Genomic DNA, 40,888 nt, shown 5'->3' with positions numbered 1-40,888 from the left:
AAGAGAACCTCCCCCTTTGAATCCCCCAAGAGAAAGGCAGGGGGCGTTTCGATTTCGCCCCCTGCACCCCCTAACGACCAAAAGGGAGGGGCCTCGCCCCTCCTTTTTGGATTATCCTCCCCATGGCACTTCCGGTAAGAACTACGTCTACTTTGGATAATTCCGTTTCAGCAGTGCGTACCGAGGCGGCATTGCTTCGCTCGCCGCGCTTCTAATAGAAAAAACGACCGCGTCAGCGGTCGTTTTACTTTGTTCTGGGATAGGGGGTGTCCTGGTCGGTCAAGCCGGCGAGATAGTCCATGCTGGTTTCCAAGGCAAGGGCGATGCGGCGGCACTGTTCAAAGCTCATATTTCGTTTGCCGGTCTCGATTTTTGAATAATCGCTCTGGTCAATTCCCGTCAGCATCTGCATTCTAACCTGTGAGAAGCCTTTCTTTTTGCGCAGTTCTTTCATACGAGTCATCTAATCACCCCAACAAAATTATGGCAAATTGGCCTATTGATAATAGGGTGATATTGACCTATAATTGTGTAGAGCTGATAAGATGACGACTTATAAAACGCTATACCACTTGATGGTACGCAGTATGAGCGAAGCCATCGACCTTTACGACGAAGGTAAAGGCATTCTTGCCCGTGAAGTCCTGAAAAAAGCCCTGTTGGACGCAGAAGACCAAGTCCTTTCACACGACATCATTTCCGATGAGCCCATCAGCAATGACTACAGCAGTGCCGACCCAGCAAAAGGCTAAAAAAGCAGTACCCCTAAGCGGCGAGCGCAGCAATGCCGCGCCGTCAGAAGCAACAGCGGGGTGGATAATCCAAAAAGGAGGGGCAAGGCCCCTCTCTTTTGGTCGTTAGGGGTGCAGGGGCGAGATCGAAACGCCCCTGCCGTTCTCTTGGGGGATTCAAAGGGGGCCTTCTCTCACGTGAGAGAAGGCCCCCTTTGCCCCGCGCAGTCCCATGCCAATGGGACATCTCCCGCGCAGTGCAGGGCATATCAACGTCTGCCCTGTTGTTTCGCGCTCAAATACAGCACCGCTTCGACCACTCCCCCGCCGACGGCGAGGGCCTTGTCCGAGATCGTCGTGCAGTATTCCGGCTTGCAGCGCGGGTCGACATCGCCGGACTTCATCCCCTTCTTAACGGACACGCCATCGTCCAGCACGCCGCGCAGCACACCGCTGATGGTGCACTTCATCGGCTGACCCTCGACAAAACCGATGGTCTCGCCCTCCTCGACCGTGTCGCCGATGCGGTGAACGGCAGTGAAAATGCCGTCGCACGGCGCGCGCAGCACGCGCTCGCCCGCAAAGCCGCCGATGAAGCCCGGAATGTTCGTATTCGGCAGCGCGCTGCCGGAGTAGATGACGCGCCCGAGCGTGTGGCCGCGCATCGTCTCGACGACCGCGTGGCAGTTCTCCCCCGCCGTGAAGCCGGGGCCGACGCCCACGACGATCGGCGCGTCGTCGATCTTCGTGCCGAGATTGCGCTTGGCAAGAATCGCGTCCACGAGCGCGTCGGGCGCGAGCTCCTCGCGGCAGGCGCACTCAGGGTCAGCTAAAACAGGCAGCACACCCTCGCGCAGCAGCTTCTTCGCCTCCGCGGCGTTCTCCGCGCGCACGGCGCGCAGACCCTCGACCGTCGTTTCCCCGTGGACGATGGCATCGGAAAACGCCACCGTGCGGCGGATGGCCGTCGGGCGGGCGAGGTCGGTCATCACCACGTCGATCCCGCAGCGCCACAATCTCATGGCCGCGCCGCTCGCGATGTCTCCCGCGCCGCGAATCAATGCAAGCATACATATACCCCCTGATGCAGACTGCCCGCGATGACCGGGCAGGAAAATTCATTTGCCATGGCCTGCGCCGCTTCATAATCGGCGGCAGACTCCACCTTGTTGATATAAACGCGGTCGCCGTAACCCTCGGCGTTGACGACGCGCGCGGCAAGCTGCGGCGTGACGACCGTCTCCTCATCCACGCCCGCGAGCTGCGCGTAGAGCGCGCTGCGGTGGCAGGTCTCGCGGATGGTTTTGCCGACGCCGTCGATGCCGATGACCATGATGACACGCTGCGCCTCCTCCGGGATCACCGGCTCATGGGAAGCGTGCGCCTTGAGCGGCAGGTGCTTGGCACCGTCCGCCTCGACAAGCACAAAATCCGCAAGCTGCACCAGCGTGCCCATTGAGAGCCGCGGCGCGCAGAGCTTGCCGCTCTCCGCCTGCGAGGCAACACAGACGATGCCCGACCGCTCCAATGCCGCCGAAACGGCGGCCTCGTCCGCATCCAGCAGCGTTTCATACTGCTTCGGACGGCAGATGTGCGTTGTGGTCGTGATAATGACCTTACCCTTTTTCGAAAGCTCCCCGGCGAGCGTTTCCATCAGCGTCGTCTTTCCGCCGCCGCCGATGATGGCCGTCACGCCGCGGCCGACGTGCAAAAGCGGTGCGATCTGCATGTGAGCGCCCTCAGTGCCGCTGTCCGGCGAGGCGCGCGCGGTGCTCGATCATCTCCGCCGCGATGCTGATGGCGATCTCCTCCGGCGTCTCGGCCAGGATCGGAAGGCCGATGGGCGCGTGGACGCGCGCGATGTCCTCTTCGGTATAGCCGTCACCCTTGAGGCGCTCGCGCGTCTTGGCGACCTTCGTGCGGCTGCCGATGCAGCCGATATAGGTCGCGCTGCTCTTAAGCACCTGGGAGAGGATCTCATAGTCTGCCTGATGGCCCGGCGTCATCACGACGGCATAGTCGTTCGCCGTGAGCGCCACCTTGCCGGAAATGTCGGAAAAGCTGCCGCAGATGACCTCGCTCGCCATGGGATAGTGCTCTTTCTTCGCAAGCTCCTCGCGGTTGTCGTACATCACCACGCGGAAGCCCACCGTCGCCAGCACCGGCACAAGCGCGCGGCCCACATGGCCGCCGCCGAAGATATACACGCTGCCCGCGTGGCACAGCGGCTCGACATAAATGCCGTTCTTCCACACGGCCTTGGCAGAAAAATAGTCCGCCTTGTCCTGCGGAATCTCCTCGCGCGTGACGACGTGGAATTCGTTCACGCCGTCGCCGTCAAGAGACAGCAGCAGCCATAGGTCGACATCTTTGTCGAGCATTTCGCGCCAGCGCTTGAGCACCGCGATATCCGCCGCCTGCTCGGGCGCGAAAAACTGGAAGTAGACCGTCACCGCGCCGCCGCAGATCATGCCCGTGCTGGCCACTTCACTCGGGTGCAGGTTGTAGGACTTGAGCTCGTTGCTGCCGCCGTTTTTGAGCGCGTCCTGCGCGCGCTGGATGCTCAGCCGCTCCACCGCGCCGCCACCGATCGTGCCGAGCACGCGGCCATCTTCAAAGACGGCCATCTTCGCCCCCGCGCCGCGCGGCACAGAGCCCGAGGATGCCAGAATGCTGCTCAGCACCACACGCTCGCCGCGCGAAAGGGCCGCGAGCATTTCATCAAGAATCGCTTTCATATTTTCATGCTCCTTTGCAGAGAATCACGCTGCTATTATGCACTGCATTATAGCAAAGCGCCGCGGCAAACGCAAGCCGCGGCGCACAAAAGTCGCATTGATCGTTATTTCCCATTAAATCAGGGGCGCGCATATCCGGCGCGGCTCACTTGCTGCGCTCGATGCGCTTGAGCTCGCCGAAATACTTGTCGTGCGCCTCCTGATAGGCGCGGTTGAAGACCGGGTCTTTGCCCTGGTGCAGCGCCTGAATATAGTCGTGGTGGTTGTTCATGATGTGCTCATCGAACATCGAGAGCGTAAAGACGCCGACATTTGAGCACTGGTCGGCGATGCGCTCCACATTGACGAGAATATCAAGGAACGTGAGGCCCGCGTACACCGTGCACTGCCCGTCGCGCACGCGGCGGATGTGATTGGCGCGCAGCGTGGCGACGAGGTCGTCCACGACCTCCTCGACCGGCTCGATGTGGCGCGCGGCCTCGTAGTCCGTGGCGGCAAAGGCCTTGTAGGTGTAATCTAAAATCTCGCCGAGCACCTCGCGTAGCACCATGAGCTCCTGATGTGCCGTGGGCGACAGGCTCGCGCTGCGGTCAAGGAACTCCTGCGCATTTTCCGTCAGGTTCACGGCGTGGTCGCCGATACGCTCAAACTCGCCGAAGCACTGGATATAGTAGTTGAGCATGTCGCTTCCGTGTCCGCTCGGCATGTGCGGCGACAGGCGGATGAGGTAGTTGTCCACATGGTCAGCGAGCTTGTCGATGTGCTCCTCGTTCTCGTTGATGACCTCGATCGTGTGGGCGTCGTACTGCTCGAGCACGCCCATCGCGCTCATCACGCCTGTGCGCGCAAGGCGCGCCATGGTGGTGATGGCCTCACCCGCGCCCAAGAGCGCGATGGCGGGAGAGGTGAAGAACTTTTCATCGAGCAGCGAAAGCTCGTGGTCGACATTTTCGCCAAGGCGCACATCGTCCTTGACGAGCTTGCGCGAGAGCTTTTCAAACTGGCCGCACACCGGCAGCAGCACGATGGCCGAAACAAGACGGAACACCGTGTGCACATTCGCGATGCCGCCGGAGGAAAGCGCCTCGTCCCACAGGGCATCGAGCACACCGAACGAGTGTAGCAGCATCAGCCCCACGATCACGAGGATCGAACCGGCGATGTTGAAGAGGATATGGATCACGCCCGTGCGCTTGGCATCGGCCTTCGAGCCGATGGAGCAGACGATGGCCGTCGTCACACAGTCGCCGATGTTGACGCCGATGATGATGGCGTAAACCGACGAGAACGTCAGCGCGCCGGTCGTAGCAATGGCCTGTAATATACCGATGGTCGCCGACGAACTCTGCAGCAGGAACGCAACGCCCGCGCCGAGCAGGAATCCGAACACCGGCTTTCCCGAGAGCTGGTAGAACATGTTGGCAAACGTCTCAGATTCCGACAGCGGGCTCACCGCCGCGGTCATGCTGAGAAGGCCGGTGAAGAGGATGCCGAAGCCCATCGCGGTCGAGCCGATGGTATCGGACTGGCGGGTCTTGACCGCCATTAGAAACAGAATGCCGATAATCGCCGCAAGGGGCGCGAGCGTCGAGGGCTTGAAGAAATTGAGCAGCGATGTCTCCGATGCGTTCACGTCGAGAAGGCGGATAATCTGGCCCGTGATCGTCGTACCGACATTCGCGCCCAGAATAACGCCGATCGACTGGTGCAGCGACATCACGCCCGCGCCGACAAGGCCCGACGTCAGCACGATCGTCGCCGTAGAGCTCTGGATGACCGCCGTGACCACAAGGCCCAGCAGAAAGCCGACGAGCGGATTGTTCGTCACCTTTTCCATCGCGCGCTTGAAGGCATCGGACGAACCTTTTTTCAGTCCGTCGCCCATCAGGCGCATGCCGTACAGGAACAGCGCCAGACCGCCAAAGAGGGTGATCAAGTTGAAAATCGTCATAAGCGTTTCAAGCCTCTTCTTCTGTATTATGCCGCCGCGCGGCGCAGGTTTCGGGCTGTAAAATACCTAACTCTCACCAGATACTATTTTATCAGGTGAGGGCAAAATTGCAATCCTTTTCCCAAGATTTGTTACAAACAGCAAAAATGATTTATCCCTTGCATTTTTGTGTGCGCGTGGTACAATATTTATAGACAAAAAAAGGAGGCTTTCAACCATGTTAAACGCAGGCAACCCCATCGGCGTGATGGACAGCGGCATCGGCGGTCTCACCGTCGTGCGCGAATTACAGCGCATTCTCCCCGGCGAAGATATCATCTATTTTGGCGACAGTGCCAACTGCCCCTACGGCAACAAGACCTCTGACCAGATTTTCGAGTTGAGCAGCCACATGCTCCAGTTCCTCGGCGACAACGGTGTCAAGTGCACTGCCATCGCCTGCAACACCATCTCCACCATGGCCGACCGCCTGCGCCCCTGCTTCGACTACAAGATCGTCAGCATCGTGGAAGAAGCTGCCAAATACGTCCTGCGCGAGCATCTCAAGAGCGTCGGCCTCATCGCGACGGAGTTCACTGTTGCCTCCGGCAAGTACGCCGAGCTCATCCATGAGGGTGATCCCGAGTGCAAGGTCGTCGGCAAGGGCTCTCCCCTGCTCGCGGCACTCGTTGACCGCGGCGACTTCAACCAGCACGACATTAACACCGAGATCCGTACGCAGGTCGACAACATTCTCGCGCGCGAAAAGGTCGAAAACCTGATCCTCGGCTGCACGCACTATCCCATCGTGGAAGAGAACTTCCACGAGTGCTATCCCGAAATGCACCTCATCAACCCCGCGCTCGAGCAGGCAAACGCCGTCAAGGCATACCTCACCGAGCAGAACGCGCTCAACCCGCAGAAAAAGGGCAAATTCGTCATCTGCACGAGCGGCGACCCGCAGGTATATGTCAACGTCGGCAAGCGCCTCGGTCTCTTCGAGGCGAGCGAGCTGAAGGTCGTCCACATCTAAGTTAGTCCAAATTGAAATGAAAAGCGGAAAGTCACAGGACTTTCCGCTTTTTTGTGCTGTCTGATGGACTTTTTGCATACCTTGTGGCGAGGTGGTCTGTTTTGAATACATTTGAGGCCGCGATTTTGCGCGATTTCGGCGAGCGGGAGGACTTTGAGCGCGTGCTCACACATGCGCTGCGCCGCGGCTGCGGCGGTCGCGTCCTGCTCTCGCTGATGGCGGACGGCTCACTCCGGCTCACCGGCACGAAGGACCCCGACATCTCGTTCGGCGCAGTGCTGCTCGACCTGACCGCGCCGGTGGTGCCGTGCAGCGAGGAGTCCCTCGCCCTGCGTGTGCAGGTGATCGACTGGCGGAGCTGCGCGAGATGCTATGATGAAGCGCTCGCACAGCGATCTCGCCATCCCCTGCCGTAGCTGCCGCCATCGCGCAAAAACTGCCCGCCGCAAAATTGCGGCGGGCAGTTTTGTCCTTTATTTCAGGCAATCCAAAATTGCCTGCACGGTATCTTCCACTGTGCCGTTGTTGTCGACGATGTGGTCGGCAAATCTTTCGTAGCAGGCCTTGCGCCTGTCGTACATCGCCGCAAGGTCGCCCGCGGAAAGAGGTCTCCCCTCGCGCGGCAGCTTACTGACATCGCGCTCCAGCCAGAAGATAATGCCGTTCTGGTGCAGAAGGTCATAGTTCTCCTCCCGCGTCACACAGCCGCCGCCTGTGGCGATGACTGCGCCCGAGCGCTTGCCGAGTTCGGCAATGGCCTCGCTCTCGAGCTTTCGGAATTCCGCCTCGCCGTGCTTTTCGATGAGCTGGGCACAGCTCATACCGTTTTTCTCTTCGATCTCGGCGTCGCTGTCAAGCGCGATGCGGTCAAGCTTCTCAGCAAGGCGCGCGGCAACGGTGCTCTTGCCGCTGCCGGGCATGCCGACGAGCACGATGTTCTGCATCTCAAGGCTCAGCTTTTTCCAGATGCGCTCGGTCTCGCTGTCGGGGATGTCGCGGTTTTCAAAGACCTCCGCCGTGCGCTTAGCCTGCGCGACGAGCATGTAGAGCCCGCTCATATAAGGAATGCCGAGCCTTTCCGCCTGCAAGACAAACGCTGTACGCGCGGGGTTGTAGACGATATCGAGCACACCCTCGAGCTTCGGGAAGAGCGACAGGTCGACGGGCGACACGCCGCAGTTCGGGTACATGCCGACGGGCGTGGTGTTCACGATGACCTCCGCGTCCGCGTGACGATCCAGATTGTTGTAGTTGTCCTCCCCCTTGCGGGAGATGATGGTCACGCTGCGCGCGCCCATCTCCTCGAGCACGGCACAGACCGTCGAGGAGGCGCCGCCGGAGCCGAGCACGAGCGTCTTTTTGCCATCGATCTGAATGCCGCTCGCCCTGACCATACCGGCAAAGCCGTAGGCATCGGCGTTGTCGCCGTACAGCGTGCCGTCCTCGCGCCTGACCAGCACGTTCACACTCTGGAGTTTTTGCGCAATGGGTGAAAGCTCTGCGCAGTACGGGATGACGGCCTTTTTATAGGGAATGGTGACGTTCATGCCGTCAAAGCCGCCGCCCGTCAGAAATTCGCCGAGCTTTTCGGGCGCGACCTCATAGAGCCGGTATTCATAGTCCGCCAGCTCCGCGTGGATAGCGGGCGAATAGCTGTGGCCGAGCTTTTCACCGAGTAATCCGCAGCGCTTCATTCAAACCACCTCACTGTAAGAGCCAAGATACGTGAACTCCTCGCACAGCTCGGGCAGCTCGCCCATGAGCTGGGTGAACTGCGGGGCATAGACCGAGGTTTCAAGGTCGAAGTAAAACATGAACTCGAAGTTGCGGTCCGGCATCGGGCGGCTCTCGAGCTTGTTCATGTTGACGCCGAGCGCGTTGAAACGCGAGAGCACCTTGTAGAGCGAACCGGGGTGGTGCGGCAGCACCATCATCAGGCTCGTGCGGTCTGCACCGGGGTAAATTTCGAGGTTTTTCGCAATGCAGATGAAGCGCGTGAAGTTATTGCCCTGATCCTGCACAGAGGCGGCGAGGCAGTCAAGGCCGTAGAGCTCTCTGCATGCGCGGGACGACAGCGCCGCCACATCGTCGCGGCCGGACTCAGCCACCATGCGCGCCGCCACCGCGGTATTTTCGCAGCGGATGACCTTCACATTGGGAAGCCCCTGTAAAAAGTGTGCGCACTGGCTGATGGCCTGTTCATGTGAGTAGATCTCACGGATGTTTTCGAGCTTCGCACCGGGATTGGCGAGAAGATTATGGTCAACCTTGATGCGCACCGAGCGCACGATGCGGAAGTTGTGCTGCGTCATCAAGTCGTAGACCGCGTTCACGCTGCCCGCCGTGCTGTTTTCCAGCGGCAGCACGCCGTAGCGGCAGAGGCCCTTTTCAATGGCGGAGAACACCGCCTCGAAGGAACTGAAAAAGAACGTGCTCGGGCGCTTGAACAGCCGCTCGCACGCCTGCTCGGAATACGCGCCCTCCACGCCCTGACAGGCGACGGCGGCGTCCTCGGGAAAGAGCTGCGGCGTCTTTTCGATGGCCTCGGCAATTTTCGCGGGCAGATCACCCTTCGTGCCGAGAAGACAGCTCTGGCGGCTGCGGCTCAGCTCGAAAATGAGGGAGTAGAGCGAGGAGACGTATTCGCGCAGGTCGTCCGGCGTTTTGTCCAGAATCTCGCGCATTTTCTCCTTCTCGCGGCGCGCATCGAGCACGCGCAGGCCGTTGGCCTTTTTATATTCCGCGATCTTTTCAGCGGTCTCCATGCGCTGGGCAAAGAGCGCGATGAGCTGATCGTCGATGCTGTCGATCTCTTTTCGATAGTCGTTTAAGTCCATGTTCCCTTACCTCATTTCCTTTTTGCGCGATAGATACGCATCATAGACCGCGATGGCGGCCGCCGCCTCCACACAGGGCACGGCGCGCGGCACGATGCACGGGTCGTGGCGGCCCGTGACGGCCATCTTCTCCGGCACCATCGTCTGCAAATTGACGCTCTGCTGCTCGCGCGCAATGGATGGCGTCGGCTTGAACGCCGCGCGGAACACGATGGGCATGCCGTTCGAGATACCGCCAAGAATGCCGCCGCAATGGTTCGTCTCAGTGATGATCTTGCCGTTTTCGACCGTAAAGGCGTCGTTATCCTCGCTGCCGCGAAGGCTCGCCACGCCAAAGCCCGCGCCGAACTCAACGCCCTTGACCGCCGGAATGCCGAAAACCGCCGAGGCGATGCGATTTTCCATACCGCCGAACATCGGATCGCCAAGGCCCGCGGGCGCGCCGAAAATTGCGCATTCGATGACGCCGCCGACGCTGTCACCAGCCTCGCGCGCCGCCGCGATGGCTTCGCGCATCTCCTCGCCGCGCGCATCGCTGACGACGGGGAACTCCTTGCCTGCAAGCGAGCCTGTCAGCTCTCCTTCGTCAGTAATGCCCGCAATGGAGGCGATGCGGCTCACAAGCGTGATTCCTTCGCGCGCGAGAATTTGCAGGCAGATACCGCCCGCGATGCACAACGGCGCGGTCAAGCGGCCTGAAAAGTGTCCGCCGCCCGCGCGGTCCTGATAGCCGCCGTATTTGACCTCGGCGGTGTAGTCCGCGTGACCGGGGCGCGGCGTGACAGCAAGATTCGCGTAATCCTGCGAGCGGGTGTTCGTATTGCGGATGATGGCCGTGAGCGGCGCGCCGCAGGTATAGCCGTTCACAAGGCCGGAGAGGATCTCCGGCGCGTCGGCCTCCTTGCGCGGCGTCGACCAGACGTTTTTGCCCGGCGCACGGCGATTCAGAAAGCGCTGGAGCTCGTCCAGATCAACTTTCTCGCCCGCGGGGATGCCCTCGACCGTCACGCCGATGGCAGGGGAATGCGACTGGCCGAAGATGGTCAAATGCAGATTTTCGCCGTAGGTGCTGCTCATAAACCTTCTCCTTTCAAGCTGCTAAAATCCTCCCAAAAGCGGGGATAGGACTTTGCCACGCAGCCGTCGTTGTCGACTGTGATCTCGCCCGTCGCGGCGCAGGCCGCCGTGGCGGCAGACATCGCGAGGCGATGGTCGTTCTGCGTTTCGACCGCGCCGCCGTGCAGCGCGGGAACACCCGTGATGACAAGGCCGTCTTCTTTCTCTTCGACTTGTCCGCCGAGCGCGCGCAGGAGATTCGCCGTGCTCTTGAGGCGGTCGGACTCCTTGAGCCGCAGCCGGTAGGCGTTTTCGACTCGCGTCTCCCCCTCTGCGACCGACGCAACGACACTCAGCACGGGGATGAGGTCGGGGATGGGCGCGGCGTCGATCATCACGCCATGCAGCGCGCCGCGCCTGACCGTCACGGCGTCGCCGTGCTCCGTGACTTCCGCGCCGAACCGGCGCAAAACGTCCAGCACGCCGCGGTCGCCCTGCGAGGACTGCAAATTCAGCCCCTCGACGGTCACGCCCTCTTTCGACAGCGCACCCATGCAGAGGAAGAACGCCGTGTTCGACCAGTCGCCCTCGACGACCGTGCGCTTCGGCAGATGACATCTCTGCTGACCGGGAATCGCCCACATCGCCCCCATTTTGGGGATGGTCAGCTTGGAAAGCTGAAGTGCATCCTCCGTCATGGCGACGTAAGCCGCGGATTCCAGCGGGCCGGACACCATAAGAAGACTGTCTCTGATCAGCAGCGGCAGCGCCATGAGAAGGCCCGAAATATATTGAGAGGACACATTGCCTGCGATCGTATAGTTTCCCCCGATCAGCTGTCCACTGCAATACAGCAGGTCGCCGTCCTCGCGGAGCGTCATGCCATGCTCTTTTAAAACGCTATCCAGCGGGGCGAGCGGGCGCTGGGGCAGCCGCCCCTCGCGGTGGAATACCGCCTGCGCGCCGAGCGCGCCGACGATGGGCAGCAGGAAGCGCAGCGTCGACCCGCTCTCGCCGCAGTAGAGGTCGCAGCGCCCCTCGGGCACTTTTTTGATTGGAGAGACGAGAAAGCCCGTCTCCATTTCTTCAATTTTCGCGCCGAGCGCGCTCAGGCACTTCGCCGTGGCCGCGATATCGGCGGAAATGCCGTCGCAGACGACCTCGGTCTTCTCCTCGCCGAGCGCCGCGCAGATCAGCAGCCGGTGCGCCTGCGATTTGGATGCCGGGATGCGCACACGTCCCGTGCGCGCGCCGGGTATGATGGTTCTTTTCATCGGATGCCACCGTCCTGCATCCAGTCGCGCAGGGCTTCGACGGGGATCGTCTCCATGCGCACCTGACCGATCTTTTCCGGCACGATGAGGTGCATCTTGCCGCCGGAAATCTTCTTGTCGACGAGCTCGGCCTCATAGAGCTTGTCGAGTTCGTAGCCCGTCTCAGTCGGCAGACCATAGCGGTGCAGAATGTCGAACAGGCGCGCCAGCGTCTCTTCGCCGCAAATGCCGCGCTTGACTGCCGCGCGCGTGACCGTCGCCATGCCGATGGCGACCGCCTCGCCGTGCAGAAGAGAAAAATCGCTGCACTGCTCCACCGCGTGACCAAACGTGTGGCCCAAGTTCAGCGTGCGGCGGCGGCCGAGGTCGTACTCGTCCGCGCCGACGATGTCGCGCTTCATCTGCACGCAGACCTCGATGACGTGCTCGTACTGCTCACGCACGGGCGTTTTGCAGAGTTCTTCAAAGAACGCTGCATTGCCGAGCATCGAATACTTGATGATCTCGGCGCAGCCGCAGCGGTACTGCTCCTCGGGCAGCGTTTCGAGCGTGTTGGGATCGCAGATCACGATGCAGGGCTGATAGAAGCTGCCCGCCTGATTCTTGCCCGTGGGCAGGTCGACGGCGGTCTTGCCGCCGACGGACGAATCGACCGCGGCCAGCAGCGTCGTCGGGATCTGGGCAAAGCCCATGCCGCGCTGATACGTCGCCGCGGCAAAGCCCGCGAGGTCGCCCACCACGCCGCCGCCGAGCGCAACGACCACGTCGCTGCGGCTGAAGCGGTGCTCACCGAGGAAGTGCAGCACATCGGCGTAGGTCGAGAGGTTCTTGCTCCCCTCGCCCGCGGGGAAGACAAAGGAGTGCACGCGGTAGCCCGCCTTTTCAAGCGCCTTGACCGTGCGCTCGCCGTAGAGCGCGTAGACCGTGTCGTCCGACACGATGGCGGCCATGCCGGGGGCGCTGACCTCCCGGAGAAGCTCGCCCGCGCGGTCGAGTAAGCCGCGCTCGACCAGCACGTCGTATTCGCGCGAGGCCTTGATATGGATGCTTCGCATCAGCCGTCCACCTCTTCCTTTCTCTTCTTGCCCTCGTCCAGAAGTCGGATAAGGGTCTCTTCGTCGTCATTTTCCATGGCGGTCTTGTATTCGCTCAGGTGCTCGATGTAGCAGTCGATCTCCTTGAGCAGGAATTCCTTGTTTTCCATGAAGAGCTCCGCCCACATGTGCGGCGCGAGCCATGCAACGCGCGTCATATCCTTGTAGCTGCCGGCGGAAAAGCCCTTGTGCTTTTTCGCCGTGGGGCTCTTGATGTAGGCGTTGGACGCCACATGCGCCAGCTGCGAGGTGAAGGCGATCATCTCGTCGTGCTGCTCGGCGGTTGTGACGGAGTAGCTCCCAAAGCCCGCGGGCGAGAGCAGGTCTTTCACATGGCTGAGTAATTCAATGTCGTCAAAGCGCGGCGGCACGAGCACCATCGGCGCGCCCACGAAGAGGTTCGCCTTGGCGTACTTGAAGCCCGAGAACTGCGTGCCCGCCATCGGGTGACCGCCAAGGTACGTAATGCCGTACTGCTCGGCGATTGGGAAGCACGCCGCGCATACCTTGCGCTTGGTGCCGCAGCAGTCGATGACGACCGTGTGCTTGTCGATCTTTGCCGCGTGATTTTTGAGCCATTCGACCGCCGCCGCGGGTCGGACGGCCAGCAGGATGACATCGCACTCTGCCATCGTCTCGTCCGTCAGCGCCTCGTCCACCGCGCCGCTGATGACGGCGAACGACAAGACATCGCGGTCGATGTCGTGGGCGAGCACACGCTCGCCCGCCTCGTGGTATGCCTTGGCGAGCGAGCCGCCAATCAGGCCGAGACCGACGATGCCGGCGGTCATTCTGCCACCGCCTTTCTCACGCGGCGCACAGCCTTGGCGAGGTCATCGTACTGCTCGGGGCGCAGGGATTGCGCGCCGTCGCACAGCGCATGAATGGGGTCGTTGTGCACCTCGATGATGAGGCCGTCAGAGCCGCAGGCGGCAGCAGCCAGTGCCATCGGGCGCACGAGGCGCGCAATGCCGGTCGCGTGGCTGGGGTCGACGATGACCGGCAGGTGCGTGAGCTCCTTGAGCATCGGCACAGCCGCAAGGTCGAGTGTGTTTCTCGTGTAGTCGTCGTAGGTGCGAATGCCGCGCTCGCAGAGGATGACCTGCTCGTTGCCGCCGGCCATGATGTACTCCGCGCTCATTAAAAGCTCCTTGAGCGTGCTGGCGAGGCCGCGCTTTAAGAGGATGGGCTTTCTCAGCTTGCCGAGCTCGCGCAGCAGGTCGAAGTTCTGCATATTGCGCGCGCCGACCTGAATGACGTCCACATCCTCAAAGAGCGGCAGGTAATTCGTGCCCATGATCTCGGTGACGATGGGAAGGCCGGTCTCCTGACGGGCGATCTTCAGCAGCTCGATGCCCTCGGCCTTGAGGCCCTGGAAATCATAAGGAGAAGTGCGGGGCTTGAATGCGCCGCCGCGCAGCATGTTCGCGCCCGAGGCCTTCACGGCCTTGGCGACCGCGACGATCTGCTCTTCGGATTCGACCGAGCACGGGCCCGCGATCATGCAGAAGTTTCCGCCGCCGACCTTGACGTCGCCCACCTGCACGATCATGTCGTCGGGATGGAACTTGCGGTTGCAGCACTTGAAGGGCTCTGTCACGCGCTTGACGGAGTCGACGATGCTCAAACTCTCGATCAGGTCCATGTCGACGCGCGCCGTGTCGCCGATCAGGCCCAGCACGGTCTGGTACTCGCCCTCGGAGATGTGCACGCCAAGGCCCTGATTTTTGAGCCAGTTGATAAGCTGCTCGCGCTTGTCCTGTTCTGCGCCACGCTTGAGTACGACGATCATAATAATTTCCTCCTTATTGACCGTGAAATATCGCCACAACGAAAAAATGCGGCACAGGTCTAACCTGTGCCGCATCAAGCAATCTCTTTTCAGAGCCTTTTTGCATCTTTGCATCACAAATTAGCCTTACTACGAATCCATAGTAAAGTAATAATAGTATGCAAAAACGAAAATGCTCTTCATCTTGTGTTGTTTCTCCGTTCGTGGAACTTTGTTGGTCTCAGTATAGGATCCTTAACCGAAAATGTCAACCGACAAATTATACAAAACGGATGGGTTTCGCTTTACTCCGCTCAAGTGTTTTGACAGCTTTCGCCATTCACACGTCTGCGCCCTCGGCCTTGTCGGTCTCGCGGCGCTCTTCGATGGCCTCTTTCAGGATGATGTCCTTGACCTTCATCAGTCGGATCGTGTTGGCACGCTCGTTTTCATCGAGCTTCATCGTGATATACTTGATGTTTTGCTGCATCTGCGGAATTTTGACGTATTCGAGCGCGTTGACGCGCCGTCTCGTGCGCTCGATCTCGGCGGCGAGCAGCTGCGTGGCCTTCTCGACCTCGGCAAGGCGGAGCAGGTCGGGCAGAATGTCGCCGAGCTCGCGCACCGCGTCGTCGAGCTCGCCGCTCGTCTGGGCGAAGCCGTACGGATAAATATTCCCGCCGTCCTCGCTCGCGAGCTTGAACTCATAGCGCGGCACCTCGACGCTCATCACGTTCTCCGTGCCCGTTTCGAGCGAAACGCTCTGCTTGGGGCACAATAGCGCCTGCTCAAGCATTTCCGGCGACATCAGCGCGCTCGCCACGGTGAACGAGCCGTAGGCGCGCGCAAGCGACTGCTCCACCTTCTGCCGCAGCGCTAAGTCCTCGCGCACGACCTCCATGAACTGCTTCATCAACTCGTCGCGCTTGTCCTTGAGAAGTTTGTGCCCACGCTGGGCAGTGCGCAGCCGCCCCTTGAGGCGCGTGAGCTCCATGCGGGTGGGATTAACAGTGGTCGTAGGCACTTTTCTCCCCCCTTACTCTTCCTTTTTGAGGTACTTGTCGATATACTCCGGTTTGATGCGCTTGAGCTCGCTGCGCGGCAGAAGGGATAAAAGCTCCCATCCGAGGTCGAGCGTCTGCTCAATGGAGCGGTTCTCGTCCGTGCCCTGCGCGACATAGCGTTTTTCAAACTCGTCGGCAAACTTGGCGTAGAGTAAATCAGTCGGGCTCAGCGCCGCCTCGCCGAGGATCGACATGAGCTCCTTGTTCTCTTTACCGGTGGCATAGGCCGCGAAGAGTTGGTTCATCGTGCCGGAATGGTCCTCGCGCGTCTTGCCCGCGCCGATGCCCTTGTCCTTGAGTCGGGAAAGGCTCGGCAGCACGTCGACCGGCGGATTGATACCGCGGCGGTACAGCTCGCGCGAAAGGATGATCTGCCCCTCGGTGATATAGCCCGTCAGGTCGGGGATGGGGTGGGTCTTGTCGTCTTCGGGCATCGTCAGGATGGGGATCATCGTGATCGAGCCGTCCTTGCCCACCTGACGGCCCGCGCGCTCGTACATCGTCGCAAGGTCGGTGTAGAGGTAGCCGGGATAGCCGCGGCGGCCGGGGACCTCCTTTTTCGCCGCGCTGATCTCGCGCAGGGCTTCTGCGTAGTTCGTGATATCCGTCAGAATGACGAGCACGTGCATACCGCAGTCGAAGGCGAGATATTCCGCGGCGGTCAGCGCCATGCGCGGCGTCGCGATACGCTCGACCGCGGGGTCGTTGGCAAGGTTCGTGAACAGCACCGTGCGGTCGATGGCGCCGGTGCGCTTGAATTCGTTGACGAAGAACTCAGATTCTTCAAATGTGATGCCGATGGCGGCAAAGACAACGGCAAAGTTGCTCTCGCCGTCCAGCACCTTCGCCTGTCGCGCGATCTGCGCGGCCAGCTGCGCGTGCGGCAGGCCCGAGCCGGAGAAGATCGGCAGCTTTTGTCCGCGGACAAGGGTATTGAGGCCGTCGATGCTTGAAATGCCGGTCTGGATGAACTCGTTGGGGTAGTTGCGCGCCGCGGGGTTCATCGCAAGGCCGTTGATGTCGCGGTGCTCGTCGGCGATGATCTCGGGGCCGCCGTCGATGGGCTGACCCATGCCGTTGAAGACGCGGCCCAGCATGTCGCGCGACACGGCGAGCTGGAGCGGATGGCCCAAAAAGCGGATGCGCGAATCGGCGAGGTTGATGCCCGCCGACGCTTCAAACAGCTGCACGACCGCGCGGTCGCCGTTGACCTCGAGCACCTTGCAGCGGCGCGTGCTGCCGTCGGAGAGGACGATCTCTGCCAGCTCGTCATACGTGACGCCCTGCACATGGTCCACGACCATCAGAGGACCGGAAATTTCGCGGATCGTCTTATATTCACGGATCATTCTTCTTTCTCTCCTTTCTCAGCGATCGCGGCGATCTGCTCTTCCATCTCGACGAGCAGGTTCGCATAGGCGTCCTTATACTGGTCGGCGGGCACGCCCTTGGCGCGTCCGATCTTCTCGCGCGCGGGGATGGCGAAGAGCTCGCTTAAATTCCCGCCGCGCTCGGCGGCGCTCAGGCATTGCGTGTCGTACTGGCGGATCATCGCCAGCATGCGCGCCTGACGGTCGTACTCGGAATAGGCGTCGTTGTCGGCAAACGAGTTCTGCTGCAAAAAGTCCTCGCGGATCATACGCGCGACCTCAAGCGTGATCTGGTCCTTCGCGCTGAGCGAATCCTTGCCGACGAGCTGCACGATCTCGTTGAGGTTCGATTCCTCCTGCAGCATCGCCATGGCCCACTCGCGGTTTTCGAGGAATTCGTGTCCCAGGTGCTCGCTGTACCACGGGCGCAGGGAATCGAGATAGAGCGAATAGGAATTCAGCCAGTTGATGGCCGGGAAGTGGCGTCGGTAGGCAAGTGACGAATCCAGTGCCCAGAAGACCTTGACGATGCGCATCGTCGCCTGCGAGACAGGCTCGGAGAGGTCGCCGCCCGGAGGCGAGACCGCGCCGACGGCGGTCAGGCTGCCCTGCCGCTCGTCGCTGCCGAGGCATTCGACCACGCCCGCGCGCTCATAGAACTGCGCGAGGCGCGAGGACAGGTACGCAGGATAGCCCTCTTCACCGGGCATCTCCTCGAGACGGCCCGACATTTCGCGCAGGGCCTCCGCCCAGCGGGAGGTCGAATCCGCGATGACTGCGACGGCGTAGCCCATGTCGCGGAAGTATTCGGCGATGGTGATACCGGTGTAGATGCTCGCTTCGCGCGCCGCGACCGGCATATCCGAGGTGTTGGCGATCAGCACCGTGCGCTTCATCAGACTCTCGCCCGTGCGCGGGTCGATGAGCTCGGGGAATTCGCGCAGAACGTCGGTCATCTCGTTGCCGCGCTCGCCGCAGCCGATGTAAACGACGAGATCCACGTCCGCCCACTTGGCAAGCGCATGCTGCATGACGGTCTTGCCGCTGCCGAACGGCCCCGGGATCGCCGCCGTGCCGCCCTTGGCTACGGGAAAGAACGTATCCACAATGCGCTGGCCGGACTGGAGCGGCGTGACGGGCGGGTACTTCTTCGTGTAGGGACGGCCCACACGAACAGGCCACTTCTGGATCATCGTGAGCTCCTTCGTCTCGCCCTTGTCGGTCTCAATAACAGCGACGACGTCCTCCACAGTGAAGCTGCCGGACTTGATCTCCTTCACAGTGCCGCTCATCTTGGGCGGCATCATGATCTTGTGCAGGATCGACGGCGTCTCCTGCACCGTGCCGAGCACGTCGCCGCCGATCAGGTGGTCTCCCGCCTTGGCGACAGCGGTGAAGTCCCACTTCTTCTCGCGGTCGAGCGCGGGGACCTCCTCGCCGCGCGGCAGGAAGTTGCCGCCCGTCTTCTGGCGGATGACCTCCAGCGGGCGCTGGATGCCGTCGTAAATATTCTCGATCAAACCGGGGCCGAGCTCAACAGACAGCGGCGCGCCGGTCGTCACGACCTCTGCCCCCGGGCCGAGGCCCGAGGTCTCTTCATACACCTGAATGGCGGCGGAATCGCCGCTCATCGTCAGAATTTCGCCGATGAGGTGCTGCTCGCCCACGCGGACGACATCCGCCATATTCGCTTCCGAAAGTCCCGACGCCACGACCAGCGGGCCGGAGACCTTAACGATCTTTCCCATAAGGCTTTTGCTCCTTTTTTACAAAATGTCCGCGCCGACGGCCTTTTCCGCAGCCGCGTGCACGCCCGCTGTGCCGATGCCGAGGCTCCCCTCCCTGCCCGGGATGAGGATGACGGCGGGCGAAACATCCTCGCGCCGGCGCTCGATCTCCGCGGGGATCTGCGCGGCGAGGTGTTCGGTGATATAGATGATGGCGTAGTTCTCCTTCGCCATGCGGTGGAGGGCGGCTTTCGCCTGCTCGCCGTTTTCCGCGATGCAGGTGTCGAGCCCGAGGGCGCGGAAGCCCAGAACGCTGTCGCGCCCGCCGATAACTCCGATCTTATTCATGCTGCCGCCTCCCTTAGAGATAACTCATGCGCAGCCGCGCGCGGATGTCCTCCGCCGCGATGCCCGCGATCTTGCCGGATAAAATGGTGCGCACGGCGGTGAACTCCGCCTCTTTCGCGCCAAGATAGCCCGCCACGACCTCTGGGCCGAACGGCGTGCGCCGCGCCCGCTGCAAATAGGACATGAGCGCATCGTCGCACGCGCGCTCAAATTCCGTCAGGCCCCCGCCGCTGCCAAGCAGTTTGGCCGCGAGCTCGCCCGCGCTGTCAAGCGGCGTGCCGTGTGTGAGCGACGATAAATGATCGCCGCGCGCGCCTTTGAGTTGCCCTGTCGGAATGTGCCCGCCCGGCAGCATCGCCGCAGCAAGCACATCGTCCTCGCAGCCCATGCGCCGTGCGCGCACGAGCGTACGCAGGTTGACCGCGTCGATCTGCAAGGCGACATAGTCCTTCAAAAATGCGCAGCCCGTCTCGCTTGCGAGCGCGCTCATCTCTTCATAGCAGGCGCGATCGAGCAGCAGCTCCGCCATGCGGAGATCGCCGCTGTGGCCCACTTCGCTCTCCGCCTGCGCCATCGCGCGGCTCATCGCCGCGGAAACGGCGCTCGTTTCGCCGCGGAGCACCTTCTGCGCGTCGAAGCGGCCGCAGTCCATCGCAAGGTGCGAGACGTCCTCGCCGCCGCGCTTGCTCTTGAGCGCGAGCTTTGCGTTGTGATAGTCGTACTTGACCTGAAACAGCTCGATGATGCGCTTGTCCGGCGCCAGTACGCTCACCTCGCGGTAGAGCTCCCTGCGCGCCTGCGAGAGCGCGTGTTCCACATTTTCGAGCGTGCATCGCTCAAGCGGCGCGTAGCCGCATTCCAAAAGCGTCTTGTAGCTCTCTTCCGGCGTGGCGGCGTCGATCATCCGCTCGGCCATCGCCTGCGTCAGGAGCTTCGCCTCGCGCGCATGCAGCGCCGCGGAGACCGCTGCGTAGTCCGTATCCCGATACTGCTGCATCCGATCCCCTCCTTATTCCGCGAAGAGGAGCTTTGCCGCGCCGCGCTCGGTCTTCTCGCGCGAAAGGGCGAGAAGCGTTTCAAACGAGCAGTTCACGTCGCATTCTTTACTTATAAGCACGAGGCCCGCGCGGATATCTGCCGCTTCGCCCGCAAGCGTATAGTGCGCGTTCTGCTCCTTGTTCGCTTGCTCGACGAGCGTTTCGCCGATCTCATCGCGGTCCTTTGCGCTCAGAGCGATTTTCTCGTCGCCCTTGCCGTCCGCCGCTTTCAGCAGGCGAACCAACAGCGAAAGATACTGCTCGCGCGGCATGGAGCAGAGAATCTCCAGCGCGCGGTCGTAGGTCTCGGCGAGCACTTTCTGCTTGGCGCTGAGCGTCAGCTTGCGTGTCTCCATCTCCGCCGCGGAGCAGAGGCGCTCATAGCGCTCCTGCGCGGCGAGATGCGCGCGCCCGCCCGCCGTCTCGCGCTCTTTTTCCGCGCGTGCGGCACTCTCCTCGCGGATGCGCCGGAGCTCCTGCTCGGTCTGCGCATTCAGCTCGCTCAGCGAGCGCGCCGCATCCTCTTTCATGCGCGCGGTGATCTTTTCCATTCCGTTCATTGCGTTTCCGCCTTTCCGTGGGCGCGTCAGCCGATGTTGAGCAGCATCATGATCGACGCCAGCAGCGAAAGGATCGCGTAGAACTCGACCACGATGCACAGCACCATGCCCTTCGACCAGTGTTCAGGCTGGCGCGCCAAGATGTTGATCGATCCCGCGGCGACGCGGCCCTGCGCAACTGCCGAAATGCCGCCGCCGATGGCGATGGGCATGCAGGCCGCGAAGTAACGAAGGCCCTCCTGAAGCGACATATCGACATACGTGCCGTCCAGGACGCCCATACGCATCAGGCAGAGGAAGCCGATGACCAGACCGTAAAGGCCCTGCGTGCCGGGGATGACCTGCAGGATCATCACTTTACCGAATTTGCTCGGATCCTCGCAGAGAAGACCCGTGCCGGCCTCGCCGGCAAGACCCGTGCCGCGTGCGCTGCCCGCGCCCGCGAGGCAAACAGCAAGACCCGCGCCCAGCATACCGATGGCGCCGCCCGTCGTCAGTTCAAAGATACCCATTTTTTATCCTCCTTACGGTTTTTCCGTTTTTTCTGCAATTTACTGTAAATCGACATATTCCGTGTCCAGCGTCATGGGGCGGAAGGGCTTTCCGCCGTCGACGTAGAACTTGTTGAAAAATTCCAAGCACTGCAATCTCAGATCGTGCACGTAGCAGCCAAGGAGATTGAGCCCGAAGTTCATCGCGTTGCCGAGCATCGAGATGATGATGAACGCGATCACGTTCCCCGGCATCGCCGCGAGCATGTTGAACACCTGCGCAATCACGCTGCCCGCGAGCATCAGCGCCATCAGTCGCGTGTAGGACAAAATGTCGCCGAAGTAGCCCGTCACGTGGTTATAGAGTGAGCCGAACACGCCCGTGAGCCTGCCCCAGCCCTTGCCCTGCACGATGGGACCGAGCAGCACCAGCGCGCATCCGACATACAGCACCGCCACACCCTTGCCGAGCGCCAAAAGCGCGATGCCGATAAACACGATCCACCACGTGATCTCCTCGAAAAAGGCGTCGAGGAACTTTTTCCGCTTGCACTTTTCGATCAAACTGATGGCCATGCCGGTGACGATCTGCACCATGCCGAGCGCCATCGAGCCGATCAGGATCATCGTCAGATCGTCGAGCGGGTCGAAGAGCTTCGGCAGCGCGAAGACCGTGCCGGGGCTGACGATGGCGACGAGCTGCGTGAGGAAATCGCCGAAAAATCCGCCTGTCAGCGCGCCCATGATGAACGTGCTGATGCCGCAGAGGCCGAGCAGGCTGAACAGCTCGCCGCTCGTGCCCTTGGGCCGGTATTTTTTGCTGATGATGACCGAGGCGATCATCATGAGTAAGCCGTAGCCCATATCCGCCATCATAATGCCGTAGAACAAAATGAAAAACGGCGCCATCAGCGGGTTCGGGTCAAGCGTGCCGTAGGCGGGGAGCGAATACATCTCCGTGACCATATTGAGCGGCCGCGTCAGCTTGTTGTTTTTGAGCTGCACCGGCACCTGCGGGTACTCGTCCTCTGTCGGCTCGCGCGTTTCGATCGCGCAGGTAAACGGCTTGAGCGTTTTCTCAATCTCCGCGCAGCGGTCGGCGGGCAGCCAGCCCTCCAATAAAAAGACCTTGTCAGTGCCGACAAGGCGGCTTTTCGCCTCCTCGCGCCGCAGCGCGATGGCCGCGCGGTCGCTCGCTTCCAAGAGCGTCTCCCGCTTGCCGCCAAGGCCCGCGATGCGCTGCTCAATCTCCTGCCGCTCTTTTTCGAGCGCGACGAGGTTCTCCGTGAGCGTTTTGTCGTTTTCCTTCGCCGTGCCGGTCATGCCGCGAAAGCTCACGGTCGAAAACCCGAGGTCGCGCAGCGCGCTCAGCGCCCGCTCCTTCACGCTCCCGTGACACATCACGAGAAGATATCGCAGCGACCTGTCGCTCGAGGCCTGCTGCCAGGTGAGAAGCCCGTCCAGCGAATCGGCCAGCGCTTTGAGCGCATCGTCCGTCACATTCAGGCCCGCCGTGCCAAAGAACACCGCAAGCGCGCCGTCCGCGCCGCCGAGCGGCGCATCGACCGTCAGCCACGGGGCAAGAGTCGCTCGCAGCGCCTCATTTTTCGTGCGCTCGCTCTCGATTTCGCCGAGGCGGCGTGTGTCCTTGTTGATCGTCTCCGCCGCGGTGCGGGCATTTTCCTCGCTCTCGGCGCTGAAAAACGCCGCGCGGGAAACGCCCTGCCGCTTGCGGAACATGCCTTTTTTCTCCGGCGCAAAGCGGTCGAGCGAGGCAAGCGCCGTGCGGTACGCACGCGACGCTTCCTGCGCGCTCATCAGCGCCTTGTCGTCGGGCTTGGCAAAGCCTGATTTCAGTGCCTCTTCGCTTCCGTCGATACTTGAGATCTCCACGCACTCCATGTCCTGCATGGCCTTGAGCAGCGCCTCGCGCTCGCTCTCCATGCCGAGGAGGCGGAGATGCTTCATTGCTACGATTGCCATTTGTCGTTCACAACCTCTTCCGCGATCCACTGCGCCGCACGCTCAAGGTTTGCGCGCGCCGCGCTCTGCATCTTTTCGCATTCCGTGCGCGCCTTGGCGAGGATCTTTTCCGTCTCCTCACCGGCGCGCTGCTCGGCCTCCGCCATCAGCTGTCGCGCCTCCACGTCGGCGTTGCGGCGGCTGTCCTCGATCTCTCGGGCAGCGGCGCGCTGCTCAACGGCGATGCGGCGCTTGGCGTCCGCCTGCGCGGCGGCATACTGCGCTGCAAGCTCTTTTTCGAGCTCCTGCACCTGCTGTAATTCTTCCATTGCCATGTTGTCGTTCACCTCTTTTAGCACTGCGGCGGGAAAATGTTTCCCGCTCAGCTTTTCCATATTATAGATTGTTTCAATAAATAAATCAATATTTATTCTTCAAATATGTTATGCGATTTAGTGATCGTTTTGTGCATTTTTCTTTACAGCTTCTTTATAGCACACTTCGATACCAGAATCCATGGACACTCGCTACCTTTTGTATAGGAACGTACACCCTTTACAATTTGTTCACTTACTGGTATTCTGCCCGCTTTTGCCAAGGCAACGCGCGCCGCCGCACATTTTTTCAGGTGAAAAAAAGAAGCGAGAGAGATGGCTCGTCCATCTCTCCCGCTCAGGGATCATTCTCAATTACTGCCCGCTTACAGGTCGATCGCGCCGTCCTCCGCAGCGGCGTCGCGCAAAAGCGGCGCGCACTCGTCGAGGAAGCGCAGCACTTGCTGCTCGCAGCGGCCGATGTAGAGCTTGGGCTCCATGACCTGATCGAGCTCCTCGCGCGTCATGCCGAACGCGGGGTCGCCCGCGAGGCGGTCTAAGAGGTCGCACGGCTCGCCCTCTTTCATGCGGGCGGTCGCGGCCATGGAGTGCTGGCGGATCTTCTCGTGCAGTTCCTGACGGTCGCCGCCGCGCTTGACGGCCTCCATCATGATGTTCTCGGTCGCAAGGAACGGCAGATACTCGCGCAGCGTGCGCTCGACGATCTTTTCGTTCACATGCAGGCCGTTCGTCACGCTCTGGCACAGGCGCAGCACCGCGTCGGCGCAGAGGAAGCCCTCCGGCAGCGAGATGCGGCGGTTGGCCGAGTCGTCGAGCGTGCGCTCGAGCCACTGGGTCGAGGCCGTCATCGGCGCGTTGGCCGCATCGGCCATCAGGTAGCGGCTGAGCGAGCAGATGCGCTCGGAGCGCATGGGGTTTCGCTTATAGGGCATCGCGGATGAGCCGATCTGGTTCTTTTCAAACGGCTCTTCGACCTGGCGGTCGTGCTGGAGCAGGCGAATGTCGTTCGCCATGCGGTAGGCGCTCTGTGCGATGGAAGAGAGCACATTCAGAATGCGGCTGTCGGCCTTTCTCGGATAGGTCTGGCCGCTGACAGAGAAGCACTTTTCAAAGCCGAACTCCGCGGCGATGCGGCGGTTCATCTCGTCGACCTTGTCACCGTCGCCCTCGAAGAGGTCGACAAAGCTCGCCTCCGTGCCCGTCGTGCCGCGGCAGCCGAGGAAGCGCATCGAGCCGATGACAAAATCAAGCTCTTCAAGGTCCGAGCGGAAGTCCTGCATCCACAGCGTCGCGCGCTTGCCGATCGTCACGGGCTGCGCGGGCTGATAGTGCGTATAGCCGAGCGTCGGCGTGGCGGCGTATTCGCGGGCAAATGCCGCAAGATTCACCATCACGCTGAGAAGCTGCCCTCTCAGGTATTTGAGGCCGTCGCGATAGAGCACCAAATCGGCGTTGTCCGTCACATAGCAGCTCGTCGCGCCGAGGTGGATGATGCCGGCGGCGGAAGGCGCCGCCTTGCCGTATGCGTACACATGCGCCATCACGTCGTGGCGCACCTCGTGCTCGCGCTTTTCGGCGACCTCGTAGTCGATGTCGGTGATGTGCGCGGCGAGCTCGTCGACCTGCTCCTGCGTGATGGGCAGGCCCAGCTCGTGCTCGGCGCGGGCAAGCGCCACCCACAGTCTGCGCCACGTCTGGAAGCGCATGTCGGGGGAAAAGAGGTGCAGCATGTATTCGGACGCATAGCGGGACGAAAGCGGGGACTCGTAAATATCCTTGCGCATAGGGTTCTCCTTTTCTTTCTCAGCGGTCGCTGTTCGTATTTTATATAGTTTATATAGAATGAAGCAAAGTTGCAATAGAAAAGTAAAGAGGGGGCCTTCGTCCCCTCTTTACTTTGGTGTGTCAGCGGATGATGAGGCTCTCGCGCTCCGCACCGACGGAGACGAAGCCGATGTGGCAGCCGATGGCCTTTTCAACGTATTCGACGTAGCTGCGGGCGGCTTCGGGAAGGTCCTCCCAATTACGCGCGCCGGAGATGTCGCACTGCCAGCCGGGCAGATACTCGACGACGGGCTTGGCGTCCTGCAGCAGCACGGGGAACGGGAAGTCGTCGGTCTGCTCGCCGTTTAATTCATAGTGTGCGCAGACGGGGATCTTGTCCATGTAGCTCAGGACATCGAGCTTCGTCAGGGCGATGTTCGTCGCGCCCTGCGTCTCCACGCCGTAGCGCGTCGCGACCAGATCGATGGGGCCGACGCGGCGGGGTCTGCCGGTCTTCGCGCCGTACTCCGCGCCCGCGTCGCGCAACCGCTGCGCTCCTTCGCCGAACCACTCGCAGACGAACGGGCCCTCGCCCACGCAGGAAGAGTACGCCTTCACCACGCCCACGACCTCGTCGAGCTTCGCCGTGGGAAGGCCCGAGCCGACGGGCGCATACGCCGCAACGGCGTTCGAAGAGGTGGTGTAGGGATAGATGCCGTAGTCCAGGTCGCGCAGCGCGCCGAGCTGGGCTTCAAAGAGGATGGACTTGCCCTCCTTCTGCGCGTTTCTCAGGAAACGGCCGGTGTCGGTGATGTAGGGCTTGATGGCGCTGCAGTAGGTGTTGACCCACGCCATGAGCTCGTCCATCGTGTAGCCCTTTGCGCCGTAGATCTTCTGGAGCATCAGGTTCTTCCACTCAAGAAGGTCGGCAAGGTGCTCCTTTAAGTGCTCGGGGTGCAGGAGCTCGCCCGCCTGTACGGTCTTTTTCTGGTACTTGTCGCCATAGAACGGCGCGATGCCTTGCTTGGTCGAGCCGTACTTCTTGTCGGCAAGGCGCGCTTCCTCGAGCGCGTCGAGCTCGCGGTGCCAGGGCAGCAGCAGCGACGCGCGGTCGCTGACCTTCAGATTCTCCGGCGTGATGATAACGCCCGCGGCGCGCAGCGTCTCCATCTCCTTGAGCAGGTTTTCGCAGTCCAGCGCCACGCCGTTGCCCAGAATGTTGACAACGCCGTCGCGGAAAATGCCGCTCGGCAGCAGGTGCAGGGCAAACTTGCCCTTTTCATTCACCACAGTGTGGCCCGCGTTGCCGCCGCCCTGATAGCGGACGACCACGTCATAATGGTCCGTGAGGTAGTCGACCATGCGGCCCTTGCCTTCATCGCCCCAGTTGATGCCTACGATCGCGCAATTTGCCATTGTATTGATCCTCCGATCCGGAGCGGGCCCGCTCTGCGAGTCCTGCTCAAATTTTTCAACCGAGTTATTATAGTCACATTTTCCGCCCATGAAAAGAGTTAATTTTACATAGCTATTATTAGCATTACTTATGTCTTGTTGATTTTTGCGTCAAATTGAAATAATGCGCTATTCCGCTTCATTCAAGGTGTTTCGTCAATAGTGTCCAAAGTTGAGGCTCTGATATTGTTTCCTTTTTTCAGCACTTAGGACTTGCAATGTTGAGTCTCATGTGCAATAATTAGTTTGCTGTTATGAAGGTCACCACAAGATATAGTGTTATGTAAAGGGCACACCAAAAGAAGAGGAGACGGGAATACATGAGAGTTATCAAGCGCAACGGCGCAGAAGTAGAATTTGATATCGTCAAGATCATCGCCGCAGTGACTAAGGCTAACGACGTTGTGGACGAGGAGGCTCGCATGACGCCCGTCCAGATCCAGCGCATCGCCGAGAGCGTGGAGTTCTCCTGCCAGAGTCTGGGCCGCGCACCCACGGTCGAGGAGATCCAGGACTTTGTCGAGCACCAGATCATGGCGCACGGCGCGTTCGAGGTCGCTAAGCGCTACATCACTTATCGTTACAACCGCTCGCTCGTGCGCAAGAGCAACACGACGGACGACAAAATTCTCTCCCTCATCGAGTGCAACAACGAAGAGGCCAAGCAGGAGAATTCCAACAAGAACCCCGTCGTCAACTCCACCCAGCGCGACTATATGGCCGGCGAGGTGAGCCGCGATCTGACGAACCGTCTGCTCTTGCCCGAGGATATCGTCAAGGCGCATGAAGAGGGCATCATCCACTTCCACGACACGGACTACTACGCCCAGCACATGCACAACTGCGACCTTGTGAACCTGGAGGACATGCTGCAAAACGGCACTGTCATCACGGGAACCCTCATCGAGCGCCCACATTCGTTCGCGACCGCGTGCAACATCGCGACGCAGATCGTCGCGCAGGTCGCCTCGAACCAGTACGGCGGCCAGTCCATCTCGCTGACGCACCTTGCCCCCTTTGTCGACGTATCGCGCCAGAAGATCAGAAAGCAGGTGCTCGCCGAGGTCGAGGCCCTCGGCGTCGACCCCACGGAGGACAAGATCACCGAAATCGTCGAAAAGCGCCTGCGCGAGGAGATTCGCCGCGGCGTGCAGACCATCCAGTATCAGGTCGTGACGCTTCTGACCACGAACGGTCAGGCACCGTTCATCACCGTTTTCATGTACCTCAACGAGGCGAGAAGCGAGCAGGAAAAGCGCGACCTTGCCGTCATCATCGAGGAAATGCTCCAGCAGCGCTATCAGGGCGTCAAAAACGAGCAGGGCGTGTGGGTCACGCCCGCCTTCCCCAAGCTCATCTACGTGCTCGAAGAGGACAACATTCACGACGACTCGCCGTATTATTACCTCACACAGCTCGCCGCCAAGTGCACGGCGCGCCGCATGGTGCCCGATTACATCAGCGAAAAGAAGATGCTCGAGCTCAAGGGCGATGTGTATCCCTGCATGGGCTGCCGCAGCTTCCTGACGCCTGACCGCTTCACCGACGCGGGCGTCGGCAACATCGCGAATGCCGGCAACTATGTTCCCGGCAAGCACAAGTACTACGGCCGCTTCAATCAGGGCGTCGTCACGATCAACCTGCCCGACGTGGCACTCTCCTCCGGCGGCAACATTGAAAAGTTCTGGACGATTTTTGAAGATCGCCTTGAGCTCTGCCACCGCGCGCTGCGCTGCCGTCACGACCGCCTGAAGGGCACGCTCTCCGACGCGGCGCCCATTCTCTGGCAGTACGGCGCGTGCGCAAGACTCAAAAAGGGTGAGCCCATCGACAAGCTCCTCTACGACGGCTATTCCACGATCTCGCTCGGCTACGCGGGACTTTACGAGTGCGTGAAGTACATGACCGGCAAGAGCCACACCGACCCCAGCGCAACGCCGTTCGCCCTGTCGATCATGCAGAAGATGAATGACAAGTGCAAGGAGTGGAAAACCGCCGAAAACATCGACTACTCCCTCTACGGCACGCCGCTCGAGTCCACGACTTACAAGTTCGCCAAGTGCCTGCAAAAGCGCTTCGGCGTGATCGAGGGCGTGACGGACAAGGGCTATATCACGAACTCCTACCACGTCCACGTGACGGAAAAGATCGACGCGTTCACCAAGCTCAAGTTCGAGGCGCAGTTCCAGCACCTCTCCCCCGGCGGCGCGATCAGCTATGTCGAAGTGCCCAACATGCAGCAGAACCTTGAAGCGGTTTTGCAGGTGATGAAGTTCATCTACGACAACATCATCTACGCCGAGCTCAACACGAAGTCCGACTACTGCCAGGTCTGCGGCTGGGACGGTGAGATCGACATCGTCGAGGAGGGCGGCAAGCTCATCTGGCGCTGCCCGAAGTGCGGCAACACCGATCAGGACAAGATGAATGTCGCCCGCCGTACCTGCGGCTACATCGGCACCCAGTTCTGGAACCAGGGCCGCACGCAGGAGATCAAAGAGCGCGTGTTGCATCTGTAAGGCTGCGCCATAAAATTGCTGTTTGGGTGGGAGCGCACCGCGCTCCCACCTTTTTTTGATAAGGAGGTCATTTCCCATGCACTATGGCGAGATCAAAAACTGCGACATCGCCAACGGCCTTGGCGTGCGCGTGACGCTGTTCGTCTCCGGCTGTACGAACCACTGCGAAAACTGCTTTCAGCCCCAGACGTGGGACTTCTGCTACGGCAAGCCCTTTACGGGCGAGACGGAGGATGAGCTCATCCGCCTGCTCTCCCCCGACTATATCAACGGTCTCACGCTGCTCGGCGGCGAGCCGTTCGAGCCTAAAAATCAGCGCGCACTGCTGCCGTTTCTCCGCCGCGTGAGGCGTGAGCTGCCGCAAAAGACGATCTGGTCGTTCACGGGCTTTACGTGGGAGGAGCTGCACGACCCCGCCGCATACCCGCGCTGCGAGGTGACGGACGAACTGCTGTCACTGCTCGACGTGCTCGTCGACGGACGGTATGTGGACGAGCTGCACGATATCTCGCTGCGCTTTCGCGGCTCGTCGAACCAGCGCATCATCGACGTTCCGAAAACGCTGCAATCAGGCGTGCTGACGCTCTGGGACGAGCGCGCGAACATCTGAGAAAAACATAACAAATCCGCGGTTTCCATTCTCCGTCAAATTTTAACATTTCGCTACTTGCATTTGAAAAGGCGTTATATTATATTCCCGCTATGTTAAAGAGCTCTAATTCATACTAACAGGAGGTTTTTTCAATGAAACATCTCGGTTTATTTGCAGCAGGCGTGCTGTTCGGCATCGCCGGCCTCAAGATCCTTTCCAGCAAGGATGCCAAAAAGGTCTACTCTCACACCACCGCCGCGGTGCTGCGTGCCAAGGACTGCGTGATGCAGGCCGTCACGAACGTCTGTGAGGATGCTGAGGACGTCTACGCCGACGCCAAGGACATCAACGAGCGCCGCGCAGCGGAAGAGGACGCCGAGGTCATTGAGGACGCGTCCGAGGAAAAAGCGAACGAGGAATAAATCGCAGGAGAGCCGCGACGCGCGGCTCTCTTTCACTTTCGGAGGAATTGATACACTATGAAATGCAAAATTCTGCACGAATCCGCCGGGCGCATGCGCGTGCATCTGAATTGCCGCCGCATGACGCTGCATCAGGCGGACGTTCTGGAATATTATCTGCGCAGTGTGGACGGCGTGCAAGAGGTCTCGGTCTTTGACCGCACGCAGGATGCCGTGATCGTTTACCGCGCGGACCGCGCCGCGCTCGTGCACGCGCTCGCAGCGTTCTCGTTCGACAAGGCTGAAACAATGGACCTTGTCCCAGACCATACGACGCGCAAACTCAACTGTGAATTTGAAGACAAACTCTCGTGGACGGTGATCCGCCGCGTGATCTCGAAGCTCTTCTTCCCGCTCCCCGTCACCACGGCGCTCGCCATCTATCACTCGATCAAGTACATCCGCGAGGGTCTTTCCGCACTGCTGCACAGCAAGCTCTCCGTCGCCGTGCTCGACGCCACCGCCGTCACCGTGTCGATGGTGCGCGGCGACTTCTCAACGGCGAGCTCCGTGATGTTCATGCTCCGCCTCGGCGAAATTCTTGAGGACTGGACGCACAAAAAGTCCGTTGCGGACCTCGCGGGCGCCATGTCGCTCAACGTTGACCACGTCTGGCTCAAGACGGGCGAGACGGAAACGCTCGTTCCCATCGGCGATATTCAGGCGGGCGACTGCGTCGTTGTCCGCACCGGCAGCCTCATCCCGCTCGACGGCAAGGTCGTCTCCGGCGAGGCGATGGTCAATCAGGCGTCCATGACGGGCGAGTCCATGCCCGTCCCCAAGCGCGAGGGCAGCTATGTCTACGCAGGCACGGTCGCCGAAGAAGGCGAGTGTGTCGTGCGCGTGGAAAAGGCGCTCGGCGGCACGATCCTGACCTATCTCATCACGCGCAACGTCACAAAGATGCTGGCCGTGCTGATGGTCGACTTCTCCTGCGCGCTCAAGCTCTCCATGCCTATCGCGGTGCTCTCTGCCATGCGCGAGAGCAGCAGCCATCACATCTCCGTCAAGGGCGGGCGCTTCCTCGAAGCCGTCGCCCAGGCGAACACCATCGTTTTCGACAAGACCGGCACGCTCACCTACGCCACGCCCAAGGTCGCGAGAATCGTCACCTTCGGCGGCAATGAGGAAAGTGAGATGCTCCGCCTCGCCGCGTGCCTCGAAGAGCACTATCCCCATTCCATCGCCAACGCCGTCGTGGCCGAGGCCAGGGACCGCGGATTGACGCACGAGGAATATCACTCCCAGGTGCAGTGCGTCGTGGCGCACGGCATTTCGAGCATGGTGGACGAGAAAACAGTGCTCATCGGCAGCGCACACTTTGTCTTCGAGGACGAGGGCTGCCGCGTGCCGGAGGGCGAAGAGGACAAGTTTGAATCGCTCCCGCCCGAGTATTCGCACCTGTACCTCTGCATCGCGGGCGAGCTCGCCGCGGTCATCTGCATTCATGACCCCCTGCGCAAGGAGGCGAAAGCCGCCGTGCGCGCGCTGCACGAGCTCGGTATCGACAAGGTCGTGATGATGACCGGCGACAGCCGCAAGACTGCCGAAGCCGTCGCCGCTGAGGTCGGCGTCGACGACGTCTACGCCGAAGTGCTGCCCGAGGACAAGGCCGCGTTCGTCCGCAGCGAAAAGGCCGCGGGCCGCAAGGTCATCATGATCGGCGACGGCGTGAACGACTCCCCCGCCCTGTCCGAGGCCGATGCCGGCATTGCCATTTCGACCGGTGCCGCCATCGCGCGCGAGATCGCGGACATCACCATCTCGTCCGAGGATCTGTCCGCGCTCGTCACACTGCGCTCTCTCAGCCAGGAGCTCATGGCCCGCATCCACCGCAACTACCGTTTCATCGTGAGCTTCAACTTCTCGCTCATCGTGCTCGGCGTGCTTGGTATCCTGCTGCCGACGACCTCGGCGCTGCTGCACAACATGTCCACGCTCGCCATCAGCCTCAAGAGCATGGCGAACCTCCTGCCCGAAAGCGAGCAGAGCAGCGCCAACTGATTTTTCCCGATAAAAAAGCTCCGTGCCTTGGCACGGAGCTTTTTTGCTATACAAGTTTGATTTTACGCAGGGCCGTAGGCCTTGATGGCATCGTCGACGATCTTTTCCGCGTCTGCGCCCACGATGTCGAGGTTTTCGGCTTCCAGGAGCTTGACAGTCGGAATGCCGAAGCAGTCCTGCGCGATGGTCTTCCAGTAGTCGTAGCCAAAGCGGCCGTCAAACGGCCCGCCGCTGGTCGTGACATAGTAGAGCTCGCTTGCGCGGCACAAGCCGACGGGCTTGCCCGCCTCGCTGTACTTCGTCACGATGCCCGTGACATAGATATTCTCCAAATACACCTTGAGCTGCGCGGGAAACGACAGGTCCCACAGCGGCGCAGCGATGACAATTCTGTCCGCTGCGGCGAACTGACGGGCGTAACGGAACATTTCATCGTCATACTTCTTTTCCGCGAGCAGCGCGTCGCGCTTTGCGATGTCCGCGCGCCCCAGCGAGTGCAGCGGCTCGTCATAAAGGCGCAGCTCCTCGTATTCGCCGAGCGCTTTAAGCAGCGCGCGGGCCAGTTTTTCCGTGCGCGATTCTCCGCGCGGGCAGCAGTTAATAAAAAGCGTCATGTCCTTCCCTCACAGTACGCAGTAGTACATGATAAATGTGTTCGCCACGCCGAGCAGAATACCGGCGATGACCTGCAGCGGCGTATGACCGACAAACTCCTTGAGCTTCGCCTCCGGAAGCTTTTCCGACGCGAGCGAGTTGAACGCCTCGACGATGTCGTTAATGATAACGGCCTGCCGCCCCGTTTCGAGCCGGACGCCCATCGCGTCCTTGCAGACGACGATGGCAAAGATGAACGCCATCGCGAATTCAAACGAACCGAGCCCGTAGACGAGCGCCGCCGCGGTCGCGAGCGACGAGACCGTGGCCGAATGGCCGCTCGGCATCCCGCCGTCGCCGATCAGGCGTGTAAAGTCGATGCTCTTCGTCACAATGGCATGGATGATCGTCTTGATGAGCTGCGCCCAGAACCACGACGAGAGACCGATGAGCAAAAAGGGATTCGACAGCAATTCCTGAAACCAATTCATATGTTTCCGCTTCCTTTCGCGGTGCGGGCTTTGTCAGCCCTTGAATGTTCCTTATTATACCACCGTTTTCCAGTTCGGCAATAAACTTTCTTTTAACTTCTTCCGCAGAAAATATAAACCAGCGCAGGCTCACCTGCGCTGGTTTTTCTTTACGACGCCTGTGCGAACTGGCTGTTGTAGAGCTCGGCGTAGAAGCCGTTTTGCTCCATCAGCTGCTCGTGCGTGCCGCTCTCGATGACGTCGCCGTCGCGCATCACGAGGATGAGGTCGGCGTTCTTGATGGTCGACAGGCGGTGGGCGATGACAAAGCTCGTCCGGCCCTTCGTCAGCTCGTCCATCGCGCGCTGAATGAGAAGTTCCGTGCGCGTATCGACCGAGGACGTTGCCTCGTCGAGGATCAGCATCGGCGCATTCTGGAGCATCGCGCGGGCGATGGTCAAAAGCTGCTTCTGTCCCGCCGAGATGGTCGTGCTCTCGCTGAGCACGGTGTCAAAGCCCTGTGGCAGCGAGTGGACAAATTTGTCGAGGCCGCAGGCCTTGCAGACCGTTTCGAGCTGCTCGTCCGTGATACCCTCCATGTTATAGACCAGGTTCTCGCGGATCGTGCCCTCAAAGAGCCACGTGTCCTGCAGGACCATACCAAAGAGCTCGTGCACATCCTCGCGGCGCAGGTCGGTCGTCGCCACGCCGTCGAGCGTAATGCGGCCGCTGTTGACCTCGAAAAATCGCATCAGGAGGTTCACCATCGTGGTCTTGCCCGCGCCGGTGGGGCCGACGATGGCAACCTTCTGGCCCGGATGGACCTCAGCGGAGAAATCCTTGATGATGATCTTGTCGGGCGAATCGGGGTAGCTGAAGCGCACGTGGTCGAACGTTACCGCGCCGCGCACGGCGTCGAGCTTCTCGGTCTTGTCGCTCTCGTCGCCGAGCTCTTCACTTTCGAGGAAGTCGAAAATACGATGCGCGGAGGCGGAGGCCATCTGCAAATTCGTCATGCCCTGTGCGATCTGCGTCAGCGGCGTGGTGAAGAGGCGCACATACAGGATGAACGAGACGATGACGCCGAATTCGATCGTGCCATTGATGGCCAGCACCGAGCCGAACACGCACACGGCAACATACGAGAGGTTGCCGATCACGTTCATGAGCGGCTGCATCACACCGGAGAGGAACTGCGAGCGCCAGTTTGCGTCATAGACCGCCGCGTTCAGGCCGTCGAAGTGGTCGAGGACCTTATCGACTGCGCGGCTGATGCGCACGACCTCATGGCCGGAATACATCTCCTCGACATAGCCGTTGAGCTCGCCGAGGCTCTTCTGCCGCGCGGTGAAGTAGCGCTGCGACTTCGACATGATGGCGACGATCAGCACCATGCCAAGGAGCGTGATGCACAGTGCGACGAGCGCCATGCGCCATTCGGTCACGAACATCATAATAAGGCAGCCGACAAACTGTGTCGCGGCGCTGATGATGGTCGGCAGGCTGTTGGTAAGTCCCTGCTGGAGCGTTGACACATCGTTTGTGATGCGGCTCAAAATGTCGCCCTGCGAGGTGGTGTTGAAATACTTCTGCGGCACGCGGTTGATCTTTTCCGAGAGCTCACCTCTCATGCGGTAGGACATTTTCAGCGTCACGACCGCCATGATATAGTGTTGGATGAAGCCAAACAGCGCGCTCAGGCAGTAAATAATGGCAAGGAACACGCCGATCTTCGCAATGGCGGCGAGGTCGATGCCGGTGAACAGGCCGTCGGACATGATGGTCGCCATTTTGCCGATCTTGTCGGGGCCGATGATCGTCATCACGGCGCTCAGCGCCGCCAGCACGAGCGCAAAAATGATAATGCCCATGCTCGAGCTCATATACGCGCCCGTGCGCTTGAGTGCGCCGACGGGATTGCTGTTTTTCTTTTTCATCTTCTCTCACCTCCTTTACGCGAGCTCCGCGGCGCTGAGCTGGGAGGTCGCGATCTCGCGGTAAACGTCACAATTCCGCATCAGCTCTTCGTGCGTGCCGATGCCCACGGTCTCGCCGCGGTCAAGCACGACGATCTTGTCTGCGTGGCGGATGGTGCTGATGCGCTGCGCGACGATGATCTTCGTCGTGTCGTGCAGCTGCTTGGATAGCCCCTCGCGCAGCTTCGCATCCGTGCGGTAGTCCAGAGCGGAGAACGAATCGTCGAAGACGAGGATCTCCGGTTCTCTCGCCAGCGCGCGGGCGATGGAAAGGCGCTGCTTCTGGCCGCCGGACATGTTGCGGCCCATCTGCGCCACATGGTGCTGCGTGCCGTCGGGGAGCTTGTCGACAAACTCCTTCGCCTGCGAAAGCTCGACGGCCTGCGCAAGGCCCTCATCGTCCGCCGGCGCTTCGCTCTCGCCAAAGTAGACATTGTCGCGGATGCTGCCGGCGAAGAGCACCGCCTTCTGCGTCACGTAGCCGAGCTTGTTGTAGAGTGTGTCGAACGTGTAATCCCTGACGTTCACGCCGTCGACAAGCACCTCGCCCTCCGTCGCGTCGTAAAAGCGCGGGATCAGGCTCACAAGTGTCGTCTTGCCGCTGCCCGTCGCGCCGATGACGGCAAGCGTCTCGCCCCTGTTCACACGGAAGCTGATGTTCGAAAGCTCATCCTCCGAAGTGTGCGGATAGCAGAACGAAACGTTTTTGAACTCCACTGTGCCGTGCTCTTTGCATTCGCTCACGCTGCCCTCACGGATATTCGCCTTGCGCTCGAGCACCTCGCTGATACGCTCGGCCGAGACCTGCGCCTGCGGCAGCAGCATGAAGATCATCACGAGCATCATAAAAGACATCACCACGTAGGTTGCATACGTGCTGAACACCAGCACGTCGCTGAACATCGTGAGGCGCGCTGCGGAATCGGTCAGCGCGATGTTGTTGACGAGCGCCGCACCCAGCCAGTAGATCGTGAGCGCCAGGCCGTTCATGCCGAGCATCATCGTCGGCTGGACGAGGGCGAAGAGCTTCTGGTTCTTTACCTGCACATTCATCATGTCAAGGCTCGGCTTGTTGAACTTGTCGTTCTGGTACTGCTCGGCGTTGAACGCGTGCACCACGTTGATGCCCGTCAGGTTTTCGCGCGCCACACGGTTGATCTGGTCGGTCAGCTTCTGCACGATGCGGAAACGCGGGATGCAGATGCTCATCACCGTTATCACCGTCACGCAGATGACCACGACGAATGCCGCTGTCACGGCGGAGAGCTCCCAGCTCTTGCCGAGAATTTTGATGATGGCCCACACGGCCATGATCGGCGATTTGATCATCATCTGCAGGCCCATCGCCACGATCATCTGAATTTGCGTGATGTCGTTCGTCGTTCTCGTGATGAGGCTGGCGACGGAAAAGTCCTGCATCTCCTCGCTGCCGATGTCCATCACGTGGCGGAAGAGCTTTTCGCGCACCGTGAAGCTGAAGCCCGACGCCGCCTTGGCCGCGAGATACCCGCAGCCCACGGCCAGCACGGCGCTTGCGAGCGTGCAGCCAAGCATTTTCACGCCGACGGACAGGATATCCGCCGTCGCCCCCGACGTTTTGATGAGCGTCGTCAGATCGGTCATGTAATCCGGCAGCCGCAGGTCAAAGTAGACCTGCACCGCCACAAGCACGGTGCACAACAGCACCATGAGCACCTCTTTGCGGCGCATGTTTTTGAGTAGTTTGATCATTGTTGTTTCTCCTGATCCTTCTAAGCGCTTTCAGCGTCCGCCCTTGCATATCTCATCCAGGTTGACGTCGATCCTTTCAAAGCAGCGGTGCATCGTCTCATGGTCTTCCTTTGAAATACCCTCCATCAGGCGAAGTCCGAACTGCCACTGGATATCCCGTCCGCGTGTGATGATATCCTGTGCCTTTTCCGTGCAGACGAGCCGCGTCTGCCGCCGGTCGCCCGGCATCTCCCGCCGCTCGAGAAGGCCGTCATTCACCAGTCTTTCCACGTGCACGGAGACGATACCCGGTTTGTGTCCGCGCAGGCGGCAGATATCTTTCGCCGTGTTGTGCTCGGGATTGTTGGCGAGAAAGAGCAGAATGTCCAGCGCCAGCGGCGGCAGGCCTGCCTCCTTGCACAGTGGAGTTAACATAACGTGATAAGCCTTTGTCATCTTGTTGGCGTGGCTGAAAAGCGTTGCCCCGCGCATCGGTTCCTTCGGCATCATATCGGTTCCTTTCCGACCTCATTCGGTCACGCGCCGCGCTTGCTCGTCATCGAATGATAATATTCTAATTTTAGAACGTCATCATTATAGTTGTTTCCTTTGCAAAGTCAATAAATAAATTGTGAACGTTCCGAAAAAAGGGCGCGAAAAAGCGCCGCCTTTCGGGCGGTGCCCGTAAAACAGCAAAAATTAAAAGTCCCGATTTTCGGGGAGAGTACGGCGTGACTTCGGTCACGCCGTTTCTCTTTGTATCAATAAGTTCAGTGGAATAAAGCCTGCACCATCGTAGTAAATCTCGATTTTCTGCTGACGTTTACCGGAAGACTTGTCCGGTGCCCCCACATAGATGGCACTGACCATATCTCGCAGTGAATCAGGTGTCAGCGAATCCAGATCCTGATAATGCTTTGCCTTCTGAATAAACTTTTCTAATCGCTCATTCTGATGCTCCTGTGCTTCAATGTTCATCTGAAGCTCTATAACATCCGTTTTGAGCTTTTTCTGTTCCGCTTCATAGTTTCCGCTCATCATAGAAAAACGCTCGTCAGACAGCTTTCCTTTGGCATTGTCTTCATAAATCTTCACGAACAGTCTGTCCAACTCAGTAATACGTTTTTCAGCCTGTGACAGTTGCTTTCTCCATGCCTGTATTTTTTCATCACTTTCCATTTTTAGCTGTTCCTGCACAACTGCACGGAAGTGATCTTCATAGTGGAGAATATAGCTGATGACAGTTTCCATGTGCATCCACACCATATCCTCCAAAACGACTGCACGGATATAGTGGGATTTGCATTTTTTATCATTCTTACGATGGGTGGAACACTCGAAGAAATCCTGTCGCTTCTCAAAATTGTTGGCTGTGCAGTAATACAGCTTCTCACCACAATCGGCACAATACATCATGCCGGAGAACAGGCTTGTTTTACCCGTCTTGGATCTGCGTTGGCGATTCTGACGCAACACCTGAACCTTCTCAAATATATCCTCTGGAATGATTGCTTCGTGAGTATCATAGAAAACAGAGTGATTTTCTACCGGATTGTCACGCTTTTTCTTGTCCCAAATGGAATTGGTAAAGGTCTTGAAGTTGACAATACAGCCTGTATATTCTCTGCGTTCCAGAATCTTTCTCACTGTGGTCTGATGCCATTTGTTTGGATTCTCCGGTGTCGCCTGTGGAGTATTTAAGCCCTGTTTCTGTTTATAGGCTGTGGGGGTAAGTACTTTATCCTTTGTCAGCTGCGTTGCAATCTGGCTCGGCCCACGCCCCTCCATTGCCATTTTGAAGATATACTTTACAACGATAGATGCTTCTTCATCAACGAGCCAACGGGTGGGATCATTCGGGTTTTTCATATATCCGTAAGGAACATTGGTTGTAAGTGGAATACCACGGGAACCTTTTGATTTATTGACGGCTCTGATTTTGCGACTGGTATCACGGGCATAAAACTCATTGATCCAGTTCTTGATGCCTGCCATATCAATCCCCATGCCATTCTGATCGCTGGTGTCAAAATTATCATTAATGGCAATATAGCGAACGCCATGCTTTGGGAATGTGATGTTGGTGTATAAGCCAGTCATAGCAGAGTTTCTGCCAAGTCTGGAAAGGTCTTTGGTGATACAAACAGCCACATTGCCAGATTCGATTTCATCCAGCATTTTCTGAAATCCAGGGCGGTCAAAGGTAGTGCCACTGTAGCCATCGTCTACGAAAAAAGTTGGATTTGGAAAGCGATTATCCTTGGCATATTGGAGCAGGATATTTTTCTGATTCACAATGGAGTTGCTATCGCCAGCCAGTGCATCCTCCTGAGAAAGTCTGCAATATAAAGCGGTAATTTTGTCTGTTGCCCTTAACATTTCTGTTTCCTCCTTCATAGGGACAACTGACAGTTCTTGGTTAGTCAAGGATCTTTTCTCCATCTTTGTTTCTGATAAGGATCAAAACAAATAAATCATGGTACAACGCTTTGACTGCAACAAAATAACCGGTAAATAAGCTATAGAGAAAACGACAGGTATGCAGAAAGAAATCAAAACATCTGCGATACCTTCTGTCGATATGACATCAATTGCCACATCAACCGTAAACCACAGCAATGCAAAACCAACAACTACAGAAATACCATCCATAACTTTATGAAGCGACTGATATTTCGGATTGTTTCTATCGTAGTTTTGCAAGAGCACAAGGAGAGAAAATGCTGGTACAACGATCATTTCCGTCCAAAAAGAGAATCCTCCGCTGTGGCCTCAACATGGTTACTATCACATCTGTGGGTGAATACAGCAAGGAACGCTTCAGTAAAGAAGACGCTCTGTCTCAGTATTTGATCCCATATGTGTACTCAAAGGACCTTGATGCTCATGCTGAAAAATTCCTGAAAAAGTACTGCCCGAAAGCATTTGTTTTCACTTAGATTGTAATGGATATACCTCAAAATGTGAACTTTGTCGCAGATGTAAAATGAGCGATACCTGGTCATTCAAACCAAGTATCGCTCATTCTGTTTTTTTGCTAACCTCGACTGCCAGATGCCATAATCATAGATAATATGTTGTATCCTGTTTTATGGGCACCCAGCATTCGGCAGCGCTTTTTTCGTATTCTGTTACAGAGACAGCTGGATAAGGCCGAGGATGAGCATATGTACCGGATAAAACGCGTAGCAGGCATACTGAAACGCCTTGCTGTGGTGTCCCTGCCGCCCGCGGTAGAGCCAGATGGGCACGAGCGAGAGCAGTGCAAGCCCCTGCTCGCAGACCTCAAACTCCAGTCCGAAAAGCTCGATCGGGAAAATCTGTCCTCCAATGAGCGACACATTGATCCAATAGAGCGCCGCGATCTGCCCGAGCAGCTTCCACCACTCTCTGCCGCGGAGGAAATAGAACACAAACACCGTCAAAACGCCCATGCCGTAATAATCTACCATGCCGAGCGTGCCGAGCGCAAAGCCCAGCACCGTGACCGCAACGCAAGTCAGAAGATAGAGCCATGTCTTCCCCTTTTCCCGCACGGCCTCCATCGCCCGAATGCCGAGAAGTCCGATGAGCAGCGTCCAGATAACATTCTGGTGCACAGGGTAGAACCACGTGCCGCCGTACATCAGGTCAAAGGGAATTTCCGACAGCAACGCAAAAATCAGCATCCGCTGCGCGTATTTTTTGAAACTGTGCGTGTGGAAGTAGCCCTCCACCGCCATGAAGGCAAAAATGGGGAACGCGAGACGTCCCACGCAGGTCATCCACTCCTGCGAAAGAAAAAGCGTCGCCCACAGGTGGTCGAGCAGCATGAAGGCCATCGCTAAAATGTGCAGCGCCGCGGCGCTGAGGTCAAACTGTTTTTTCATTGATCTCTCCTGTTGATTTCTCTCTTTCCCCTGCTGTTGCGCAAATTTATTTTATTTTATCAGATCTCGCGTCAAAAGTCACGCTTAATTTTTGCGTTCCTTTCTCTGCAAAAAAT

The 40,888-nt window shown here is 59.3% G+C and carries 38 protein-coding genes; 7 read left to right on the top strand and 31 right to left on the bottom strand.

Going from position 1 to position 40,888, the window contains the following annotated elements; all coding sequences use genetic code 11:
- Positions 1–244: 244 nt before the first annotated feature.
- Entirely contained in the window at positions 245–463 is a 219-nt protein-coding gene (locus tag NI20_RS0107800) for a helix-turn-helix domain-containing protein (RefSeq protein WP_033120849.1), read from the bottom strand.
- A 124-nt stretch (positions 464–587) separates the two neighbouring features.
- Between NI20_RS0107800 and NI20_RS0107795 the strand changes: the two genes are divergently transcribed.
- Positions 588–752: a hypothetical protein gene (locus NI20_RS0107795; protein WP_156108583.1), complete on the top strand. Its 165-nt coding sequence runs from the start codon at positions 588–590 to the stop codon at positions 750–752.
- A 248-nt stretch (positions 753–1,000) separates the two neighbouring features.
- On the opposite strand, the gene yqeB is transcribed toward NI20_RS0107795, so the two are convergent.
- From yqeB to NI20_RS0107775, 4 genes are all read right to left on the bottom strand, one after another.
- Positions 1,001–1,801 carry a selenium-dependent molybdenum cofactor biosynthesis protein YqeB gene (yqeB, locus tag NI20_RS0107790; protein ID WP_033120847.1) on the bottom strand — a complete coding sequence of 267 codons (801 nt, stop codon included), beginning with the start codon at positions 1,799–1,801 and terminating at the stop codon, positions 1,001–1,003.
- Complete coding sequence (yqeC, locus tag NI20_RS0107785) at positions 1,789–2,460, bottom strand: selenium cofactor biosynthesis protein YqeC (RefSeq protein WP_033120846.1); 672 nt, start codon at positions 2,458–2,460, stop codon at positions 1,789–1,791. Before yqeC ends, yqeB begins: the two co-directional genes overlap by 13 nt.
- A 10-nt stretch (positions 2,461–2,470) precedes the next feature.
- The gene (xdhC, locus tag NI20_RS0107780; protein ID WP_033120845.1) at positions 2,471–3,469 is read right to left on the bottom strand and encodes a xanthine dehydrogenase accessory protein XdhC; all 999 of its coding nucleotides are present in this window, start codon (positions 3,467–3,469) and stop codon (positions 2,471–2,473) included.
- A 145-nt stretch (positions 3,470–3,614) separates the two neighbouring features.
- On the bottom strand, positions 3,615–5,420 hold the full coding sequence (locus NI20_RS0107775) for a Na/Pi cotransporter family protein (protein WP_033120844.1): 1,806 nt from the start codon (positions 5,418–5,420) through the stop codon (positions 3,615–3,617).
- 217 nt (positions 5,421–5,637) lie between these two features.
- On the opposite strand from NI20_RS0107775, the gene murI reads away from it, so the two are divergent.
- Both murI and NI20_RS0107765 read left to right on the top strand, forming a co-directional pair.
- Positions 5,638–6,432 (top strand): glutamate racemase, encoded by a 795-nt coding sequence (murI, locus tag NI20_RS0107770; RefSeq protein ID WP_033120843.1) that lies wholly within the window; start codon positions 5,638–5,640, stop codon positions 6,430–6,432.
- A gap of 101 nt (positions 6,433–6,533) precedes the next feature.
- Positions 6,534–6,848 carry a hypothetical protein gene (locus NI20_RS0107765; RefSeq protein WP_033120842.1) on the top strand — a complete coding sequence of 105 codons (315 nt, stop codon included), beginning with the start codon at positions 6,534–6,536 and terminating at the stop codon, positions 6,846–6,848.
- 57 nt (positions 6,849–6,905) lie between these two features.
- Here NI20_RS0107765 and NI20_RS0107760 read toward each other — a convergent pair whose 3' ends face one another.
- The 18 genes from NI20_RS0107760 to NI20_RS0107675 form a co-directional block, all read right to left on the bottom strand.
- A complete protein-coding gene (locus NI20_RS0107760) occupies positions 6,906–8,126 on the bottom strand; it encodes a shikimate kinase (protein WP_033120841.1) in 1,221 nt (406 codons plus the stop codon).
- On the bottom strand, positions 8,127–9,269 hold the full coding sequence (locus tag NI20_RS0107755) for a bifunctional chorismate mutase/prephenate dehydratase (protein WP_033120840.1): 1,143 nt from the start codon (positions 9,267–9,269) through the stop codon (positions 8,127–8,129). It lies immediately after the preceding gene.
- A gap of 6 nt (positions 9,270–9,275) precedes the next feature.
- Positions 9,276–10,346 (bottom strand): chorismate synthase, encoded by a 1,071-nt coding sequence (aroC, locus tag NI20_RS0107750; protein WP_033120839.1) that lies wholly within the window; start codon positions 10,344–10,346, stop codon positions 9,276–9,278.
- Positions 10,343–11,599 carry a 3-phosphoshikimate 1-carboxyvinyltransferase gene (gene aroA / locus NI20_RS0107745; RefSeq protein WP_033120838.1) on the bottom strand — a complete coding sequence of 419 codons (1,257 nt, stop codon included), beginning with the start codon at positions 11,597–11,599 and terminating at the stop codon, positions 10,343–10,345. The genes aroC and aroA overlap by 4 nt, the downstream gene beginning before the upstream one ends.
- Positions 11,596–12,654 (bottom strand): 3-dehydroquinate synthase, encoded by a 1,059-nt coding sequence (aroB, locus tag NI20_RS0107740; RefSeq protein ID WP_033120837.1) that lies wholly within the window; start codon positions 12,652–12,654, stop codon positions 11,596–11,598. Before aroB ends, aroA begins: the two co-directional genes overlap by 4 nt.
- Positions 12,654–13,484: a prephenate dehydrogenase gene (locus NI20_RS0107735; RefSeq protein ID WP_033120836.1), complete on the bottom strand. Its 831-nt coding sequence runs from the start codon at positions 13,482–13,484 to the stop codon at positions 12,654–12,656. Before NI20_RS0107735 ends, aroB begins: the two co-directional genes overlap by 1 nt.
- Positions 13,481–14,485 carry a 3-deoxy-7-phosphoheptulonate synthase gene (gene aroF / locus NI20_RS0107730; RefSeq protein ID WP_033120835.1) on the bottom strand — a complete coding sequence of 335 codons (1,005 nt, stop codon included), beginning with the start codon at positions 14,483–14,485 and terminating at the stop codon, positions 13,481–13,483. The genes NI20_RS0107735 and aroF overlap by 4 nt, the downstream gene beginning before the upstream one ends.
- Positions 14,486–14,804: 319 nt before the next feature.
- Positions 14,805–15,488, bottom strand: a complete 684-nt coding sequence (locus tag NI20_RS0107725; RefSeq protein WP_081958426.1) for a V-type ATP synthase subunit D — start codon at positions 15,486–15,488, stop codon at positions 14,805–14,807.
- A gap of 12 nt (positions 15,489–15,500) precedes the next feature.
- On the bottom strand, positions 15,501–16,877 hold the full coding sequence (locus NI20_RS0107720; protein WP_033120833.1) for a V-type ATP synthase subunit B: 1,377 nt from the start codon (positions 16,875–16,877) through the stop codon (positions 15,501–15,503).
- A complete protein-coding gene (locus NI20_RS0107715; protein ID WP_033120832.1) occupies positions 16,874–18,646 on the bottom strand; it encodes a V-type ATP synthase subunit A in 1,773 nt (590 codons plus the stop codon). The genes NI20_RS0107720 and NI20_RS0107715 overlap by 4 nt, the downstream gene beginning before the upstream one ends.
- Before the next feature lie 18 nt (positions 18,647–18,664).
- Entirely contained in the window at positions 18,665–18,973 is a 309-nt protein-coding gene (locus tag NI20_RS0107710; RefSeq protein ID WP_033120831.1) for a V-type ATP synthase subunit F, read from the bottom strand.
- Positions 18,974–18,986: 13 nt separating this feature from the next.
- Positions 18,987–19,970, bottom strand: a complete 984-nt coding sequence (locus tag NI20_RS0107705; RefSeq protein ID WP_033120830.1) for a V-type ATPase subunit — start codon at positions 19,968–19,970, stop codon at positions 18,987–18,989.
- 12 nt (positions 19,971–19,982) lie between these two features.
- Positions 19,983–20,570 (bottom strand): V-type ATP synthase subunit E, encoded by a 588-nt coding sequence (locus tag NI20_RS0107700; RefSeq protein ID WP_033120829.1) that lies wholly within the window; start codon positions 20,568–20,570, stop codon positions 19,983–19,985.
- 26 nt (positions 20,571–20,596) lie between these two features.
- A complete protein-coding gene (locus tag NI20_RS0107695; protein ID WP_033120828.1) occupies positions 20,597–21,082 on the bottom strand; it encodes a V-type ATP synthase subunit K in 486 nt (161 codons plus the stop codon).
- 39 nt (positions 21,083–21,121) lie between these two features.
- Positions 21,122–23,044, bottom strand: coding sequence for a V-type ATP synthase subunit I (locus tag NI20_RS0107690; RefSeq protein WP_033120827.1), 1,923 nt, complete (start codon positions 23,042–23,044; stop codon positions 21,122–21,124).
- Positions 23,032–23,358, bottom strand: a complete 327-nt coding sequence (locus NI20_RS0107685; protein ID WP_156108582.1) for a hypothetical protein — start codon at positions 23,356–23,358, stop codon at positions 23,032–23,034. Before NI20_RS0107685 ends, NI20_RS0107690 begins: the two co-directional genes overlap by 13 nt.
- A gap of 365 nt (positions 23,359–23,723) precedes the next feature.
- Positions 23,724–25,142, bottom strand: a complete 1,419-nt coding sequence (purB, locus tag NI20_RS0107680) for an adenylosuccinate lyase (protein WP_033120825.1) — start codon at positions 25,140–25,142, stop codon at positions 23,724–23,726.
- A 121-nt stretch (positions 25,143–25,263) separates the two neighbouring features.
- Positions 25,264–26,538, bottom strand: a complete 1,275-nt coding sequence (locus NI20_RS0107675; RefSeq protein WP_033120824.1) for an adenylosuccinate synthase — start codon at positions 26,536–26,538, stop codon at positions 25,264–25,266.
- A 359-nt stretch (positions 26,539–26,897) separates the two neighbouring features.
- Between NI20_RS0107675 and nrdD the strand changes: the two genes are divergently transcribed.
- From nrdD to NI20_RS0107655, 4 genes are all read left to right on the top strand, one after another.
- Entirely contained in the window at positions 26,898–29,096 is a 2,199-nt protein-coding gene (gene nrdD, locus NI20_RS0107670) for an anaerobic ribonucleoside-triphosphate reductase (protein WP_033120823.1), read from the top strand.
- 76 nt (positions 29,097–29,172) lie between these two features.
- Complete coding sequence (nrdG, locus tag NI20_RS0107665) at positions 29,173–29,706, top strand: anaerobic ribonucleoside-triphosphate reductase activating protein (protein WP_033120822.1); 534 nt, start codon at positions 29,173–29,175, stop codon at positions 29,704–29,706.
- Positions 29,707–29,840: 134 nt separating this feature from the next.
- On the top strand, positions 29,841–30,110 hold the full coding sequence (locus NI20_RS0107660) for a DUF6110 family protein (protein ID WP_033120821.1): 270 nt from the start codon (positions 29,841–29,843) through the stop codon (positions 30,108–30,110).
- A 57-nt stretch (positions 30,111–30,167) separates the two neighbouring features.
- The gene (locus tag NI20_RS0107655; protein WP_033120820.1) at positions 30,168–32,153 is read left to right on the top strand and encodes an HAD-IC family P-type ATPase; all 1,986 of its coding nucleotides are present in this window, start codon (positions 30,168–30,170) and stop codon (positions 32,151–32,153) included.
- A gap of 62 nt (positions 32,154–32,215) precedes the next feature.
- Here NI20_RS0107655 and NI20_RS0107650 read toward each other — a convergent pair whose 3' ends face one another.
- The 8 genes from NI20_RS0107650 to NI20_RS0107615 all read right to left on the bottom strand — a co-directional run bounded on the left by NI20_RS0107650 (position 32,216) and on the right by NI20_RS0107615 (position 40,772).
- Positions 32,216–32,767 (bottom strand): NAD(P)H-dependent oxidoreductase, encoded by a 552-nt coding sequence (locus tag NI20_RS0107650; RefSeq protein WP_033120819.1) that lies wholly within the window; start codon positions 32,765–32,767, stop codon positions 32,216–32,218.
- 9 nt (positions 32,768–32,776) lie between these two features.
- Entirely contained in the window at positions 32,777–33,238 is a 462-nt protein-coding gene (locus tag NI20_RS0107645) for a divergent PAP2 family protein (protein ID WP_033120818.1), read from the bottom strand.
- A gap of 149 nt (positions 33,239–33,387) precedes the next feature.
- The gene (locus NI20_RS0107640) at positions 33,388–35,154 is read right to left on the bottom strand and encodes an ABC transporter ATP-binding protein (RefSeq protein ID WP_052084515.1); all 1,767 of its coding nucleotides are present in this window, start codon (positions 35,152–35,154) and stop codon (positions 33,388–33,390) included.
- A 15-nt stretch (positions 35,155–35,169) separates the two neighbouring features.
- Positions 35,170–36,924, bottom strand: a complete 1,755-nt coding sequence (locus tag NI20_RS0107635; protein ID WP_033120817.1) for an ABC transporter ATP-binding protein — start codon at positions 36,922–36,924, stop codon at positions 35,170–35,172.
- Positions 36,925–36,954: 30 nt separating this feature from the next.
- Positions 36,955–37,413 (bottom strand): MarR family winged helix-turn-helix transcriptional regulator, encoded by a 459-nt coding sequence (locus NI20_RS0107630; protein ID WP_052084514.1) that lies wholly within the window; start codon positions 37,411–37,413, stop codon positions 36,955–36,957.
- Positions 37,414–37,644: 231 nt separating this feature from the next.
- Positions 37,645–39,330 (bottom strand): recombinase family protein, encoded by a 1,686-nt coding sequence (locus tag NI20_RS0107625; protein WP_242842951.1) that lies wholly within the window; start codon positions 39,328–39,330, stop codon positions 37,645–37,647.
- A 33-nt stretch (positions 39,331–39,363) separates the two neighbouring features.
- On the bottom strand, positions 39,364–39,642 hold the full coding sequence (locus tag NI20_RS15055) for a hypothetical protein (RefSeq protein WP_156108581.1): 279 nt from the start codon (positions 39,640–39,642) through the stop codon (positions 39,364–39,366).
- Positions 39,643–40,034: 392 nt separating this feature from the next.
- Positions 40,035–40,772 carry a TraX family protein gene (locus tag NI20_RS0107615; RefSeq protein WP_033120814.1) on the bottom strand — a complete coding sequence of 246 codons (738 nt, stop codon included), beginning with the start codon at positions 40,770–40,772 and terminating at the stop codon, positions 40,035–40,037.
- Between the last annotated feature and the right edge of the window lie 116 nt (positions 40,773–40,888).

This window comes from Oscillibacter sp. ER4, from assembly GCF_000765235.1.
In the GTDB taxonomy this organism is placed as follows: domain Bacteria; phylum Bacillota; class Clostridia; order Oscillospirales; family Oscillospiraceae; genus Hominicoprocola; species Hominicoprocola fusiformis.
This window is presented reverse-complemented; position numbering and strand designations above follow the sequence as displayed.

Coding starts and splice junctions, on each gene's coding strand:
- NI20_RS0107640 (WP_052084515.1), bottom strand. CDS start 35,154: ATGAAAAAGAAAAACAGCAATCCCGTCGGCGCACTCAAGCGCACGGGC.
- NI20_RS0107715 (WP_033120832.1), bottom strand. CDS start 18,646: ATGGGAAAGATCGTTAAGGTCTCCGGCCCGCTGGTCGTGGCGTCGGGA.
- NI20_RS0107630 (WP_052084514.1), bottom strand. CDS start 37,413: ATGATGCCGAAGGAACCGATGCGCGGGGCAACGCTTTTCAGCCACGCC.
- NI20_RS0107775 (WP_033120844.1), bottom strand. CDS start 5,420: ATGACGATTTTCAACTTGATCACCCTCTTTGGCGGTCTGGCGCTGTTC.
- NI20_RS0107720 (WP_033120833.1), bottom strand. CDS start 16,877: ATGATCCGTGAATATAAGACGATCCGCGAAATTTCCGGTCCTCTGATG.
- yqeB (WP_033120847.1), bottom strand. CDS start 1,801: ATGCTTGCATTGATTCGCGGCGCGGGAGACATCGCGAGCGGCGCGGCC.
- NI20_RS0107705 (WP_033120830.1), bottom strand. CDS start 19,970: ATGCAGCAGTATCGGGATACGGACTACGCAGCGGTCTCCGCGGCGCTG.
- NI20_RS15055 (WP_156108581.1), bottom strand. CDS start 39,642: ATGATCGTTGTACCAGCATTTTCTCTCCTTGTGCTCTTGCAAAACTAC.
- aroC (WP_033120839.1), bottom strand. CDS start 10,346: ATGAGCAGCACCTACGGCGAAAATCTGCATTTGACCATCTTCGGCCAG.
- NI20_RS0107690 (WP_033120827.1), bottom strand. CDS start 23,044: ATGGCAATCGTAGCAATGAAGCATCTCCGCCTCCTCGGCATGGAGAGC.
- nrdG (WP_033120822.1), top strand. CDS start 29,173: ATGCACTATGGCGAGATCAAAAACTGCGACATCGCCAACGGCCTTGGC.
- NI20_RS0107685 (WP_156108582.1), bottom strand. CDS start 23,358: ATGGCAATGGAAGAATTACAGCAGGTGCAGGAGCTCGAAAAAGAGCTT.
- NI20_RS0107795 (WP_156108583.1), top strand. CDS start 588: ATGAGCGAAGCCATCGACCTTTACGACGAAGGTAAAGGCATTCTTGCC.
- NI20_RS0107655 (WP_033120820.1), top strand. CDS start 30,168: ATGAAATGCAAAATTCTGCACGAATCCGCCGGGCGCATGCGCGTGCAT.
- nrdD (WP_033120823.1), top strand. CDS start 26,898: ATGAGAGTTATCAAGCGCAACGGCGCAGAAGTAGAATTTGATATCGTC.
- NI20_RS0107660 (WP_033120821.1), top strand. CDS start 29,841: ATGAAACATCTCGGTTTATTTGCAGCAGGCGTGCTGTTCGGCATCGCC.
- aroB (WP_033120837.1), bottom strand. CDS start 12,654: ATGCGAAGCATCCATATCAAGGCCTCGCGCGAATACGACGTGCTGGTC.
- NI20_RS0107800 (WP_033120849.1), bottom strand. CDS start 463: ATGACTCGTATGAAAGAACTGCGCAAAAAGAAAGGCTTCTCACAGGTT.
- NI20_RS0107755 (WP_033120840.1), bottom strand. CDS start 9,269: ATGGACTTAAACGACTATCGAAAAGAGATCGACAGCATCGACGATCAG.
- xdhC (WP_033120845.1), bottom strand. CDS start 3,469: ATGAAAGCGATTCTTGATGAAATGCTCGCGGCCCTTTCGCGCGGCGAG.
- NI20_RS0107650 (WP_033120819.1), bottom strand. CDS start 32,767: ATGACGCTTTTTATTAACTGCTGCCCGCGCGGAGAATCGCGCACGGAA.
- NI20_RS0107760 (WP_033120841.1), bottom strand. CDS start 8,126: ATGAAGCGCTGCGGATTACTCGGTGAAAAGCTCGGCCACAGCTATTCG.
- NI20_RS0107635 (WP_033120817.1), bottom strand. CDS start 36,924: ATGATCAAACTACTCAAAAACATGCGCCGCAAAGAGGTGCTCATGGTG.
- NI20_RS0107710 (WP_033120831.1), bottom strand. CDS start 18,973: ATGAATAAGATCGGAGTTATCGGCGGGCGCGACAGCGTTCTGGGCTTC.
- aroF (WP_033120835.1), bottom strand. CDS start 14,485: ATGATCGTCGTACTCAAGCGTGGCGCAGAACAGGACAAGCGCGAGCAG.
- purB (WP_033120825.1), bottom strand. CDS start 25,142: ATGCGCAAGGATATTTACGAGTCCCCGCTTTCGTCCCGCTATGCGTCC.
- NI20_RS0107675 (WP_033120824.1), bottom strand. CDS start 26,538: ATGGCAAATTGCGCGATCGTAGGCATCAACTGGGGCGATGAAGGCAAG.
- aroA (WP_033120838.1), bottom strand. CDS start 11,599: ATGAAAAGAACCATCATACCCGGCGCGCGCACGGGACGTGTGCGCATC.
- NI20_RS0107700 (WP_033120829.1), bottom strand. CDS start 20,570: ATGAACGGAATGGAAAAGATCACCGCGCGCATGAAAGAGGATGCGGCG.
- NI20_RS0107645 (WP_033120818.1), bottom strand. CDS start 33,238: ATGAATTGGTTTCAGGAATTGCTGTCGAATCCCTTTTTGCTCATCGGT.
- NI20_RS0107615 (WP_033120814.1), bottom strand. CDS start 40,772: ATGAAAAAACAGTTTGACCTCAGCGCCGCGGCGCTGCACATTTTAGCG.
- NI20_RS0107735 (WP_033120836.1), bottom strand. CDS start 13,484: ATGACCGCCGGCATCGTCGGTCTCGGCCTGATTGGCGGCTCGCTCGCC.
- yqeC (WP_033120846.1), bottom strand. CDS start 2,460: ATGCAGATCGCACCGCTTTTGCACGTCGGCCGCGGCGTGACGGCCATC.
- murI (WP_033120843.1), top strand. CDS start 5,638: ATGTTAAACGCAGGCAACCCCATCGGCGTGATGGACAGCGGCATCGGC.
- NI20_RS0107695 (WP_033120828.1), bottom strand. CDS start 21,082: ATGGGTATCTTTGAACTGACGACGGGCGGCGCCATCGGTATGCTGGGC.